General features: G+C 70.6%; 39 protein-coding genes and 2 pseudogenes (1 of these 41 running past the window's edge). 23 read left to right on the top strand and 18 right to left on the bottom strand.

The window, feature by feature from the left end; translation table 11 throughout:
• From AC1C2W_RS17780 to AC1C2W_RS17770, 3 genes are all read right to left on the bottom strand, one after another.
• On the bottom strand, positions 1 to 284 hold a 284-nt coding region (locus AC1C2W_RS17780; protein ID WP_495413856.1), incomplete at its 3' end, for a hypothetical protein.
• Positions 281 to 844, bottom strand: coding sequence for an RNA polymerase sigma factor (locus tag AC1C2W_RS17775; protein WP_495413855.1), 564 nt, complete (start codon positions 842 to 844; stop codon positions 281 to 283). The genes AC1C2W_RS17775 and AC1C2W_RS17780, both read right to left, overlap by 4 nt.
• Positions 845 to 1,408: 564 nt before the next feature.
• Positions 1,409 to 3,034 carry an outer membrane protein assembly factor BamB family protein gene (locus tag AC1C2W_RS17770; RefSeq protein WP_495413854.1) on the bottom strand — a complete coding sequence of 542 codons (1,626 nt, stop codon included), beginning with the start codon at positions 3,032 to 3,034 and terminating at the stop codon, positions 1,409 to 1,411.
• Between the two features lie 160 nt (positions 3,035 to 3,194).
• On the opposite strand from AC1C2W_RS17770, the gene AC1C2W_RS17765 reads away from it, so the two are divergent.
• Entirely contained in the window at positions 3,195 to 3,827 is a 633-nt protein-coding gene (locus tag AC1C2W_RS17765) for an RNA polymerase sigma factor (RefSeq protein ID WP_495391341.1), read from the top strand.
• Entirely contained in the window at positions 3,824 to 4,786 is a 963-nt protein-coding gene (locus AC1C2W_RS17760; RefSeq protein ID WP_495413853.1) for a hypothetical protein, read from the top strand. The genes AC1C2W_RS17765 and AC1C2W_RS17760 overlap by 4 nt, the downstream gene beginning before the upstream one ends.
• Before the next feature lie 301 nt (positions 4,787 to 5,087).
• Here the strand turns inward: AC1C2W_RS17760 and AC1C2W_RS17755 are convergent, their stop codons facing one another.
• The 3 genes and pseudogenes from AC1C2W_RS17755 to AC1C2W_RS17745 form a co-directional block, all read right to left on the bottom strand.
• A complete protein-coding gene (locus tag AC1C2W_RS17755; RefSeq protein ID WP_495391345.1) occupies positions 5,088 to 5,270 on the bottom strand; it encodes a S26 family signal peptidase in 183 nt (60 codons plus the stop codon).
• A gap of 89 nt (positions 5,271 to 5,359) precedes the next feature.
• Entirely contained in the window at positions 5,360 to 6,007 is a 648-nt protein-coding gene (locus tag AC1C2W_RS17750; protein ID WP_495391343.1) for a nucleotidyltransferase family protein, read from the bottom strand.
• Positions 6,008 to 6,107: 100 nt separating this feature from the next.
• Positions 6,108 to 6,949, bottom strand: a pseudogene (locus tag AC1C2W_RS17745) (transposase family protein).
• Positions 6,950 to 8,012: 1,063 nt separating this feature from the next.
• On the opposite strand from AC1C2W_RS17745, the gene AC1C2W_RS17740 reads away from it, so the two are divergent.
• Positions 8,013 to 8,420: a hypothetical protein gene (locus tag AC1C2W_RS17740; protein WP_495391344.1), complete on the top strand. Its 408-nt coding sequence runs from the start codon at positions 8,013 to 8,015 to the stop codon at positions 8,418 to 8,420.
• A 14-nt stretch (positions 8,421 to 8,434) separates the two neighbouring features.
• On the opposite strand, the pseudogene AC1C2W_RS17735 reads toward AC1C2W_RS17740, so the two are convergent.
• Positions 8,435 to 8,692, bottom strand: a pseudogene (locus tag AC1C2W_RS17735) (IS630 family transposase); the annotation flags it as partial.
• Positions 8,693 to 9,227: 535 nt separating this feature from the next.
• On the opposite strand from AC1C2W_RS17735, the gene AC1C2W_RS17730 reads away from it, so the two are divergent.
• The 7 genes from AC1C2W_RS17730 to AC1C2W_RS17700 all read left to right on the top strand — a co-directional run bounded on the left by AC1C2W_RS17730 (position 9,228) and on the right by AC1C2W_RS17700 (position 17,085).
• Entirely contained in the window at positions 9,228 to 9,635 is a 408-nt protein-coding gene (locus tag AC1C2W_RS17730; RefSeq protein WP_495413852.1) for a hypothetical protein, read from the top strand.
• 759 nt (positions 9,636 to 10,394) lie between these two features.
• Entirely contained in the window at positions 10,395 to 11,393 is a 999-nt protein-coding gene (locus AC1C2W_RS17725) for a carbohydrate ABC transporter permease (RefSeq protein ID WP_495413851.1), read from the top strand.
• Positions 11,393 to 12,316, top strand: a complete 924-nt coding sequence (locus AC1C2W_RS17720; RefSeq protein WP_495391266.1) for a carbohydrate ABC transporter permease — start codon at positions 11,393 to 11,395, stop codon at positions 12,314 to 12,316. The genes AC1C2W_RS17725 and AC1C2W_RS17720 overlap by 1 nt, the downstream gene beginning before the upstream one ends.
• Positions 12,313 to 13,686, top strand: a complete 1,374-nt coding sequence (locus AC1C2W_RS17715) for an extracellular solute-binding protein (protein ID WP_495391267.1) — start codon at positions 12,313 to 12,315, stop codon at positions 13,684 to 13,686. Before AC1C2W_RS17720 ends, AC1C2W_RS17715 begins: the two co-directional genes overlap by 4 nt.
• A gap of 50 nt (positions 13,687 to 13,736) precedes the next feature.
• The gene (locus tag AC1C2W_RS17710; RefSeq protein WP_495413850.1) at positions 13,737 to 14,711 is read left to right on the top strand and encodes a Gfo/Idh/MocA family protein; all 975 of its coding nucleotides are present in this window, start codon (positions 13,737 to 13,739) and stop codon (positions 14,709 to 14,711) included.
• 35 nt (positions 14,712 to 14,746) lie between these two features.
• Complete coding sequence (locus AC1C2W_RS17705) at positions 14,747 to 15,754, top strand: Gfo/Idh/MocA family protein (RefSeq protein ID WP_495391269.1); 1,008 nt, start codon at positions 14,747 to 14,749, stop codon at positions 15,752 to 15,754.
• Positions 15,755 to 15,774: 20 nt separating this feature from the next.
• A complete protein-coding gene (locus AC1C2W_RS17700) occupies positions 15,775 to 17,085 on the top strand; it encodes an ABC transporter substrate-binding protein (protein ID WP_495413849.1) in 1,311 nt (436 codons plus the stop codon).
• Positions 17,086 to 17,220: 135 nt separating this feature from the next.
• Here AC1C2W_RS17700 and AC1C2W_RS17695 read toward each other — a convergent pair whose 3' ends face one another.
• The 3 genes from AC1C2W_RS17695 to AC1C2W_RS17685 all read right to left on the bottom strand — a co-directional run bounded on the left by AC1C2W_RS17695 (position 17,221) and on the right by AC1C2W_RS17685 (position 23,826).
• Complete coding sequence (locus AC1C2W_RS17695) at positions 17,221 to 20,637, bottom strand: GH92 family glycosyl hydrolase (protein WP_495413848.1); 3,417 nt, start codon at positions 20,635 to 20,637, stop codon at positions 17,221 to 17,223.
• A gap of 101 nt (positions 20,638 to 20,738) precedes the next feature.
• Complete coding sequence (locus tag AC1C2W_RS17690; RefSeq protein WP_495391271.1) at positions 20,739 to 22,604, bottom strand: glycoside hydrolase family 2 protein; 1,866 nt, start codon at positions 22,602 to 22,604, stop codon at positions 20,739 to 20,741.
• Between the two features lie 100 nt (positions 22,605 to 22,704).
• Positions 22,705 to 23,826, bottom strand: a complete 1,122-nt coding sequence (locus AC1C2W_RS17685) for a LacI family DNA-binding transcriptional regulator (protein WP_495413847.1) — start codon at positions 23,824 to 23,826, stop codon at positions 22,705 to 22,707.
• Between the two features lie 238 nt (positions 23,827 to 24,064).
• Between AC1C2W_RS17685 and AC1C2W_RS17680 the strand changes: the two genes are divergently transcribed.
• Genes AC1C2W_RS17680 through AC1C2W_RS17665 form a run of 4 tightly spaced genes read left to right on the top strand, consistent with a single transcriptional unit; the run spans position 24,065 to position 28,349 of the window.
• A complete protein-coding gene (locus tag AC1C2W_RS17680) occupies positions 24,065 to 25,372 on the top strand; it encodes an extracellular solute-binding protein (protein ID WP_495391273.1) in 1,308 nt (435 codons plus the stop codon).
• Positions 25,373 to 25,386: 14 nt separating this feature from the next.
• Entirely contained in the window at positions 25,387 to 26,340 is a 954-nt protein-coding gene (locus tag AC1C2W_RS17675; protein WP_495391274.1) for a carbohydrate ABC transporter permease, read from the top strand.
• A gap of 28 nt (positions 26,341 to 26,368) precedes the next feature.
• The gene (locus AC1C2W_RS17670) at positions 26,369 to 27,265 is read left to right on the top strand and encodes a carbohydrate ABC transporter permease (protein ID WP_495391300.1); all 897 of its coding nucleotides are present in this window, start codon (positions 26,369 to 26,371) and stop codon (positions 27,263 to 27,265) included.
• A 16-nt stretch (positions 27,266 to 27,281) separates the two neighbouring features.
• A complete protein-coding gene (locus AC1C2W_RS17665; protein ID WP_495413846.1) occupies positions 27,282 to 28,349 on the top strand; it encodes an App1 family protein phosphatidate phosphatase in 1,068 nt (355 codons plus the stop codon).
• A 60-nt stretch (positions 28,350 to 28,409) separates the two neighbouring features.
• On the opposite strand, the gene AC1C2W_RS17660 is transcribed toward AC1C2W_RS17665, so the two are convergent.
• From AC1C2W_RS17660 to AC1C2W_RS17630, 7 genes are all read right to left on the bottom strand, one after another.
• Entirely contained in the window at positions 28,410 to 29,603 is a 1,194-nt protein-coding gene (locus tag AC1C2W_RS17660) for an MFS transporter (protein ID WP_495391276.1), read from the bottom strand.
• 256 nt (positions 29,604 to 29,859) lie between these two features.
• A complete protein-coding gene (locus tag AC1C2W_RS17655; RefSeq protein ID WP_495413845.1) occupies positions 29,860 to 30,555 on the bottom strand; it encodes a response regulator transcription factor in 696 nt (231 codons plus the stop codon).
• Positions 30,556 to 30,760: 205 nt separating this feature from the next.
• Positions 30,761 to 32,194, bottom strand: a complete 1,434-nt coding sequence (locus tag AC1C2W_RS17650; RefSeq protein WP_495413844.1) for a sensor histidine kinase — start codon at positions 32,192 to 32,194, stop codon at positions 30,761 to 30,763.
• A 54-nt stretch (positions 32,195 to 32,248) separates the two neighbouring features.
• Positions 32,249 to 32,956 carry a ubiquinone/menaquinone biosynthesis methyltransferase gene (locus AC1C2W_RS17645; protein WP_495391279.1) on the bottom strand — a complete coding sequence of 236 codons (708 nt, stop codon included), beginning with the start codon at positions 32,954 to 32,956 and terminating at the stop codon, positions 32,249 to 32,251.
• A complete protein-coding gene (locus AC1C2W_RS17640; RefSeq protein WP_495391280.1) occupies positions 32,953 to 33,600 on the bottom strand; it encodes a lysophospholipid acyltransferase family protein in 648 nt (215 codons plus the stop codon). The genes AC1C2W_RS17645 and AC1C2W_RS17640 overlap by 4 nt, the downstream gene beginning before the upstream one ends.
• A 56-nt stretch (positions 33,601 to 33,656) precedes the next feature.
• The gene (locus tag AC1C2W_RS17635) at positions 33,657 to 34,589 is read right to left on the bottom strand and encodes a glycoside hydrolase family 16 protein (RefSeq protein WP_495413843.1); all 933 of its coding nucleotides are present in this window, start codon (positions 34,587 to 34,589) and stop codon (positions 33,657 to 33,659) included.
• Positions 34,590 to 34,779: 190 nt separating this feature from the next.
• On the bottom strand, positions 34,780 to 35,340 hold the full coding sequence (locus AC1C2W_RS17630; RefSeq protein ID WP_495391282.1) for a TetR/AcrR family transcriptional regulator: 561 nt from the start codon (positions 35,338 to 35,340) through the stop codon (positions 34,780 to 34,782).
• Between the two features lie 111 nt (positions 35,341 to 35,451).
• Here AC1C2W_RS17630 and AC1C2W_RS17625 point away from each other — a divergent pair, with 111 nt between their 5' ends.
• Positions 35,452 to 36,294, top strand: a complete 843-nt coding sequence (locus AC1C2W_RS17625; protein ID WP_495391283.1) for an alpha/beta fold hydrolase — start codon at positions 35,452 to 35,454, stop codon at positions 36,292 to 36,294.
• A 42-nt stretch (positions 36,295 to 36,336) separates the two neighbouring features.
• On the opposite strand, the gene AC1C2W_RS17620 is transcribed toward AC1C2W_RS17625, so the two are convergent.
• Positions 36,337 to 37,584: an NYN domain-containing protein gene (locus AC1C2W_RS17620; RefSeq protein WP_495391284.1), complete on the bottom strand. Its 1,248-nt coding sequence runs from the start codon at positions 37,582 to 37,584 to the stop codon at positions 36,337 to 36,339.
• Between the two features lie 224 nt (positions 37,585 to 37,808).
• Here AC1C2W_RS17620 and AC1C2W_RS17615 point away from each other — a divergent pair, with 224 nt between their 5' ends.
• From AC1C2W_RS17615 to AC1C2W_RS17580, 8 genes are all read left to right on the top strand, one after another.
• Positions 37,809 to 40,040, top strand: coding sequence for a carbon starvation CstA family protein (locus AC1C2W_RS17615; RefSeq protein ID WP_495413864.1), 2,232 nt, complete (start codon positions 37,809 to 37,811; stop codon positions 40,038 to 40,040).
• A complete protein-coding gene (locus tag AC1C2W_RS17610) occupies positions 40,024 to 40,272 on the top strand; it encodes a YbdD/YjiX family protein (protein WP_495413842.1) in 249 nt (82 codons plus the stop codon). The genes AC1C2W_RS17615 and AC1C2W_RS17610 overlap by 17 nt, the downstream gene beginning before the upstream one ends.
• A 120-nt stretch (positions 40,273 to 40,392) precedes the next feature.
• Complete coding sequence (locus AC1C2W_RS17605) at positions 40,393 to 40,713, top strand: DUF6317 family protein (RefSeq protein WP_495413841.1); 321 nt, start codon at positions 40,393 to 40,395, stop codon at positions 40,711 to 40,713.
• Positions 40,710 to 42,494 (top strand): polymorphic toxin type 30 domain-containing protein, encoded by a 1,785-nt coding sequence (locus AC1C2W_RS17600; protein WP_495413840.1) that lies wholly within the window; start codon positions 40,710 to 40,712, stop codon positions 42,492 to 42,494. The genes AC1C2W_RS17605 and AC1C2W_RS17600 overlap by 4 nt, the downstream gene beginning before the upstream one ends.
• Positions 42,495 to 42,513: 19 nt before the next feature.
• Positions 42,514 to 42,858 (top strand): hypothetical protein, encoded by a 345-nt coding sequence (locus AC1C2W_RS17595; RefSeq protein ID WP_495391289.1) that lies wholly within the window; start codon positions 42,514 to 42,516, stop codon positions 42,856 to 42,858.
• Positions 42,859 to 42,899: 41 nt separating this feature from the next.
• Positions 42,900 to 43,052 carry a contact-dependent growth inhibition system immunity protein gene (locus AC1C2W_RS17590; RefSeq protein WP_495413863.1) on the top strand — a complete coding sequence of 51 codons (153 nt, stop codon included), beginning with the start codon at positions 42,900 to 42,902 and terminating at the stop codon, positions 43,050 to 43,052.
• A gap of 120 nt (positions 43,053 to 43,172) precedes the next feature.
• The gene (locus AC1C2W_RS17585; protein ID WP_495391290.1) at positions 43,173 to 43,346 is read left to right on the top strand and encodes a hypothetical protein; all 174 of its coding nucleotides are present in this window, start codon (positions 43,173 to 43,175) and stop codon (positions 43,344 to 43,346) included.
• A 123-nt stretch (positions 43,347 to 43,469) separates the two neighbouring features.
• Positions 43,470 to 43,911: the start of an NADP-dependent oxidoreductase gene (locus AC1C2W_RS17580; protein WP_495413839.1), read on the top strand. 461 nt of this gene lie beyond the right edge of the window; 442 of the gene's 903 nt are visible here — the first part of the coding sequence; its start codon is at positions 43,470 to 43,472; its stop codon lies beyond the right edge, outside the window.

Raw genomic sequence — 43,911 nt, 5'->3', positions numbered from 1 at the left:
GCGGCATTGTCCGCCGCCTCGAGGAGCACGAACTCGGCCGACGCAGGAGCTGTCCCGAGCACGCCGGCGGCAACAACCGCGGCGACCGCCGTGCCCGCAGCGGCGACGCGCGCCCACCAGCGTCGACGCGTTCGAGTGAGGCGCGCCGCGGTCGGCGCGGCCGTCGCAATGCGTTCCAGGATCACCTCGGCCCGCGCCGCCTCCGCGGTGGTGAGCGGGGTATCGGGCACGGGGTTGGCCTCGGAGAGGCGTCGCAGTGTCAGGTCTTCGGTCATGAGGGTCATGGCTGCATTCCTTCCACGACGCCGGGATTCGCTCGCCGGCCGGGCCACGGTGCAGGGTCGGCGTGAGGTTCGGGTTCGATGTCTGCGAGCAGGTGCTTGAGGCGGCGGCGCGCGCGCGACAGGCGCACCGAGAAGGCGGCACGAGTGCAGCCCAAGACCTGGGCGGCCTCGCGACCGGTGAGCCCGTCCCATGCGACCAGGGCGAGCGCCTCGCGGTCGGCATCGCTCAGGCGAGTCCAGGCGACGTGGAGGTCCACCGTCGTCGTCGCGAGGTCGATCGCATCCTGCGGTAGCTCACGCTCGGTGCCGATGCGCAGAGCGAGGCGTTGCCGCCGGCCGTGGGCGCGGCGGTCCTCGGCCAGGACGTTGCGGGCGACACCGAACAACCACGGGCGGACCTCACGCGGCACGTCGGCCCATCGGTTCCACGCGATGGCGAAGACCTCCGCGGCCAAATCCTCGGCCACGTCCGGATCGGCACGGCGCTGCACGAACCTCAGCACGTCCGGGTACAGCGCCCGGAAGACCTCGCTGAACACGATGTCCGCCGGCGCCGTCACGGACTCATCCTCTGTCTCACACCTCTACATCGTTCCGAGGCGCCCGAGTGCAACACCGGTTCTTGGTGAATCTCAACAGGTCGACGCGTCGGCTCATAACTGACCGATATTGGAGTCGCACAGAATCGGGTTCTGGAGGTTTCGAAACCCCTAAAGGGATGCCCAGCTACTTGGGCGTCTACCTGATGGTCAGGAGCAAGCGCGAGTAGCCTGAGGCACGCGAAGGAGCACGAAGGGCAGGCTGGACGACATGGGCAAGGTCGCGAGGCTCAAGGAGTCGTGGTTCCGTCGCGCTGCTGCACGCCGCGCCCGCCGGGAAGTGCGTGCTTACCGTCCGCCCGAGTGGCCGGAGCCCGGTTCAAAGGTGATCTGGCCCAAGGACGCAGGTCCCCCTCCGCCCTCTGGCGGAAGCGTCATGGGCTGACCTGGCAAGGTGGCAACGGCTTCATGTTGCTTCTCGACAGTCGGCCAAACGGCGCAGAAAAACGACCGATTCTGAGCCGCTCCAGACTCGGGTCCTGGAGGTTTCGAAACCTCCAGAGGCTCTCACTGATACTTCGGGGCTCAGCCGAGCCCGGCCACGCCTTTGCCGGCGGCCATGCCGTTGCCGACGGTCACGAGATGACCGCCTACTGAGTGCAGGTCCCACGGGTCCCCTGTGAGGTGTCGCTCCCATGTGGTCGTCCCGTCCCGAAGGTCCAGGGCGATCAGGCGAAAGGTGTTCTGTTGGGTGTCCCCGCTCCACCCGTTCGGGGAGATGGCGAGCAGTAGACGCGTGCCGTCGGTCACGACGCCGGAGACCGACTCGCCACCTTCGGGGCTCTCTGGGTTGCGGCCGATCACCTCCGCCAGGCGCCACCGTTCCTCCCCGGTGGAGGCGTCGAGGCCCAAGACGGCAGACTCGTCCATGACGACGAGCGTGTCACCGACGCGGGCGAGGGAACTGGTGAGCATCGCCCCCGGGCGGGTCCAGACCGGGTTGCCGTCGTCGCCGACCGCGGCGAGCACGCTGCTCTCGCCGGACGCTCCGAGCACTGCGAGCTGCGGGCCGTCCGGAGCGGAGTCCACGGAGACTGGTACGGCCCAGCCGGCGATCGTCCGATCCACGTTGCCGAGGTCGTCAAGGAGTTCGCTGGTCTCGCCGGACACGATGTAGCCGCCGCCAGGTCGCGACGCGATGGCTCGGAACCCGGTACCGAGATCCACCACGGTGCCGTCCGGCAGCACTGCGCTCGTCGTGCTGCACAGGTTGAAGAAGGTGAACGACGGTGTCGTGTCGACCCAGACGTCGGGAGTCAGCCCCGTGGCTCCGGCCTCCTCGACGACGCCGCAGCCGTCGAGTGCCTCCACTGTCAGTTCGAGCTTCACCTCGGCGCGCAGTTCCCCGGTCACCGCGTCCTCGATGCGCAGGGTCGGTCCCGACCACCCGGCCCCTCGCAGCGCCTCGAGGGTCTGCTCAGGGTCGTCGCCCTCCTGCCAGGGGACGGCGATGCTGGGGGCCGCGTCGAGCACGGCGATCGCTTCGTCGGCTGCGGGCCAGACCTTGCGGCCGGCCGTGTCCTCGTCGAGCATCACACGGGCAGGAACCTCGAGTGTCCGCTCGCCCAACACCTCGCCCGCCGGGTCGAGGACCGTCACGGTCGACCCGGCGTCGCTGACGCAGACGACCGATTCCACGGGCGTGCCCCAGTCGACCTCTGACGACGGCGTCGGGCCGCACTCCACGTCGCCATCGAAGACGTGCCGCCAGACCTGGTCGCCGGTCTCCGCGTCCACGGCAGTGAGCCGCTCGGCATTGGCGACGAGCAGCACGCCGTCGGGAAGGACGCCTGCCACCGTGGCGCCCGCCGGCTGCGTCCAGGTCTCCTCCGGCGGGTGCGACAGCTCCTCGACGATGCCGGGCATTCCACGAACGGCCTGGGCGCGCAGGTGCTCGTCCCGTGCGTCGAGCGCACCGGGCAGCACGGCCGCGGTGGTGGCGGCGAGCATCACGACGGCGGTCGTGCCGGCTGCGACGACGCGTCCTCGGCGCGACAGGTGTCGCCAACGCCGAGCGAGGCGATCGCGGAACGAGACCTCGTCGCCATCGTGCTTGCCCGGAGGGGCAGGGACGCCGTCGTCCTCCTGCTCGTCGTCCGGCACGAGCTCGAAAGAGGTCATCGGCTCGGGGCGACGGAACCTCGGGGGCATGCCCGGAGAGTACCGGGCGCGACGGCACCGGACGGGGGCTGCCGGTCGGGTCGACCTGTAGGGCTCCGGTGTAACGCTTCGCGGGTACCTGGACATGTATAGGTGACACGGGAAGCCAGGGAGGGCATCGATGGGTAGGCAGCCGCCGCAGCAGGAGCCGGTGACGGCGGACCAGAAGTTCGCGTCGCTCTTCGACGCCACGCACCTGGCGCTGCTCGGGTACGCGGTGCGCCGGCTCTCCGTCCCGGAGGACGCGGCGGATGTCGTCGCCGAGACGTTCCTCATCGCGTGGCGCCGGCTCGAGGAGGTGCCCGCCGACGGTAACGCCCGACCGTGGTTGTTCGGTGTCGCGCGAAGGGTGCTTGCCAATCATCAGCGGGGCGAACGACGTCGGATCGAGTTGGCGGGCAGGTTGCGTGAGGACCTTCGAGACTTCGATCCGCCTCGCAGCGCGTCCCGCATCGACGACCTCGAGCGCGCGATGACGAGCTTGGCCGGCGACGACCGAGAGATCCTGCGCCTGGTGGCATGGGAAGAGCTCGCGCGCGACGAGATCGCCATGGTGCTCGGGATCTCGCGCGGTGCAGTGCGGGTGCGGCTGCACCGGGCGCGCAAGCGTCTGACCGAGCAGTTGTCCCTGGTCCCGCAGAGCCACCCATCTGGCACGTCGGCCCCGCCGCCGGCAGGCGGCATGCCCAGGCGAGCGCAGAGCGGGGTAGACAGCGCGGACACCAGTACCAGCACGCCAGACACGCGGCGTCCGGCCACGACGGGGATCGAGGAGGCACGATGACGGACCCGATGACGCGGTTGCGGGCGACGAACCCCGTCCGGCAGTCGGAGCTGCCCCCGGTAGGCCACGATGTCTGGTCGGAAATGCGCGGGTCGATCGCCTCGACGCCACGCGGGCCCGAGGTGCCGGCACGGAAGGCGCCGCGAAGGGGACGGTTCGGAAGGCGCGGAGCGATCACAGCAGGACTCGCGGTGCTGCTGGTTGGAGGCGGCATGGGCTATGCCGGCATCGAGGGGTGGTTCGGAGGAATGACGCAGGGCCCCAACTGCCTGGCGGACTGGTCGAACCAGGAAGCCGCGGTGACCGGGTCCTGGTTGACCGGCGACGCGATCGCGGACTGCGACACCCTCATGCAGGACGCCGGACTCGACCCCGTCAAGGACCCGATCGCCTTCACGCTCCAGGACTACACCTACGTCACGCCCGCCGATCAGGTCCCCAGCGGTGCCCATATCCTCGCCTCCGGCGTAGCCGTCACCCCGCAGGCGCTCGAACTGCGACAGAGCGCAACCGACTTCGTCGACGGCGGGAACGCAGAGTGCCGCACCATGGCCGAGCAGGTGCAGTGGGCTCAGGACGAGCTCGAACGCCTCGGTCTCGAGGGCTGGTCCGTCGTGGAGGCCGACAACCAGGACCCGGACGCACCGTGCTCATGGGCGGACGCCCAGGAACCGGGCGTAGTGACCATCGGGTCGGGCGGACTCCCGCTGGACACGTTCGTCGCCGGGGAATGGCCACTGGCGGACGAGCTGCGCGCGAAGATCACCGACCGATGCCTGACTGTCGGACAGGCGAGACGCGTCGCGGAGGACGCATACATGAAGCTCTCGTCCGACGGCGCCGACGACACAGTGACGGCGACCGCGATCCCGGACGAGACCGCCGACTGCGCGCGCGTCGACGCCGGCATCGGCGGGGCCGTCAAGGTCACGGTCTACGGGCCGAAAACGAAGCAGTGAGGCCGAAACGTGCAGTGACACAACCAGCCCCGCGGTCGACGCCCCGTGCTCGTCGCGGCGACGTCACGGCCTGGCTTCCAGCTGCCTTCGCCATCGTCGCCCTCGCAGCCCTGCTCTATGGCCTGGCCGTCTTTGCCGACCTCGCCGTCGACGTCATCAGCGCGGCAGCCACCTCCGGGTGAGCCACCCGCTACTGCTCGGCACTTGTGGACTTCGACAAGGCTGCCCGACGGCCCAAAAATGCCCGATTCTGGGGCGCTCCAGAATCGGGTTCTGGAAGTTTCGAAACCTGCCTCGTACGTCAGGGCACGTCGGCAAAGACGTCGCCGGGGTTGCGCAGCAGCGTGGCGTCGGCCAGGGGCCACACGGTGGCGAACGCCGACCCGACGACGTTGTCCATCGCTACGAATCCGCCGCCCGGGTCACCTGTGTGGAGTCGGGAATCGGCCGAGTTCTGCCGGTTGTCGCCCATGACGAAGAGGATGCCCGAGAGGGACGGTCATTCGTGCGCTTGGGGCCTGCGCCCGCCACAGTCACCCGCAACACGCTCCGGGGCAGGCTGTCGGCGTGAGCTCAATGGATCCGATACCCAGATCGGCCGAGATCGACGACTGCGCCGAGGCCGCCCGGGCTTGGCTCGTATTCCGGTTCGATCTCGTGACGGAACGTGCCGTACAGGGCGTAGGCGGACACTGCCGTTTCTGGCCCCAGCGACTCTTTGAAGAGCGCGAGTGACGACGCGGCGCGACGGTCGTACTCGGTCGCGAAGCGATGGTGGGTCCGGCCAGTGGTGCGGTCGGCGCCGACCATGCAGTACACGATGGCCTCCTGAAGGATGCCAAGAGTCAGATGCAGGCCGATGAGGTCACTGCCACGGCCAAATCGCACAGCTGCGAGAGCCGCATCGAACCGAACTGCGTTGTCGATCGGTGCAAGGGGGAGGTGACCAGGCGACCCCCGGACCGTGAGGTCGACCCGTCGTCCGTCGACTAGGACGGCCCTCACGACCTGTGCATCCGCGTCGACCACCTCTTGATATGCCCAAAGGCGCGCACCGAGCACGGCCTCGACCTCGAACGGAGCCGGGCTCGTCACCATGACGTCGAGGTCGCTCCAGCCGTCCAGTGACGTCTGATGAGCGGCCGATCCATACGGCTCGAGATCAGCGTCGGGGAGACTCACCGTCAGGTGGGCCAGCAGATCCAGTTGCCAAAGGCTCATGCCCGGAGGCTACGGCTCGGTCCAGAGCCGAGGGACGTATCTCCGCGAGAATCACATCGAGAGCCTTCAGTGAGCCTTTCCCAGTAGCGGCCTGATCGGGTCAGGTGGTGCGGTCGTGCTCGGTGTGGAGCAGGACGAGGATCGCGGCGGTGATGGGGCCGACGTGTTCGGGGCTGAGGGTGACGCGGCGGGCGGCCTTGTAGTTCTTGATGAGCGCGTTGCCCCGTTCGGCCAGTGCGCGCACGCAGGAGTGCGGCAGGTTGGCCGTCTTCTGGTCGGGGTTCAGCTTCTCGCCCTTGGCCGTCTTGTGCTGCACGAGCAGGCGGTCGGACTCGCCCTGGTAGCCGAGGTCGGCCAGGACCTTGCGCCCGCCGGTGGCCCACGCGGCGAGGGAGTCGAGCAGTCCAGAGTGGGAGCGGGCGGCGGACGTGTCGTGCTGGCGACGGGGGCGCACCGGGGAGACCCACAACGGCCACCCGTGGGGGGCGGTGACGACCTGGATGTTCCCGCCGTGGGCCTTGTGCTTGCCCGATCACCACAGGTCCACCCCGGGGGTGGGGCCCGGCGCGCTCACGCGGTCGGTACGGATCAGGGTGCCGCCCGAGTTCAGGTGAGTGTGCCCGGCGGTCTTCGCGGCCAGCAGCACCCCGTCCAGAGCCGGGGCAGCCGGGAGGCGAGCGTGGTGATGCCCTCGTGCAGGTACCGGTAGGCGGTGGACGGGCCGATGTCGTGGTCGCGGGCGAGCTGGGCGACCCGGGTGGCGTCGATGAGCCATCGGCACACCATCACGGCCTGGTCCCACCCGCGCAGCGCCCGCCGCCCCGCGCGGGTGCGCCGCTCGTGGCGAACGCCGGCGAGCAGGCCGGCGAGCAGGCCGGCGAGGAACTCGACCATGGTGGAACGCATCGGCAGGACGGCGGTGTAGGTGACTTGTTGTCGCATAGAACACTGCACGGAGCTGTTCTCGACTCATCCCGCCCGTATCCTATAGACACTGCCGCATCGTCACTCATGCCTGGATTTCCCGATCTCGGCCCGCGTGACGCCAGAAGCGCGTTGTCCAGCGATACCGAATACGACTTCATCATCGCCCCGTACTGGACATTTCCGAATACATCGGAGTTCATCTCATAACCGTTCCCATGTCGAGCCATGCCGTCCGATCGCTCACAACACCCAATTCATCCCCCAGCCGCACCTTTGCGCCCCAGGATCCCTGGTCTTGAAAATTCTCCTCCATCCCGAGAAGCATAGCGGCGACATTGTCGCCCTCATGGCCGCCGGAGTTGACCATCGCCAAGAAGATTACCCAAGGATTTCCTCGCGCCGCCCGTGAGCCGTTCACCATCTGGTCGTGAACGGCAGCGCCACGTTCGAGCCCTTCGAGCGCCCTCGTGTGCCGGCCGGCAGTCCTGCTCGGAGGTCTGCCGTCGGTCGGCCATACCGCCGCCAAGGCGGCATGAAGGCTCCCACCCGCATTTTCGTTAGCCCACATCGCAGGAGGGAGCGGTTCGAAATATCCGAAACCCCGTTCTGGCTGATGTCAAATCGGTCGTTATTGGTCCGCGGCTGAACGGCGTTCGCCATCGTCCTATAGACACCGCTCCATCGCGACGGTCTCAACGATTCTTCACCCTCGAAGACTATTGACGGGCAATACAGTCGCCTGTAACTTTAGGCCACCAATCTCGCAGTAGAGCGAGTGGCTTGGAGGAAGCCAATGGCAGTGCTGAACGTGTATCGGGTGGCTTTGCATGCACGAATTGGCGGCGCGAACAGGAGCACATCAGAGCCGATGAGAATGCGAACGACGGCAGCGATAGTCGTGTGGGCCGTAGCCCTGTTGGGCGTCGAGGGTTGCTCTGCGGAGCAGATCGTACATTCTGACATGAATGGACCAATGTCGCTCAGTGTCCCCGACTCTGGATTCGCCTCACTCCGCCCACCGAAAAACCTCCCACCCAATAAGGAGTGGAGCGGGACGTTCGGAAACTTTGTCCCATGCATGACGACAGAGGATGGGCCGGCCCGGATTACAGGATTGCAGTTCGCCGATTCCTCCGGCCCTGAGCCTCTGTCGGCTGTGCCGTACGTCCGGACCTTTGACTCAGCGACCGATACGCCGATCGCAAGCATGCTTGGTGAGACGAGGGACCTGGACATCAGGTCGGCCAAATTGCGTGAAGGCGTGAACGGGCTCGAAGTCGGGACAACCTGTCACGGCCTTATCGGGTTCGACGGCAAGATGACAGACGAGCTCCTGATCAGCCTGACTGCCGACCAGCGCGGGGCCCATGTGGGGGATGTGACGGTGACCTATGCCACGGCGGACGGTGCCGAGCATGCGATTCAGGCCGATTGGGACTTCTACTTGTGCGGCTCCGAGGTTTCCGATGAGTTCTGCAATCCCTGATTTCGGGGAGTGAGCTAGTGGTTCGTCTTTGAAATGTCTTGTCGGTTGGCCTTCGTCAGGACTTCTTCGGCGGTCTTGGTCCAGATGAAGGGGTGGGAGCGGTCGTTCCAGCCGTCGATGAACGCGCGGATCTTGGCGTTGAGTTCCTTGACGGACTTGAACACCCCGCGGCGGATGGCCTGGCGCTCGACGATGCCGAACCAGACCTCGACGAGGTTCATCCAGGACGCGTGGGTCGGGGTGAAGCGCACCTGGATCCGCGGGTACGCCACGGCACCTCGACCCTGTTCGATCGCAACCGGGCCAGTGCGTCACCCCGAGCCACTTCGGCGGCGGGGTCAACGTCGCGGTCACGATCTTGCGGTGATCGATCCGCCGCGGACGCCTCCGTCGACGCGCGCGTCCAACACTCCAATTCCTGCCGGTCGCCGTCGCAGCATCAATGCCGGGGCAGTTCACATAGAGCCATCATCACCACTCAGGTCGCACTCGCCGCCTGAGAACCGCTGTCACCTATCCGTGCAGCAGTCCCATCGCACGGGTGAGGTCGGGCATGTCCACACGGGGGTCGTGGCAGCGAGACCGGCGGACGACGGACGTTTTTGTCACGGAGACACTCCGCTGCCTCGCGTCGCGCGGAGCCGGCGATACTGTTGCGCGATGGTTGATATTCATCCGACAGCGTGGGTAGCTCCATCGGCAGTGGTGACCGGAGATGTCACAGTCGGCGCGAGCTCGAGGGTGTTGCACGGTGCGGTCCTCAACGGGGACCTGGGTCGGGTCGAGGTCGGCTCGCACGTTGTGGTGATGGAGCACGCACTCCTTCGGGGCCGCGCGGACCACCCGGTGCGGGTGGGGGACTTCGTCCTGGTCGGCCCGCACACGCATCTGAACGGTGCGTGGATCGATGACGAGGTGTTCATCGCCACGGGTGTCTCCATGTTTCCCGGCTCTCGTACCGGCACGGGCTGCGAGCTACGCATCAACAGCGTTCTCCACGTCAACTCGGTCCTCGAACCTGGGACGACGGTGCCCATCGGATGGATTGCCGCAGGGCGCCCGGCGCAGCTGTTCTCACCCGATCGACACGATGAGCTGTGGGCGGTCCAGGAGCCGCTCGACTTTCCCGGAACGGTCTACGGCGTCCCGCGGGGCACGCCGATGCGCGAGATCATGCGCCGCCAGTGCGGTGCGTATGGGAGCCAAACCACGTAGCCCGGAGAGTCCTCGACGATCCGGCCCTCGCGAACGCGGATCAGGTTGACACCGCGGACGCGGTCCTGCGTTCCGTCGCCCCCACACCAGGAGCCCGGCGCCGACGTACCCAGCCCCCGGGCACCGCCGCCCCGATCCCCTGGACGCCGCTGCGCACGTCGCCGTCCCGTCCGGCCGGCTCGGCAGCACCCAGTTCTCGGAGCATGTCGTCCAGCGCCGCGCCGATGTTCCACGTCCGCAGCCGGGTCCTCGCCAGGGCGCGCGAGCGAGCTCTTCAGGAGCGGACGGGCGAGCAAGTCGACCAGGGAGACCGTGATGTGCGCGGGGTCCAGATGGGCCCCGGCGGGGAGCATCGCGCGGGTTCCACCTGCATGGACATCGCGGGCTTGCCTGGCCGGTGGGTGTGCACCGGTGCCCCGCGCACCAGCCCGCGGTCGATCAGCCGCCGGGTGATCTGCGAGACCGCCTGACGGGAGAGGCCGCAGCGTTCGTTCCATCAGTTCCGACTGGTCGATCCCGTCCCGCGACACCCGGATCGCCCGCGCACGACGAGCTCGTTCCGAGCCCCACCTGCGGCATCGTCGTCGCGCGCATCGCGCTCCCTCCGTCGGGGTTCCTGATGGGCCCTTTGAATATATCCATCAGTATGAGTAATGTTCCGGCGCGTAGGACGCAGTGGTCCACGTCACCCTCTCGGTGCTGCGGCCCGTGTCCGGCCCGCGACGGACAGTGCTCCGCCGCCGTACCGAAGGGAGAACGATGACTGCGACCGGACTGACGGCCAGAGCCCCTGTAGGGGTCGCCCCACCGGACGCGGCGGAGAGCGCGACCGGCGGGCCACCACCGAAGCGCAACCGTCACAGGCTCTCGCGGGCCGACAGGCGCGACCTGGCCCTGGGTCTGAAGTACATCTCGCCCTGGCTCATCGGGATCCTGGTATTCGTCGTCTACCCGGTCGGGTACTCGATCTACCTGAGCCTCACCCGCTACTCCGGCATGGGCTCTCCGACCTGGGTGGGTCTCGGGAACTACGTCACCGCGTTCGCCGACCCCCTGGTCAGCAAGGCGGCGAGCAACACGATGTTCTTCGCCCTGATCGCCGTGCCGCTCGGCCTCGTCGTCTCACTCGTGCTCGCTCTCGCGATGAACCAGAACGTCCGCGAGGTCGCCTTCTATCGCACGATCTTCTACGCCCCGTCGTTGATCCCCGCGTTCGCGATGTCGTTCATCTTCATCGTGTTCCTGAACCCGCAGTTCGGCGCTTTCAACCAGGTGCTCAACCTCTTCGGCGGCTCGAACGTGAACCTGCTCGGCGACCCGACCGGGGTGAAGATCGCGATCATCCTGATGGCGCAGCTCGGCGCGGGGAACGCGGCGCTGATCTTCCTTGCCGGGCTGCGCAACGTCCCCAAGACGGTCTACGAGGCGGCGCGCGTGGACGGCGCCGGCCCGATCCGGCAGTTCCTCTCGATCACGCTGCCACTGCTCACCCCGGTGCTGCTGTTCAACCTGATCACCGGCGTCTCCGGCGCCCTGCAGGTCTTCACCGAGGCGTACATCGTCACCAACGGGACCGGCGACCCCGACGCGGGCGCGCTGTTCTACATGATGTACCTCTACAAGAACGCCTTCGGCTTCGCGGAGCTGGGATATGCCTCTGCCCTGGCAGTGCTGCTGTTCCTCGCCGGTCTCGCCCTGGCCCTGTTGATCTTCTGGGCCTCGCGGCGGTTCGTGAACTACGACGTGGAGGCTTCCTGATGAGCACGACGACCCGCACGGACACCCCGCAGAGGCGCCGGAGCCCCGCCCGCACCACGGACGAGGATCAGCTGAACCGGCGGGCCGACGGGACGCGTCGCCCGTGGTACAGCACCGTGTTCGCGCGCGTGGTGATGGTGGCCCTGTCCATCCTCTTCCTGCTGCCGCTGTACTGGATGATCATCTCGGCGCTGAAGTCGGACGAGGAGCTCGCGAAGTTCCCTCCGACGTTCATCCCCGAGTCGTGGCAGTTCAGCAACTTCGTCGACGCGGTGGCGGCCATGCCGTTCCTGCAGTTCTTCTCGAACTCCGCGATCATCACGATCTCGGTCGTGATCTTCTCGGTGATCTCGAACTTCATCGTCGCCTACGGGTTCTCCTGCCTGAAGTGGCCCGGGCGGGACCTCATGTTCTACCTGGTGATCGCGACGCTCTTCCTGCCGTTCCCGGTGACCCTGATCCCCATGTTCGACATGTGGGCCCGCCTCGGGCTGGTCAACACCCTGTTCCCCTTGATCATCCCGGCGATGTTCGGCTCGGCGTTCTACGTGTTCCTGCTGCGCCAGTTCCTCCTGCAGATCCCCAAGGACATGCTCGACGCCGCCCGGATCGACGGCGCGCGGGAGTGGACCATCCTGTGGCGCCTGGTGTTCCCCACGGCCAAGCCGGCGCTGACGACCGTCGCCATCTTCGCGGCCGTCGCGTCCTGGAACGACTTCATGGGACCGCTGATCTACCTGCAGGACGAGAGCGTCCAGACCCTCTCGATCGGCCTGCAGTCGTTCCGCTCCATGCACGCGCAGGACGTCTCGTTCAACCAGCTGATGGCCGCGTCGTTCCTCGTCATCGTGCCGCTGCTGATCCTGTTCTTCGTGTTCCAGCGCTACTTCATCCGGGGCATCACCATCGGAGGCTTCAAGTGATCTCACGCCGCACCTTCTTGAGCGCTGCCGCGGCGTCCGCCGCGGCCCTCTCCCTCGGGGCGTGCGCGCCCCGCGGGTCCTCGAACGACGCCGTCATCCGCTACTGGGGCATGGGCGCCGCCGACGCCGACAAGGACGTCAAGGTCATCGACGCGTTCAACGCCACGAAGGCCGGGTCCAGCATCAAGGTCGACATCAACCAGGTGCCCAGCAACGGCGTGGCGGACATGAGCCAGATCATCACCGCCGTCCGCGGCGGGACCGCCCCGGACGTCTGGCAGATGGACCGGTTCAACGCCGTCCAGAACGCCTCCATCGGGCTGCTCGAGCCGATCGGGGGCCTCATCGAGAAGTACGAGGACGTCTCCGTCGAGGAGTTCACCTCGCAGTGGCTGCAGTTCTCCATCGACGAGCTCACGTACGACGGCCAGCTGTACGGGCTGCCGATCAACACCGACGCCCGCGGCATCATGTACAACGAGAAGCTCCTGCGTGAGGGGGGCATCGACCTCGACATGTTCGACCCGGAGCAGCACGTGCTCACCTGGGACGAGATCCGCGAGGTCAGCCGCAAGCTCACCAAGTCCGACTCGCACGGCAACTTCGAGACCCTCGGGTTCGTCCCCTGGGACGGCGAGGGCTGGCCGTACACCTGGGCCTTCGGGCTCGGCGCGAACCTCTACTCGAACGAGACCGCGGCGGTCACCCTGGACTCGCCGCAGTGGCGGTCCGTGTTCGACCTGTACGCCGACTGGGCCGAGGAGTTCCCCTACGCCAAGGCCGACGCCTTCTTCGCGACCTACCAGCCGCCGAACGCCCCGCCCAGCCAGACCGCCATCTTCAGCGAGCGCCTCGCGATGTCCACCACCGGCCCGTTCTCCATCCGCAGCAACGAGAAGTACGCACCGGACCTGCCGCTGAAGTTCACCTGGCTGCCGGTCGGCGCGGAGGGCGACGAGACCTACTCGTGGTCCGGCGGCGCCTCCCTGGTGGTGCCCAAGGGCGCCAAGATGACGCGGAACCTCTGGGAGTTCATGAAGTTCTACACGGGGTACGAGGGCCAGAGCATCGTGCAGCCGCTGCTCGGCGATCTGCCGACGAACCTGGAGACCATCCAGGCCCGTCATTACAACCCCAAGGCCGAGCTGTTCCGGCAGATGCTGCCGACCTCGACGTCCCGGCCCCCGCTGCCCGTGGGCTCCGTGGCCTGGGACACGCTCCAGCGCTCCCGGAGCTCGGTGATCATCGGGTCGGCGACACCGCAGGAGGCCATCGCCAACAACCAGCTGAGCGTCGCCCCCAAGATGGCGCTCTTCAAGGGCTATCAGATGCCCGCGACGTACGGGCAGAACAGCGTGATCCCGAGCTGAGCCGCACCCGACACACCCACTGGGACACACCCCTGAAGGAGCAGTACCTGATGACCACCCCCCTGCGGATCGCCGTGCTCAGCGCATGGCACGTGCACGCCGAGGAGTACGGGCGCGCCGCCCTCGACCACCCCGACACCGAGCTCGTCGCCGTCTGGGACGACGACGCCGAGCGCGGCCGTGACCTCGCCGAGCGCCTCGGCGTCGCGGCCACGACCGACCTCGACGCGCTGCTGGCGCGCGAGGACCTCGAGGGCGTGACCGTCACCGCTGCCACCAGCGACCACGTCGAGGTGATGCTCAAGGCCATCGCCGCCGGCAAGCACATCTTCACCGAGAAGCTGCTCGCCCCGACGGTCGCGGAGTGCGACAAGCTCATCTCCGCCGCCCGGGACGCGGGCGTGCGGCTGACCGTCTCCCTGCCGCGGCTCACACACGGCTACACCCTGGCCCTGCGCACGATCCTCGACGCCGGCACCCTCGGCCGACTCACCTACTCGCGGGTCCGCCTGGCCCACGACGGCTCCACCGCCGACTGGCTGCCCGCGCGGTTCTACGACGCCTCCGAGGCGCTCGGCGGCGCGTTCTCCGACCTCGGGGCGCACCCCGTCTACCTCACCCAGCTGATCCTGGGCGACGAGCTCACGTCCGTGCGGTCGACCTACACCGATCAGACCGGTCGCGACGTCGAGGACAACGCCTCGGTCACCGTCACCACGCCCGACGGCGCGATCGGAGTCATCGAGACCGGCTTCGTCACGCCGGCCAGCCCGTTCACGATCGAGGTCCACGGCACCGAGGGGTCCGTGCTGTTCGGCTTCGAGACCGACGACGCCGGCGAGGCCGTGCTGCGCCTGACCACCGGCGAGGGCTCGTCCCGCGTGGACCTGCCCGCCGACCAGCCGATCCTCTTCGCCCAGTGGGCGGACTCGATCCGGGCGGGCGCGACCCTCGAGGACAACCTGGCGCGGGCCCGGTCGCTGACCGCGCTCGTCGACGCCGCGCGCTCCGACGCACAGCACTGAACCGCACCGCACCGCACCACAGAACTGGACCCACCATGACCGTGACATCCCCCGTCCGCATCGGCCTGATCGGCGCCGGCGGCATCGCCGGCGCCCACCTCGCGGGCTACGCGACGATCCCCGACCGCGTGCAGGTCACCGCGATCGCCGACGCCGTGCCCGAGACCCTCGCCCAGCGGGTCGAGGAGACCGGCGCCCGCGCGTACTCCGACTTCACCGAGCTGGTGAACGACCCGGAGGTCGACGCCGTCGACATCTGCCTGCCGCACCACCTCCACAAGGCGGCGATCGTCGCGGCGGCCAAGGCCGGCAAGCACATCCTCTGCGAGAAGCCCCTGTGCCTGTCCGCCGAGGAGGCGGCCGAGGTGCGCGCCGCCGTCGAGGCGGCCGGCGTCACCCTGATGTGCGCGCACAACCAGCTGTTCATGCCCGCCGTCGCGAAGGCCAAGGAGGTCATCGACTCCGGCGTGCTCGGCGACGTGTACGAGGTGCGCACCACCGACTCGTTCCACAACAACTTCGACCCCGAGAACATGGGGTGGCGCGCCCACACCGCGACCAGCGGCGGCGGCGAGTTCATCGACACCGGCTACCACCCGACCTACCTGCTGATGCACCTGGCGGGCGGGCGCCCCGTCAAGGCCTTCGCCATGATGTCGACCCACCGCCTGACGTTCATGGAGGGCGAGGACTCTGCCCAGGTGCTCGTGCGCTTCGACAACGGCAGCGTCGGCCAACTGGTGACCTCCTGGGCCTACGACGCCGCGCCCGGCACCGACCGGTTCAGCGTGGTCGGCGAGAAGGGGTCGCTCAGCTCGGACGGCACGACGCTGCGGGTGAAGCTGCGCGGCGAGGACGAGCAGGTCTTCGAGCACGAAGACGTGAACACCTTCGCGGCCGAGATCGCGGACTTCGTCGACTGCCTCGAGACCGGCCGCCGCCCGCTGAACACCGAGGACGAGGGGATCGCCGTGCTCGGCATCATCCTCGCCGCCTACGAGAGCGCGCGCACCGGCGCGGCGGTCGACGTGATCGGCGTCTGACACGACATGACGGAGGAACGATGAAGTTCGCGCGAGTCACCGGCACCGTCGCCGCCCTGGCCCTCACGCTCGGCCTTACGGCCGCGTGCGGCAACGGCGGCGCCGACGCCGGGCCGGCGGCCCCGGTCGCCACCGACGAGGACATCACCCTGACGTTCGCCTGGTGGGGCAACGACGACCGCGCCGCGCGGTACGAGAAGGCGATCGGCCTCTTCGAGGAGAAGTACCCGAACATCACCGTCCAGACGCAGTTCCAGGCCTGGGCCGACTACTGGACGGCGCGGTCGACCGAGGCGGCGGGGAGCGCGCTCCCGGACGTCGTCCAGATGGACGCCGGCTACGTGCGGCAGTACGGCGCGACGGGACAGCTCGCCGAGCTCGACGGCCAGGCCGGTGTCAACCTCGACCTCGACGGGGTGGACGACACCGCGCTGGCCTCGGGCCAGATCGGGGACAAGACCTACGCCGTCCCGGTCAGCCTCAACACCCAGTCGGTCATCTACAACACCAAGCTCCTCAACGAGCTCGGCATGGAGCCGCCCGCCGACGGGTACAGCTGGGAGGACCTGGTCGCCTGGTTCTCCGACGTCGCCGAGGCGGGCGCCAAGCACGACCCGCAGATCTACCCCATCGGGGACATGACCGGGAACAACCCGTGGTTCCTGCAGTGGCTGGTGCAGCAGGGCAAGGCCCCGTTCACCGACGACGGCCAGATCGCCTTCACCCAGGAGGACGTGCAGGCCTGGGCCGACCTGTGGGCTCCGCTGCGCGAGCAGCAGGCGTTCTTCCCGGCCAAGCGCGCGGCACAGCTCGAGCCCAAGACGGGTCTGAACTCCAGCGAGGTGGTCGCCGAGGCCAACTGGGACACCCTGATGCCCAACTACGTGGCGGAGCTCGGCAGCGACGACCTGGGCCTCCTGCCCATCCCCACGGGTGACGACGGCAAGAAGATGTACTGGCACTCCGGCGTCATGCTCTCGGCCTCGGCCAGCTCCACCCACCCGGACGCCGCCGCCGCGCTCGTCGACTTCATGACCAACGACCCGCAGGTCGGGGAGATCTTCGGCACCAGCAAGGGTGTCCCGTCGACGCAGGCCCAGAAGGACGCCATGAAGGTGGAGGGCGGCTCGCCCGACGACCGCCTCCTCGGCTACGAGGAGGACCAGGCCGAGGACATCACCGAGGACGCCCCCGTGCCGGTCGAGGGCTACGGAGAGATCGAGGTCGAGATGGCGCGGCTCTCCGAGGAGATGCAGTACGGGAACATCACCGACACCGAGTTCGTGGACCAGTGGTTCGCCTACGTGCAGGACACCGTCAAGGCGCAGTGACCGGATCCGCTGGTTGAGCTTGTCGAAACCCGCACCGGCGAACCCGCTGGTTGAGCCTGTCGAAACCCGGTTTCGACAGGCTCAACCAGCGGGTGGGTTTCGACAGGCTCAACCAGCGGGTGGGTTTCGACAGGCTCAACCAGCGGCGGCGAGCAGCTCGATCTGGGCCAGCCGCAGTGGGCCCTCGCCGTCGCTCCCGGTGATCACGAGGCGCACGCGGCGGAACGGCGCCGGGCTCGCGACCTCGAACGGCCGCGTCTGGCGGGCCCACCGGAACCGCTCGCCCGACCGCTCGTCGAGCACGGTCCACGACGCGGCGTCGTCCGCCCCCTCCAGCCGCCACGACGACGGCGACGCGCCGTCGACGCCCGAGGTCAGCGTGTACCGGACGACGGCCGCCGACGTCTCGCCGGTCCAGGTGATCGTGGGAGTGCGGCCGGCGAACACCAGGGACGTCGCCGACGTGTCGTCGACGAGCCGCGTCGCGGGGGTCGCCGCGCCGCCGTCGTCCACCACGACCGTGCCGTGCCCCCGAGCGAGCCCCGTGACGTCCGCGAGCGGGGCGGGCGGCGCGTCGCCGGTGGTCAGCGAGGGCGGGGCGTCCTCCGGGCGGGTGCCCCAGTCCGACGGTTCGGGGCCCATGACGAACTCGAGCGTGGCGCCGCCGGTGAGGTCGGCGTGGTCGAGGCTCGTGGACGTCCGGGGCTCGCCGTCGACGGTCAGCGACTGCACGTAGACGTTCGCGAGCGAGTTCCCGCGGGCGCGGACCACGAGGTCGCCGTCGGGCCGGTGGATCGTCACCTCGTCGAACAGGGGGGACCCGACGGCGTAGCGCGGCGACCCGACCTGCAGCGGGTACAGCCCGAGCGCGGCGAACAGCCACCACGCCGACATCTCGCCGTTGTCCTCGTCCCCGGGGTAGCCCTGGCCGATCTCGCTGCCGACGAAGAGCCGGCGCAGCGCCTCGCGCAGGATCCGCTGGGCCTTCCACGGCGCCCCGACCGCGTCGTAGAGCCACGGGATGTGGTGCGACGGCTGGTTGCTCACGCCCCACATGCCCATCCGCACGTCGCGGGCCTCCGTCATCTCGTGGATGACCTGCCCGTACCCGCCCACGTGGGTGCCGTCCTCGGGCCGCGCGAAGAACTCGTCGAGCCGCGCCTCGAGCCCCGCCCGGCCGCCGTAGAGGTTGGCGAGCCCCTGCGGGTCGTGCGGCGCGTGGAACGCGAAGTTCCACGCGTTGGTCTCGGTGAAGACGCCGCCCCAGTCGTCCGGGTCGAAGTCCTCCGGCGCGCCGGCGAACGTCCCGTCCACGCGCCGCGCCCGGAAGAAGCGGACCGCCGGGTCGAACACCGCGCCGTACTGCGCAGCCCGGTCCAGGAGGTAGGCGGACTCCTCGCGCAGGCCCGTGCGGCGCTCGCCCGGCGTGGCCGGGTCCTCGGCCAGCGCGGCCGCCATCGTGCCGATGCCGAAGTCGTTGATCAGGCCCTCCAGGCCCCACGACACGGACTCGTGCACCTGCTCGGGCGTGTAGCCCAGGAACGCCGACGCCTCGAGCCCCTTGCGCCCGACGGCGTCGTGCGGCGGGGCGACGGTCGCGTTCTTCAGCGCGGCGTCGTACGCGTCGAGCGCGACGTCGGCGGGCAGGGCGCCCTTGAGGTAGGCGTCCGCAAACGCGACGTCGGAGCTGGTGCCCGTCATGAGGTCGGCGTAGCCCGGCGACGACCAGCGAGAGACCCAGCCGCCGTCGCGGTACTGCTGCACGAACCCGTCCGCGAGCTCGCCGGTCAGCCCGGGGTAGAGCAGCGCGTACGCGGGCCAGGCGGTGCGGTAGGTGTCCCAGAACCCGTGGTTGACCGCCATCGTGCCGTCGACGACGGCCGCTCCGGTCGCGGTGTCCGTGGGCTCGCCGACGGGCTTCGCGGTCGGGCTCGCGTACCGGAACCGCGGCTGCCCGGCGGTGCCGACGTTCTCGGTCTGCGAGCTCGGGTACAGGTTGAGCCGGTAGAGGTTGGAGTACAGCGTGACGCGTTCGTCCGGCGTCGCCCCCGCGACCTCGACGACGCCCAGCCGCTCCGCCCACGCCGCCCGCGCGGCGTCCTGGACGGCGGCGAACGACCGGCCCGCGACCTCCTGCGCGAGGCTCGCCCACGCCTGGTCGAGGCCGATGAACGACGTCGCCAGGCGCAGCTCGACCGCCGGCTCAGTGGCGGTGTCGAACGTCGCGTAGAGCGCGTGCGTGCGGTCGCCGGCGGCCCGACCGACCGCGGTCGGGGCGCGGTCGAACGCGCCGGCCACGAACATGCGGGAGCGGCCCACGGACAGCGGGCTGCCGTCGTCGACCCAGCCCGAGACGGTGCCGTCGTCGGGGTCGATCGCGAGCCGCGCCTCCCCGCGGGCCGTGCCCACCGTGTCGAGCAGCACGTGCCCGGCATCGGCAGAATGGCCGGCACCGAAGCCGAACCGCAGCACCGCGCCGTGGTCGGTGGGCGTGGCCTCGAGCGTGACGCCGCTGGCGAAGGTCACGGCGTACAGGTCGGGCCGGGCGGTCTCGTCGGCGTGGTCGAACGGCAGCCCGCGCTCGCTCAGCGTGGCCGTCGGCACACCCTCCCCCGAGGCCGGGTGCACGACGAGCTGGTTGCGGTCGCCCATCCACGGGCTCGGCTGGTGCGAGGCGCAGAAGCCCTGCAGCACGGGCCGGTTCTCGGCGTCGTTGGCCCGGTGGTACTCATACAGCCAGCGCCGCGATCCAGCGTCCGTCATCGGCACCCAGAGGTTGAACCCGTTCGGCACGGCCGTCGCGGGGGCGTTGTTGCCGCGCGAGAAGCCGCCGCTCGACAGGGTGCCGCGCCGGGTGTCGACCAGGTCGACGAGGTCGACGAGGTCGACGCCGCCCGGGTGTCCCGGGAGGAATGCCGGCTCGGCCGTGAGCGCGACGTCGTCGACCCAGCCGGCGACCTCCGTGCCCGCCGTGCCGCCGGGGTTGTCGTAGCTCAGCAGGATCGCGTCGACCGTCCGGCCGTCGGCGACCGCGCCGACGTCGACCCGCACGGAGTTCCACTGGTCGGCGTAGAGGATCTTGCCCTCGCCCTGGGCGCGCGCGGACGCCGCGGTGCCGTGCGCGTCGGTGGCCGGGAGGTCGGACAGGAGCGTGCCGTCGGTGAACGCGAGGTCGATCGCGACGTGCGTCGACGGGTACCGCAGGTCGCCCCGCAGCTCCGGCAGGACGACGTAGCTCAGCCGCGTGCGCGGGCCCACGGTGATGCCGAGGTCGCGGTGCAGCACGTGGGTGGCGCGCGCCGGCCCGTCGGCGACGTGCACGCCGGACCAGTGCAGCGCATGCCGGCCGGTGAACCCCACCCCCGGCTTGTGGGCGAGCGCGGTCTCCGGGCCCGTCCCCACGGTCGTGACCAGCGTGCTCGCCGCGCGCCGGCCGCGGCCCGCCGCGACGTTCAGCGTCCACGGCGCGCCGCCGCGCACGAGGGGTGTCGACTCCAGAGGCGCCGGGTCGCCTGGCTCGAACGAGGTCGCGAACGAGGTGCGGTGCGTCATTGCTTCTCCTGCCGGTCGCGATCGCCTGTCGAACCTGTCGAGCCGGTCGAGACCATGCTGGGTCTCGACCGGCTCGACCGACGGGCGGGGGTGGTCGTTGCTCAGCCGGCGTCCTTCTCGAAGGCGGCCGGGCGCACCTGCACCGCGCGCACCCGGTCGACGTCGAGCTTTTCGCTGCGGTCGAACCGGTAGATGCCGTTCTGCTCCTGGAACACGTCGGTGAGCTGCGTGTAGCAGTAGCCGAACATCAGCGGGTCGTCGAGCAGGGCGTCCGTGAGACCGGCGAAGCGGGAGTGGAACTCCTCCTCGTCGGCCACGCGCTGACCGTAGCCCCACGACTCGGTCCGGTCGTCGCCCGCGGCCCGCGCCGCCTCCTCGGGGTTCCACCAGATGCCGCCGTACTCGCTGCAGAAGTACGGCTGGCCGCGGTAGGGCAACGAGATGGGCCCGTTGTCGTTCGTGTTGCCCCACGGCTGGTCGGTCGCCAGGCCCGCCATGTCGCTCGCGAACGCCGCCGGGTCCTGCTCGTAGTGGTGCGAGTCCCACACGTCGGTCTCGAGCACCCGGTGCGAGTACCCGCTGGCGTCGAGCACGGGCCGGGTCGGGTCCGCGACCTTCGTAGCGAGGAACATGCTGCGCGTGACGTCGTCGAGCTGGGTGATCCGGTCATGCAGGTCCTGGTGCGTCTCGTTGAGCGGGCACCAGCCGATGATCGACGGGTGCGAGAAGTCGCGCTCGAGCGCCTCCAGCCACTCGGCGACGAACGACGTCGTGGGCTGCTGGTGGTCCTTCGAGCTGCCGAAGCCGCCGGAGCCCCAGTCGCCGAACTCGCCCCACACGAGGTAGCCCAGCCGGTCGGCGTGGAACAGGAAGCGCTCCTCGAAGACCTTCTGGTGCAGGCGGGCGCCGTTGAACCCGGCGTGCAGGGACAGCTCGATGTCGCGCAGCAGCGCGGCGTCGCTCGGGGCGGTCATGAGCGACTCGGGCCAGTAGCCCTGGTCGAGCACCAGCCGCTGGAAGACGGGCTCACCGTTGATCCGGATCGCCTTGCCCTCGATCGCGACCGAGCGCAGGCCGGCGTACGACCGCACGGAGTCGACGACCTCGCCGGCGGCTTCGCGCAGCTCGACCTCGACGCCGTACAGGTGCGGGTCCTGGGTGGACCAGGGGCGCACCCGGTCCGTGGGGATCACGACGCGCACCGACGGCGCGAGGTCGAGGTCGGCGGGGGTCGACTCGGTGGCGACGACGCCGTCGGCGTCGCTCACCGTCACGGTCACGGTGTGGCCACGGCGGTTCTGCGTGAGCGGGATGCGCACGTCGAGCGCGCGGCCGCCGAGGTCGGGGGTGATGCGCGGGCGGCGCAGGCTCGCGGCGGGCACCGGCTCCATCCACACCGTCTGCCAGATGCCGGTGGTGCGCGTGTAGTGGCAGTCGTGGTTGCCGTACTGGCCCGACTGCTTGCCGCGCGCCTGCGGGATGCCCCGGTGGTCGCGGGCGCGGACCACGACGGTCACCGTGTCGCCGGGGGCGGCGACGCCGAACAGGTCGGCGGTGAACGGCGTGAAGCCGCCGCGGTGGCGCACCACCTCGGTGCCGTCCACCCACACCGTGGTGTCGTGGTCCACGGCGCCGAAGTGCAGCAGCACGTGCGCGTCGTCGCCGACGGCGGACCAGTCGGCGGGGACGGTCACCTCGCGGCGGTACCAGACCGCCTCGAGGAAGTCGGTGTTCTCCACCCCGGAGAGCTCGGACTCCGGGGCGAACGGCACGGTGATGGTGCCGGCGAGCGGCCGGTCGCGCAGGCCGCGCTCCAGGCCGGAATCACCGGGGTCGATCTCGAAGTCCCAGGAGCCGTTGAGGTTCAGCCACCGGTCGCGCACCACCTGGGGACGCGGGTACTCCGGGCGGGGGACGGTGCCGCCGGTGGGGGCGGAGGGGGGGTCGAGGCGATCGAGGACGGACATCGTGGTGCTCCGTTGCATGGACGACAGTTCCGCGGATGATTCAACCTTCCCGACAAGAAGTATGCAACGTTGAACCACCGGGGGTCTCCTGGGCATGCGGTCAGGCCGTCGCCGCGGCCGGCCGGCTGCTCTCGCGCACGAGGAGACGGTGGGCGACGACCACGTCGACCGCCTCCCCGGCCTCGCCGTCGAGGCGCCCGTCGACCTGCGCGATCACTCGGTCGACGGCGGTCTCGGCGATGGCCTGCAGGTCCGGTGCGACGGTGGTCAGCGACGGGTTGGAGTACCGGCCGTCCTCGGTGTTGTCCCACCCCGTGACCGCGACGTCCTCGGGCACCCGCACCCCGTTGAGGCGCAGCGCGTAGAGGGCGCCGAGCGCGAGCTCGTCGTTCACACACACGAGCCCGTCCACCTGGTCGATCCGGGGCAGCGCCGACTCGACCGCCACGACCCCCGCCGGGCGCGAGAAGTTCGTCACCGGCACGACCCAGCGCGGGTCCACCTCGAGCCCCTGCGCCGCGTGCGCCTCGCGGTACCCCCGCAGCCGCAGGGCGCCCGTGCGGTCGTCGACGGGCTCCGCGCCGACGAACGCCAGCCGTCGGCGGCCCGTCGTGAGCAGGTGCTCGGTCACCTCCCGCGCGGCCCGGACATTGTCGATGCTCACGTGGTCGGTGCTCCAGCGACGGTCGTGACCTGGGTCGTCGCGCTCGCCGAGCAGCACCATCGGGGTCTCCCGGCGCACCTCGGCGATCTCCGCCGGGCCGATCGCCAGGGGCGAGAAGATGATGCCGTCGATCGCCTGGACCGAGAACCCGCGCGCCACCTGGAGCTCGGCGTCCCGGTCGGTGCGGGTCTCCTCGATGAGCACGCGGTAGCCGCGGGCGCCGGCGACCTCGATCACGATGTGCGCCAGCAGCGAGAAGTACGGCGAGTGGGCCCACGGGACAGCGAGCGCCAGCGTGTTCGTGCGCCCCCGGCGCAGCTGGCGGCCCGCGAGGTTCGGGCGGTACCCGAGCTCGGCGATCATCGCCTCGACCTTGGCCCGGGTCTCCTCCCCGACCCTCCCGGTGCCGTTGACGACGTTCGAGACCGTCTTCCAGGACACCCCCACGGCGGCCGCCACGTCCTTGATCCCGACCCGGCCCGTGCCGCGACCCCTGGTGCCCGGGGACACCGTCGCGCGAGGCGCCGATTCCCCGCTCCGCCCGTCCTGTGCTGCCATCCACCGGCCCTTTCCTCGCCCGCCGTGGCGCGGCGTCGCACGCGTGCTCCCGCCCTCTTGACGGCCCGTCACCGCTAGTCCATCGTGGTCCCACGTTGGAGCGCAACGTTGCACTCATGGAGGGTCGATGCAGACCAAATACCGCAGGTCCGGGGCGTCCGGAGCATGGCAGGGCCACGCGTCCGGCCGGGGCCCACGTCCGTCCGGCACGAACGGCGCGTCGGACGACGTCCCGCGGATGAGCCGCAGGGGGTTGCTCCAGGCAGCCCTCGTCGGCGCCGGGGGCATCGCGCTCGGCGGCGCGCTGTCCGGCTGCTCCACGCCCGCCGCGTCCGGCAACGGCCGCACGTCGGTGATGGTCTGGGACCTCTTCTCGGGCGGCGACGGCGCGCTCATGCAGGAGATGTCGGGCGCGGTCGCGGCGGCCAACCCGGACATCGCCCTCGACACCACGACGCTCGAGTGGGGTGCGCCGTACTACACGAAGCTGGCGATGACGTCGTCCGGCGGGCGCCCGCCCGAGGCCGCGGTCATGCACGTCTCCCGGCTCGCCGGGTACGCGCCCGGCGGGCTCCTCGAGCCGTTCGACCTCGACGCGCTCGCCGCGCTGGGGGTCGAGCAGAAGCACTTCGCCCCGGCAGTGTGGGAGAAGGCCCAGTTCGACGGCCAGCTGTACGCGCTGCCCCTGGACACCCACCCGTACATCGCGTTCCACAACCCAGCGGTCGCCGGGGACGCGGGGCTCCTCGGATCCGACGGCAAGCTCGCCATCGCATCGGGGGCGGACGCGTTCCTCGACGCGGCCCGCGCCATGGCCGAGGTCACGGGCGAGACGGGCGTCGGCTGGGGGTACCTGCGTGATCCGGCCGGCTGCTGGCGCATGTTCTGGGGCCTGTACAACCAGAACGGCGGGGGCTACGAGCTCACGCCGGGCAAGTCCGCCCAGCTCGACGAGCGGGCGGCCGAGGAGGTCTTCGAGTTCCTCCAGACCATGGTCGACGGCATCGTCGCCGCCAAGAACCAGGACGGCAACGCCGCGTCCGGCCGCTTCATGTCGAACCGCGTCGGGATGATGTTCGCCGGCGAGTGGGACCTGCCGATGTTCCGCGACGCCATCCCCGACGTCGGGGCCACGCCGTTCCCGGCGGTCTTCGACGCCCCGGCGAACTACGCCGACTCGCACTCGTTCGTGCTGCCCAAACAGGCGCACCCCGACCCCGCCAAGCGCGAGGCCACCTACCGCGTGCTCGCCGGCCTCCTCCAGGAGGGCATGACCTGGGCGTCCGCCGGGCACATCCCCGCGTACCAGCCCATCGTCGAGCAGCCGGAGTACCAGGAACTCACCCCGCAGCGTGACTACGCGCCCGCGGCGGAGATCGCCGTCTTCGACCCCGACGCCTGGTTCACGGGCGGCGGCAGCGACTTCCAGACGCGGATGGGCGACTCCATGACCGACACCCTGTCCGGCAACGCGACCCCGCGTACCGCCGTGGACCGGCTGCTGAGCGAGATGGACCGGTTCCTCTCCCAGCCCAACCCCGCCTGATCGAGAGGACGACGATGACCGTCTCGAACGTCACCACGCTCCCCGGGCGGGCGCTGCCTGCCCGGTCCGCCGCCAAGGCGTCGTCGCGTGACACGCAGCGCCGGTCGCTGCGGGAGCGGGACCGGTCCGGCTACCTGTTCGTCGCTCCGTTCGCCGTGGCGACCGGGCTCTTCCTGGTGTGGCCCACGGTCTACGGCCTGTGGATGAGCTTCACCAACCAGAGCCTCACGGGCACCGGCAGCGAGTTCATCGGCTTCGCCAACTACGCCGAGGCTTTCAGCGACCCGCAGGTGTGGGAGACGCTGTGGCACACCGTCTGGTTCACGCTCCTCAGCACGGTGCCCCTGATCCTCGTGGCGCTCGTCATGGCGCTGCTGGTGCACACAGCTCTGCCCGGCCAGTGGGTGTGGCGCATGTCGTTCTTCGCCCCGTACCTGCTGACCAGCGCCGTCGTGTCCGGGCTGAGCGGCTGGCTGTTCCAGCCGGACATCGGCCTGCTCGACACCTGGCTCGCGAACCTCGGCCTCGGCCCCGTCGGCTGGATCACGGACGAGAACGTGGCGATGTTCTCGATCGCCATGGTCACCGTGTGGTGGACCGTCGGCTTCAACTTCCTGCTCTACCTCGCCGCCCTGCAGGGGATCCCGTCCCAGCAGTACGAGGCGGCCACGATCGACGGTGCCGGTGGGTGGCGGCGGCTGTTCTCCATCACGATGCCCCACCTGAAGACCATCACCGGGGTGATCGTCGTGCTCCAGCTCCTCGCCTCGCTCAAGGTGTTCGACCAGATCTACCTGCTGACCAAGGGCGGACCGAACGGCAGCACCCGGCCCATCCTCGAGTACGTCTACGACATGGGCTTCACGAACTACCGGCTCGGCTACGCCTCGGCCATCTCGTACGTGTTCTTCGCCCTGATCCTCGTGTTCACGCTGGTGCGGCTGCTGCCGTCGAAGAAGGAGGCCTGACGTGGCCGTGACCGAGTCCGTCTCGACGATGTTCGCCGCCCGCCGGGCGGGCGCGCTGCAGGCCAAGGCCGAGAACCGAGCCCTCACCAAGCTGACGATCGGCCCCTCACCGTGGGTGCGGGTCGGCGCGCTCGCGGCGCTCGTCGTGCTCGCCGGGCTGTGGCTGCTTCCGCTCCTCTGGGGTGCGGTGACGAGCTTCAAGCACGAGGCCGAGGCCGCGCTGCCGGCGTCGTGGTGGCCGGCCCAGGGGTGGACGCTCGACGCCTACCGGCAGGTGCTCGGCAACAGCGAGCTGCTGACCTGGATGTGGAACAGCCTGGTGGTCGCCGTCCTCGTGACGGCGTTGACGGTGCTGATCTCCGCGATGGCGGCCTTCGCGTTCTCGCAGACCCTGTTCAAGGGCCGCGGGCTGCTGCAGTGGCTCACCCTCGCGTCGATCATGATGCCGGGCCAGATCCTCATCGTGCCGCTCTTCAAGCAGATGCAGGCCATGGGCCTCGTGGACACGTTCGCGGGCATCGTGCTGCCGCAGGTCGTGGCGCCGGTCATGGTGTTCATCCTCAAGCGGTTCTTCGACGCCATCCCCCGCGAGCTGCTCGACGCCGCCCGCATCGACGGCGCGGGCACGTGGCGGCTGTTCTGGACGATCGTGCTCCCGCTGTCGAAGTCGATCCTGGTGGCCGTCGCGATCTTCGTGTTCATCGGGGCCTGGAACAACTTCCTGTGGCCGTTCATCGTCACCACCGACCCGCAGTTCATGACGCTGCCGGTGGGGCTGTCCACGGTGAAGAACGCCTACGGCGTCCAGTACGCGCAGAACATGGCGTCGGCGATGATCGCCGCGCTGCCGCTGCTCGTGGTGTTCATGATCTTCCAGCGCCGCATCGTGCAGGGCGTGGCCACGACGGGCATGGGCGGGCAGTAGGCGGAACAATCGGGGCATGTCCGACCCGACCGCCCCCGCGGCGCAGCTCACCACCGCACGTCCGACCCAGCGACCGCACCTCGCGGCGCTGATCGAGGACCGATGGTGCACCGCCGCGGGGGCGGTGCTGCGTCGGCGCGGCTGGGTGCCGCGCGTGATCACGTACACCGGGTACGGCAGCCCGCGGCGCGTGCGGGTGCTGGCCCGCGTGCTGCTGGTGCCGCCGTCCCGCGCCGACGGTCGTCGTGCCGCGGTACAGGACGGCGACCGGCGCGGCCTGTGGAGCTACCTCACCCTCCCCGCGCCCGGCGAGCCGGTGCGCGTCGCGGTGGGCGGGGCCGTGGCCGACCTCGAGACCGACCGCGCCGGGTACGTGGACGTCGAGGTGCCGCTCCCCGACGACGGCCCTCTGCCGCCCGGCCGGCACGACGCGACCCTCACGACCTCCGGTTCGACGACCGGACCGTCGTCGGGGCGGACCGTCGTCGCGCCGGTGGTCGTCGTCGGGGACGGCGCGACGTTCGGCGTCGTCAGCGACATCGACGACACGACGATGGTCACCGCGGTCCCGCAGCCCCTGGTCGCGGCGTGGAACACGTTGATCAGCCGGCCGAGCGCCCGCCGGCCCGTGCCGGGCATGCCGGAGCTGTACCGGAAGATCGCGGCGGACCACCCGGACGCGCCGTTCGTCTACCTCTCCAACGGGGCGTGGAACACCGCGGGCACGCTGGCCGGCTTCCTCGACAGGCACGGGTTTCCGTCCGGGCCGCTGCTGCTCACCGACTGGGGGCCCACCCAGTCCGGCTGGTTCCGCAGCGGCCCGCGACACAAGGGCGAGAGCCTGGACCGGCTGATGACGGCGCTGCCGCAGGTGCGCTGGCTGCTGCTCGGCGACGCCGGCCAGCAGGACGAGGACGTGTACGTGCGGGCGGCCGCGCGCTGGCCGGGCCGCGTCGCGGCCATCGCCATCCGGCAGGTGGAGCGCGCCCGCCCCCGCCCGGCGCGGCGGCCACCGCCGGCCGACGTCCCGCTGGTGCACGGCGCGGACGGGAACGCCCTGCTGGTCGAGCTTGCGCTGACCTGAGCCTGTCGAAGGGCCGACACCGCCGACGCCCTCCGCCCCTGACCGGCGTCGGGCCTGCCGTCAGGGTCGCGTGCCCGGGCGGAGGGCGACCAGGATCGGGAGGGTCGCGGCGTTCGCGACCGCGAGCACGAGGTAGGGCAGGGCGTGCGCGTGCCCGAACAGGCCGGTGAACAGCACGGGCCCGACGAGCTCGGCGACGACGAACGAGTACTGGAAGACCGCCAGGTACGTCCCGCGCGCGTGCGGGCCGGCCATCGCGGCCACCAGCGAGGTCGACGCCGGAGCGTGCAGCACCTCCGCACCGCTGAGCACCGCCACCGACAGCAGGAGCATGAGCCCCGCCGCGGGCAGGGATCCGGCCGCGGCCAGCGCCATGATGAGGAAGGCGACGCACCACAGAGCGGCGGCCGCCCGCAGGAGGCCGGGCGCGGGGCGTCGCGCCGCGAGCAGGCCGCCGCGGTGTCCCAGCAGGGCGACCAGCAGGGCGTTGGCGACGAGAAGCGCGGCGGTGAACCAGCCCGGTCCGTGCAGCACGGACCGGACGAGCGTCGGGAGGGTCAGCCCGGCGAAGAGGGTCGAGAGCGCGAAGACCGTGTTCGTCAGCAGAAGCGTGCGGAACCGCCGGTCGCGCAGCAGGAGGCGGGAGCTCACGGGCTGATCCGTGGCGGCCGACCGCGGAGACGAGCGGACCGTCAGCACCAGCAACGCTGCGGCCGAGTAGCCGCCGGCGGCGGCCCACGCCAGGGCCAGGTAGGCGCTGATGGCATCGAGCGAGACGACGAGCCCGGCGACCAGCCCGCCGGCCACGATGCCCACGGTGCGCACGGTGTTGATCCGCGCGAACCACGCCTCCACCGGCCGCACCGGGTGCGCCTCGGCATGCTCCGCGACGAGCGCAAAGACCGACGACCAGAACAGGCGTCCGCCCACGGCGAGGACCATGGAGACGGCGAAGACCGCGAACGGGTCGCGGGCCACGACGAGGCCGACGTAGCCCGCGGCCTGCAGGCTCAGCGCCGCCACGACCAGCGGCCGCGGGCCGACCCGGTCGACCAGCCGGCCGGCCACGATCGGCACGGGCACGGCGACGAGCCCCGAGGCCGTGATGACGGCCCCGAGCACGGAGAGGGAGATGTCGGTGAGGACGGTGAGGTAGACGAGCGACAGGGGGAGGAAGAGTCCGCCGGCGATCGAGGCCGAGGACAGCGCAAGGGTGAGCGCTCCAGCCCTGTCGTCGCGAGGACGACCAGGCACGGGAATCTGCTTTCGGTAGGCATCAGAGGCATGACGAAGCACCCGGCGTGCCGTCGCACGTCGGGTAGTTCAGCTGCGTCTGACGTCCACGAGCCCGAGGCTATGCCCGGGTCTCCCCAAGGTCATCGGAATTCCGCACGGGCGCGGGGTTGCGCCGCCGCCGACTCGTCGCTGTCGCGGCGCAGGTGCTCCGGGGTGGCCCTCACCAACGACTGGCTCTCCCACACCATCGGCGCGCTGCTCGGCGCGCCCCGCCTCAAACTCGCCGCAGCGGCACGAACCCCGACTCGTAGGCCCGGACGACAGCCTGCGTGCGGTCGCGCACGCCCAGCTTGGCGAGCACGTTGCCCACGTGAGTGCGCACCGTCTCGACGCCGAGGTAGAGGTCTCCGGCGATCTCCGCGTTCGACATGCCCGACGCCACCAGCCGGAGCACCTCCCCCTCGCGCTCGGTGAGCCCGACCGAGCGGAGCGCGTCCCCCGCCGACGTGTCGGGGCCGTGGGCGGCCACGAGCCTGCGCACCGCGTCGGGGAACAGCAGGGAGTCGCCGCGCGCCACCAGCCGCACCGCCTGCACGACCTCCTCGGGCCGCGCCCGCTTCAGCAGGAAGCCCTGGGCGCCCGCGTGGAGGGCGTCGAGCACGTGGTCGTCGTTCTCGAACGTGGTGAGGACCAGCACGCGAGGGGCGGGGGCGCCCGGTCGGTCGCGGGCGACGACCGCCTGCGTGGCGGCGATCCCGTTCACGCGCGGCATGCGCACGTCCATGAGGACGACGTCGGGGCGGGCGTCAGCGACGAGCTGCGGCACCCCGGCACCGTCGTCCGCCTCCCCCACCACCTCCAGGTCCGGCTCGACCTCGAGGATGACGCGCAGTCCCGCGCGCACCAGCGGCTCGTCGTCGACGAGCGCGACACGGACGGTGCGTACCGGGGCGTGCTCGGGGAGCGTCACGCGTCGATCCTCGCGCATCCGACGCCCGCGCGATCACCGATGCGACGCGTCCCGGTCGGGGACCTGCGTCCCTGCGCGTCACCTTCCCGTCGTCCGACGACGACGTCCAGGGACGCCAGTGGCCGGGCCACGCACCACCTGCGTCCCTGTGCGTCGCCTTCCCGCCATCCGATGACGACGTCCAGGGACGCCGGTGGCGCGGCCGTCACAACGGGAACCGGGCGCGCACCACCCACACACCGCCGTCCGGCCCGGCGGAGAGCTCCCCGCCCAGCAGCCGCACGCGTTCCGCCATGCCTGGCAGACCGCGGCCGCCGGCCGGGGCCGGGGTTTCGACAGGCTCAACCAGCGGCGCTGTGCCGACGGGCTCAACCAGCGGCGCTGTGCCGACAGGCTCAACCAGCGGCGCTGTGCCGACAGGCTCAACCAGCGGCGCTGCGTCGACAGGCTCAACCAGCGGCGCTGTGTCGACGGGCTCGAGCGGGTTGGTCACGTCCACCTCGACCACGCGCCACAGGTCGGCGGCCACTCTGACGGTCACCGGCGCGCCGGGGGCGTGCCGCACGGCGTTGGTGAGCGCCTCCTGCACCACGCGGTACACCTCGTGGGAGGTCGCGCGGGGCAGGGGCGCGGCGCGCGCGTCGCCCGTCAGGTCGAGGCGGACGTCGGCGCCGGCGCTGCGGGCGTCGTCGACGAGCGCCGACAGGTCGGCGAGGGCGCGCGCCGGGACGCGCGGCGGCTCGCGTCGCGGGTCGCGTCGTGGGTCGTCGGCACCGCGCAGCAGGCCGAGCACGTGATCGAGGTCCGCCATCGCGGCGCGGCCGGTCTCCTCGACGGCGGCGAGCGAGCGCCGGGCGGCGTCCGGGTCGGTGTCGAGCTGCCGCGCGGCGGCGGCCGCCTGCAGCGTGGTGATGGTCAGCGCGTGCCCCACGGAGTCGTGGAGCTCGCGCGCGAGCCGGCCCCGCTCGGCGAGCCGGTCCGCCCGCGCCTCGAGCTCGGCGATGCGCGCGCTCTGGTCCGGGCCCAGCAGCGGCACCGCGGCCTGCCGCAGCAGCCGCCGGGCGCCCACGGCCAGATAGGGCACCGCCAGCAGGGCGACGACTGCGACCACCAGCCAGGCGGCCGGGTGCCGGGAGAGCGTGGGGGCCACCTGCACCATGAACGCGCGGTCGATGCCGAAGACGGAGAGCACGAGCTGGGTCGCGACCGGCACCGCGACCAGCAGCCCCAGCGTGACCACGGCCCCGAGGGCCAGGTGCAGCGCGAACCACGCGGCCGCCCGCCAGCGCGTCGCGACCGTGGGATCCCCGACGGGGTCGGGCAGGTCGCGGGGGTCGACGTCGAGGAAGGTGCGCACGGCGGCGATCTCGAGCGCGCGGACCGGGGCGAGGAAGGGCGGCGAGCAGACGATCGCCGCAGTGACCACGGCCAGCACGCTCACGGCGACGACCGGCGTGCCCGCCGTCGTGTACATCTGCACGAAGCCGGTCACGAGGACGACGTACGCCCCGGCCACGACACCCCCGACGACGAGGTACACGCCCGCGCGCACCGTCGCCGCGCTGACGAGCGGGGCCGCGGCGCGACCCAGCGCGTGCCGTACCCCGCCCCCGTCCGCGACCGCCGTCCGCGCTGCCATGCCGGCCAGTCTTCCAAGCGGCCCGGCGGCGCGCCTCCCCCGGCCGGGTGAGCCCTACGGCTTCTGCGCGGTGACGATCATGTGGGTGCCGAGGAACCTGCGGTCCCAGGTGATCCCGGTGAAGCCGAGCCGCCCCAGGATGGCGGCAACCTCCTCGGGCGACTTGAACCCGAGGGTGGACTCCTCGAGGTACGTGTAGGACTTGCGGTCGCGCGCCACGAGCTGGCCGAGCAGCGGGATCACGACCTTCACGCCGAGCGTCACCGGGTAGCGCAGCAGCCCGCGCGGCGGGCAGGTCTCGAGCACCACGACCCGGCCGCCCGGCCGGAGCACGCGGAACTGCTCGGCGAGAACGCGCTCGGCGTCCTCGACGTTGCGCAGCAGGTAGCCGTGCGTGACGGCGTCGAACGACTCGTCGTCGAATGGCAGGGCGTTCGCGTCCGCGAGCTGCCAGGTGACGGCGTCCGCGCCGGGCTTGGCCCGCGCGCCGTCGAGCATGCCCTCGGCGAAGTCGGCGCCGGTGACGGCGGCGTCCGGGTACCGCCTCGCGGCCTCGAGGGCGATGACGCCGGTGCCGGTCGCGACGTCGAGCAGGGAGCCGCCCGCGGGAACCTGCGCCCGCCGGACGACGTCGCGGCACCAGGCCTGGTGCCGCCCGAGCGTCATGATCCGGTTCATCCGGTCGTAGTAGGCCGGGACCGTGTTGAAGAGGTTCTGGACCGCCTCGCCCTTCGGGTGGGACGAGGGCGCGGGGTCGGTCACGCCGCGAGCTCCTGGCCGCTCATCTTGTGGATGGAGTCCATGACGTGGTCGGTGAGCTCACGACGCACCTGCGCGGGGCGGGACCCGGTGGTGAGCTGTCGCGACGGGTCGATCGGGGCGCCGAAGTTGACCTGGATGCCCCGCGTCGGGCGCGGCAGTCGCTTGCCCACGGGCTGCACCTTGTCGGTGCCGCGCAGGGCGACCGGCACGACGGGCGCCGACCCGGCGAGCGCGAGCCACGCCACCCCGGTGTGCCCAGGGTGCAGCTTGCCGTCGCGCGAGCGCGTGCCCTCGGGGTAGATGCCGAACGCGCCGCCCCGCTTCAGCACCCGGAGCGCCTCGTCGAGGGAGCGCTGCCCGCCGCGGGGGTCCTCGCGGTCCACCGGGACGTGGCCCATCGTGGTGAAGAACCAGCGGGAGACGCGGCCCTTGAGCCCGCCGCCCGTCCAGTACTCCGCCTTGGCGATGAACGTGACGTGCCGAGGCACGACGAGCGGGATGATGATCGAGTCGATGAACGACAGGTGGTTGCTCGCCAGGATCACGGGCCCGCGCCGCGGGATGTTGTGCAGCCCGGTGACGCTCGGGCGCAGCAAGACGTACACCAGAAGCGACAGGACGAGGCGCAGGAACCGATAGGTCACCGCACCATTGTGCCCCCTGTGCGGAGCGGCTCGGCCGGCCCGCGCAGGGGGAGCGCTCAGCCGGCGGCGTTGCTGCCGTTGTCGTACACGCGCACGTAGTCCACCTTCATCTGCTGCGGGAACTGGGTGGTGGCGTCGGGGTTCCCGGGCCAGTTCCCGCCCACCGCGACGTTGAGGAGGAGGTAGAAGTCGTGGTCGAAGGCCCACGGGTTGCCGCCCGTGTCGGCCGCCGAGTACGTCTGGTACGTCACCCCGTCCACGGACCAGGAGACCTGCCCCGGCTTCCAGTCGACGGCGAACGTGTGGAACGTGTCGGCGAACGACCAGCCCTGCGGGTGCTGGTAGGTGCCGGTCAAGGGGTTGCCGCCGGAGTAGCCCGGCCCGTGCAGGGACCCGTGCACCAGGTGCGGCTCGAACCCGACGTTCTCCATGATGTCGATCTCGCCCGAGTCCGGCCACGGCACGCTGCCGAGGTTGCCGCCGAGCATCCAGAACGCGGGCCAGATCCCCTGGCCGCGCGGGATCTGGATGCGCGCCTCGACCCGGCCGTACTGCGGCTGGTACTTCCCCCGGGTGGTCATGCGCGCCGAGGTGTACGACCCGTCGCCCTCCTGGCGGGCCGTGATGACGAGGTTCCCCGCGCCGTCGAGCGCGGAGTTGTCGCGGGACGTCGTGTAGTTCTGGAGCTCGTTGTTGCCCCAGCCGCCCGCGCCGGTGTCGTACGTCCATCGGTTCCCGTCGGGCGCCGCCCCCGCTGCGCCGTCGAACTCGTCGGACCAGACCACGTCGCCCGGCGCGGCGGCCGCGGCGGCGGGTTCGGCCTCGGGCTGCGCGGCCCCGGCCGTGGGGAGCGCGACCGACGCGGCGAGCGCGGCGAGGCCGACCGCTGCGGCGGTGCGCCAGGGGGCGGTGCGCCAGGGGGCGGTGCGCCAGGGGGCGGTGCGCCAGGGGGTGGTGCGGAGCCTGGAGTGCTGTCGAGCGTGAAGCATCGAACCTCCGATTCCGGCGGGCATGCCGCCTTCGAGACACGACGATGCACTCCACGCGAGGTTCGGCGCGGCAATGCACCGTGGTGGGGCCTCGTCGACCCACACGTGTCACCTTAGGAAGGGGGCGTGCCTCGGGCAAGCGATCTCGACCGGAGGATCGTGACCGGAAGAGCCGGCCCGGTCCGCCCGGTCACGCCACGTCGGCGTCGAGCAGCGCCTCGGCGGCGCGCCGCGCCGCGAGCGCGACGTCCGCATCCTGCGTGATGGCGGCGGTCGTCTGCGCGCCCTCGGCCAGGAGGACGACCTGCAGCGCGACGGCGTCGGGCAGCCCGGCCTCGCGCACGAGCCCGAGCACGTGCTCCCGGAACGACTCCTTGTGCTCGCGCACGGCGTCGGCGATGCGCGGCGACGTCGCGCCCAGCTCGCCGAAGGAGTTGATGAACGCGCAGCCGCGGAAGCCGTCCTCGCGGAACCATGCGTCGAGGAAGTCGAAGACGGCGAGGACCCGCTCCCGTGGCGTGGTTGCCGCGGCGATGGCCCGGCCCACGCCCTCGGCCCACTGGCGGGTCCGCAGCGCGAGGACCGCGACGACGAGGTCCTCCTTGGACTGGAAGAGCGAGTAGATGCGCTTCAGCGAGATGCCTGCCTCGCTCCGCACAGCGTCCATACCGACCGACTGCACGCCCCGGGCGTAGAAGAGGCGGTCGGCGGCCGCCACCACCGCGTCGCGCGCCGCGTCCTCGTCCACCACTGCTCCCCCTCTCGTCGACCGCTCCGCTTGCGCGGAGAACCATCGTTCTCTACTGTAACGGTCATCAGGGAGAACGACCGTTCTCCCCTTCTCCGCGAAGGGACAGCCACCATGGGTTACATCACCGTCGGGCAGGAGAACAGCACGGACATCGAGCTGTACTACGAGGACCAGGGTTCCGGTCAGCCGGTCGTCCTCGTCCACGGGTATCCGCTCGACGGGCACAGCTGGGAGCTGCAGGCGCGCGAGCTCCTCGCCGCCGGGTACCGCGTCGTCACCTACGACCGCCGCGGCTTCGGGGCGTCGAGCAAGGTCGGCTCCGGGTACGACTACGACACGTTCGCCAAAGACCTCGACGCCGTGCTCACGACGCTCGACCTGCGCGACGTGATCCTCGTCGGCTTCTCGATGGGCACCGGAGAGCTCGCCCGGTACGTGCGCAACCACGGCCACGAGCGCGTCGCGAAGCTCGCCTTCCTCGCGTCGCTCGAGCCATTCCTCGTGCAGCGCGACGACAACCCCGAGGGCGTGCCGCAGGCGGTGTTCGACGGCATCGTCGACGCCGCCCGCTCGGACCGCTACGCCTGGTTCACGCAGTTCTACAAGGACTTCTACAACCTGGACGAGAACCTCGGGACGCGCATCAGCGAGGAGGTCGTGCGCGCCAACTGGAACACGGCGGTCGGCTCGGCGCCCGTCGCCGCCTACGCGGTCGTGCCCACCTGGATCGAGGACTTCCGGCCCGACGTCGAGGCCGTGCGCGCGGCCGGCAAGCCGACGCTGATCCTGCACGGCACGAAGGACAACATCCTGCCCATCGACGCCTCGGGCCGGCGCTTCCACCAGGCCGTGCCGGACGCCGAGTACGTCGAGGTCGAGGGCGCCCCCCACGGCTTGCTGTGGACGCACGCCGACGAGGTCAACGCGGCGCTGCTCGCGTTCGTCGGTCGCTGAGCGACCTCGGCCCGCTCGGCCCGCTCGGCCCGCTCGGCCCGCTCAGCCCGCGGTGAGCAGGTAGTCGTCGGCGTCGTCGTCCCACGCGAGGGCGACGGCGCCGGCGGCCGCGGCACCCTTCGCAAACTGCAGGAAGCCGCGATAGCCGAGCGCCTTCTCAGAGAAGTCGGGCCGGCGCTTGCGCACCTCGTTCTTCAGCCCGGACAGCGGCGCCGAGCCGCCCGCGTCCTGGACGACGGTGCGCAGCAGGCCGAAGGCACCCGCGGTGTCCTGCTGCTCGGGCAGCGCCACCTCGGGGTCGCCGGTCGACGGCCCGGGCGACAGCACCACGAAGCCGCGATCGGCCAGGAAGCGCAGGAACTCGCCGAACGTGCGGAAGCCGTAGTCGGACTCGCTGAACGTGGGGTCCTTGCGCACCAGCGTGCGCTTGAGCATCGACGCCGTGACCGTGCCGCTGGTCGACGCCTGCAGGTCGGCGAGGGTCTGCGCCACCCGGACCTCCATCGGCGCGTCCTCGTCGGACGCGGCGGTCTCGTCGTGCTCGACGTCGACCTCGGGCTCGACGCTCGGCTCGACCTCCGGCTCGACGGCGGGAGCATCCGCGGGCGCCGCGGCCTTCCGGCGCCGGCCCTTGGCGGCCGTCGTCGGGGCGGACGCCGCAGGTGCGGCCTCCTCGGCGGGCGCGACGGGCTCGGCGGGCGCCTCGACCGGGGCAGGGGCCTTGGTGCGGCCTCGCGTGGACGACGACCTCGCCGACCCCTTCGCCCCGCCGCGCGACTTCTTGGGCGCGGGCGACTCGGACTCGTCGGGCACGTCGACGCCCTCGAGCCGGTCGTAGAAGAGGAACTCGTCACACGCCGACGGCAGCAGGCGGGACGTGGAGTTCTCGACGCCGACGCCGATGACGCGCTTGTCCAGCTCGCGGAGCTTGTGGACCAGCGGAGAGAAGTCGGAGTCGCCGGTGCACATGACGAACGTGGTGATGTACTCGCGCTCGAACGCCATCTCGATGGCGTCGACCACCATCTTGATGTCGGCGGCGTTCTTGCGGGACGCGCCCATCCGCTGCGTCATCTCGATCAGCTCGACCTGGTGCCGGGTCAGCATCCGCCGATCCTCGTCGAAGTACGACCAGTCCGCGTACGCGCGCCGCACCACGACGCGGCCGCGCACGGCGAGCGCGTCGGCGATCGGCTTGAAGTCGAACTGCATGCCGCCCAGGTGGTCCCTCGCGCCGAGCGCCAGGTTCTCGTAGTCGAGGAAGACGGCGAGGCGCTCTTCGGTGTCCATGCTCGTCACCCTACGGCGCGGCGAGGCGGCCGCGCGCCCTGTGCCCCTGGGCCGTCCAGGTCCATGAACGGGTACGGACAGCAGACGGCGCGCGCTCGTGACGTGCGTCGCCCCGGATCCCTATCCTGTGTCGGACACCCGCACCCGCCGGGCTCCGCAACGACGCGACGCCATGGAGGCACACCTTGACAGCAGATTCCGGAGCCGCCGCGGCGACGGACGAGATCGTCCCCGACCCCGCGCTCCCCCCGACCTCCGTCCCCGCCGAGGAGCGGACCCCCCGCTGGACCTGGCAGAAGGTCGCGCTCTGGGCGGCGATCTCGCTGCTCGGCGGCGTGGCATGGGTCATGATCGCGCTGGTCCGCGGAGAGACGATCAACGCGATCTGGTTCGTGTTCGCCGCGGTGTGCACCTACCTCATCGGGTACCGCTTCTACTCGAAGGTGATCGAGCGGTACATCGCCCGGCCGGACGACCGGCGCGCCACCCCCGCCGAGACGCGCGAGGACGGCAAGGACTTCGTCCCCACCGACCGCCGCGTCCTCTTCGGCCACCACTTCGCCGCCATCGCGGGCGCCGGCCCGCTGGTCGGCCCGGTGCTGGCGGCCCAGATGGGCTACCTGCCGGGCACCATCTGGATCATCGTCGGCGTGGTGCTCGCGGGCGCCGTGCAGGACTACCTGGTGCTGTTCTTCTCCATGCGCCGCGGCGGCCGCACCATCGGCCAGATGGCGCGCGAGGAGCTCGGCCGCATCGGCGGCGTCGCCGCGATCGTCGCGTCCCTGCTCATCATGATCATCATCGTGGCGATCCTCGCCCTCGTGGTGGTCAACGCCCTGGGCGAGAGCCCGTGGGGTGTGTTCAGCGTCTCGATGACGATCCCGATCGCGCTGTTCATGGGCGTCTACCTGCGCTACCTGCGGCCCGGCAAGATCACCGAGGTGTCGCTCATCGGCTTCGTGCTGCTGCTCGCCGCGATCGTCGGCGGCGGCTGGGTCGCCGACACGGCCTGGGGTGCCGAGCTGTTCCACCTCGACCGCACCACCATCGCCGTCGGCGTCATCGTCTACGGCTTCGTCGCCGCCGTCCTGCCCGTGTGGCTGCTGCTCGCCCCGCGCGACTACCTGTCCACGTTCATGAAGGTGGGCGTAATCCTGGTGCTCGCGGGCGCCGTCGTCATCGTGCGCCCCGAGATCTCCGTGCCTGCGGTCAGCGAGTTCGCGGGCAGCGAGACCGGCCCGGTGGTGGCCGGCAACCTGTGGCCGTTCCTCTTCGTGACGATCGCGTGCGGGGCGCTGTCCGGGTTCCATGCCCTCATCGCGTCCGGTACCACGCCCAAGCTGGTGGAGAAGGAGCGGCAGACCCGCTTCATCGGGTACGGCGGCATGCTCATGGAGTCGTTCGTCGCGATCATGGCGCTGGTCGCCGCGATCTCGATCGACCGCGGGGTCTACTTCGCGATGAACTCCTCGGCGGCGGCGACGATGGGCACGGTCGAGGGAGCTGTCGCGTTCGTCAACTCGCTCGGCCTCGCCGGGGTGAACCTCACGCCGGACACGCTCACCACCCTGGCGAGCCAGGTGGGCGAGCCATCGATCGTGTCCCGCACGGGCGGCGCCCCGACGCTGGCGCTCGGGCTGGCGCACATCATGCACCAGCTGGTGGGCGGCACCGCGATGATGGGTTTCTGGTACCACTTCGCCATCATGTTCGAGGCGCTGTTCATCCTCACCGCGGTGGACGCCGGCACCCGCGTGGCCCGCTTCATGCTGCAGGACACGATCGGCAACCTGGCCCCGAAGTTCAAGGACATGAGCTGGCGACCAGGGGTCTGGGTGTGCACCGCGATCATGGTGGCCGGGTGGGGCACCATCCTCTATCTCGGCGTCACCGACCCGCTGGGCGGCATCAACACGTTCTTCCCGCTGTTCGGCATCGCGAACCAGCTGCTGGCCGCCATCGCGCTCGCCGTCGTGCTCGCGATCGTCGCCAAGCGGGGCCGCGGCTACTGGGCGTGGCTGTGGATCGTCGCGCTGCCGTTGGCGTTCACGGCGCTCATCACCATCTGGGCGTCGTTCGAGAAGATCTTCTCTCCCGTCCCCGCCGTCGGGTACTGGGCCCAGCACAACGCGTTCCAGGCAGCGCTCGACGCCGGGGAGACGTCGTTCGGCACCGCGCCCGACGTCGCCGCGATGGAGGCCGTGGTGCGCAACACGTTCGTGCAGGGCACGCTGTCGATCGTCTTCGTGGTGCTGTCGATCGTCGTGATCCTCGCGTCGCTGGTCGTGACGATCAAGGCGCTCCGCACGGGCGGTGGCGAGAACCACGAGGACCCGCCGGTCGCGTCGCGGCGGTTCGCCCCCGCGAGCCTGTTCGCGACGGCGGCCGAGAAGCGCATCGAGAAGCAGTGGGCCGACGCCGGCCTGACGGAGGCCGCCCGTGCCGGGAACCGCTGACACCCGCGTCGGTGTCGTGCACGACGTCGCCCGGGCGCTGACCCGGGCGGCGTCGTCGGCGGGTCGGAGCCTGCGCTGGTACGTGCGGCAGGTGATGGGCGACGACGCCTACCGCACCTACTGTGCGCACGAGGGCTCCGCACACCCCGACCGCGAGCCGATGGGCGAGCGCGAGTTCTGGCGGGAGCACTACGCCGAGCAGGACCGCAACCCCGGGTCGCGCTGCTGCTGACCGTGGCCTTCGAGACGCGCGCCAACGGCCGTCTGATCAGGCCTGATGGGTAGTTCTCCCCGTGGTGCATCAGGCGCGAACCTGGTTACTCTCTCCTCTGGCAGGAGGGGGTGAGGGCCGATGGCGGACCTCCATGTGGACCTGGACGCGGTGACGGAGTTGGGCTCGAGCCTGACCGTGGTGGCCGACGAGTTCGAGAACGCGAACACCAAGAGCGACCGGATCGCCGAGGCGGTCGGGCATGGCGGGCTCGCCGACGTCGTGCGCGACTTCGCGCACGCCTGGGACGACACCCGCGAGAAGATGACGGAGAACCTGCGCCTCCTCGCCGACGCGTCGGTCCAGGTCGCCCAGGCCTTCACCGACATCGACTCCGACCTCGCCCACGGCATCAGCGGCGAAAGCGCCCCCGCCCCGTCGCGGCCCGGTGGTCCGGTATGAGGCCGGCGGACTGGTCGCCGGTCGGGCTGGACTCCGACCCGACACCGGGCGACCCCGTCCTCGTGCTGCACGGTGGGCAGGACTACCTGGAGGTCGCCGACTCGATCAACGACGCCGCCGGCGCGATGTCCCGGTTGGACGTCGCGGGCACGATCTCCCAGGCCGTGGACGCCCTCATGGAGACCAAGGAAGACACCGTCTCGGAGATCCGGCGCGCGCACTCGCGCTACCAGGCCACCGGCAACGCCCTGGTCGACTACGCCTCCGCGCTCGAACGCGTCCAATCCGAGACCCTGGCCGCCCTCGAGCAGGCCCGCCAGGCCAAGGACGCCGCAGACTCCGCCGCGGGGGCACGCGACCGCAACCAGGACCTCGCCGACGCCGCGACCGACCCGGAAGAAAAGCGCGAGTACCAGCAGCAGGCCGAGGCCGCGGGCGGCAACGCCGACGACGCGAACGGGCAGATCTCCACCGCCCGGTCCACGATCGAGACCGCCACCTCCGACCGCGACCGCGCCGCCGGAGACGCGGTCTCCCGCATCGAAGACATCACCGGCGGCGACGACCTCAACGACGGCTGGTGGGACAACTGGGGATCCAAGCTCGTCGCCGCGATCGCGGACATCGCCGACATGATCTCCATGATCGCGGGCCTCCTCGCGGTCGTGGTCGCGTTCATCCCCATCGTCGGGACCGCGCTCGCCGGGGTGTTGATCGTCGTGGCCGCCGTCGCAGCCATCGTCAGCGCGCTCGCGAACATCACCCTCGCCGCGACCGGGGAACGCTCCTGGGCCGAGGCCGGGATCGCGATCGCCGGCGCCGCACTATCCGTCATCGGACTCGGCGGCGCCGCGAAGGCCGCCACCGGACTGTCCAAGGCCGCGCTGAAGCAGGGCGCCAAGACCGGCGCGAAGAAGGCCTGGTGCAAGGTCGGGTTCGGCACCTGCTTCACCGCGGGCACCCTCGTGCGCACCCCTGACGGCCCTGATGGGGTCAAGGCGATCGAAGACGTCCGCGCCGGGGACAAGGTCTACGCCCACAACCTCGCCACAGGTTTCGACGAGCTGCAGCTCGTGGTCGAGACCTTCGTGCGTCAGACCACGACCCTGTACCACCTGACCATCGGCGGGACGGTCGTCACGACCACCGACGAACACCCCTTCATGGTCGCGAACATGGGCTGGATCTTCGCCCGCGACCTGCAGCCCGGCGACATCCTCGTCACCAGCGACACCACCGGTGACGGCACGGTCACCCTCGACCGCATCGAGATCGAGGAGCGCGACGAGACCGACGCGGTCACGGTCTACAACTTCCACGTCGAGACCCACCACAACTACTACGTCCTCGCCGGCAGCCTGCCCCTCCTGGTCCACAACGCTGGGGGTCACAGCGGAGCGAGCAGCTGGCCCGACGAGGTGGTCGCATCGCGGGCAGCTCCCGGAAGCCCTCTGTCCAGGGTGCCCGACGATGCAGAGATGCCCCCATTCGCACCGCACACCGGTGCTGGCGCCCAAAAGGGAGTGAAGTTCAGGTGGACCGACGCTGACGGGAAGGCGAACCAACTTCATGCACACGATGTCGACGGCACCGCGCCTCTCGGAAGCAACTCCGCCGGCGGTCCGATCTACCGTCACAAGATCGGCAACAGGTATGTGATGGAAGACGGCGGGTTGGCCCACCCCCAGTGCACCAACCCTCGAAGCCCAAACTACAATCCAGGTCACGCGAACGCGACACACATCCCGTGGCCCAGCGACGTACCGCTTCCGTGGTCATAAGCGTCAAGGAGAATCAGCGATGACACTCGAAGCACACGACATCCGTGAGCTCGCTGCAGAATTGGCATCCCCCACAGCAAGAGCACGAGACTTCGCCGCCGAGAAGGTGACGGATTGGCTCTCGGAAAGCATCGCCCCTCAGCTGGCCGCAGCCCTCGCCCGAGTGCTGGAGGTCGCTCTCTCACTCGAGGACGACGAGACGGCCTTGCGGTCCCAACTCAATGCCTTGAGCGAGATCTCATCCTACGGGCTCGTACCCAAGGACGTAATCGCGCGGGTCATCTCAAGCAGGGAATGGGACTATCGTTGGGCGAGCGACTTTATCGAAGGACTTAGGGACGACCTGCCGATTGCGCCCGAGTAGACATGGGCTAATAGTTTCGGCCCAGTCAAGAGGTTTCACTAATCGCACGAGCGTACATTCACCAGGACCATGACACCGAGGCCCCGACCCCACTCGGAGTGGTCGACGTGTTCCGGTCGGCGGAGACGCCTGAGATCGTGGCAGAGCTCGAGGCCGAGATCGATGACGTGCTAGCCGGTAACCCCAGCGTGTGAGCTTCCGCAAGTGGTTCACCGGCATGTCGTCGGCGCTCCGGTGAGCGTCCTGATCGACGGTTCCGCCGTCGTGGCCCTGCTCGGCTGGGCCGACGAGCCGGACGGACTCCCGCCCGCGCTGTGTCACCCCGCCGCCGCGGGACGCTGGACCTCCACCTGTGGGGCGGGTGCATCGTCGCCTCCAGCGAAGACCGCCTCGCGACCCTTGCCGCAGACCTGCCCGACGTCGTCCCCGGCGTCGCGAACGTCCCCTGGGAGACCGTCGTCGGGCTGGCGAGCGGGCCCGCACTCTGACGACACCGGGACGATGGCGCTGGCCACGGACGACCTGACGGTGGACGATCGTCGCGATGAGGTCTTGACCGCCGACCAGACGGTCGGGGAAACCTCCGACCTGCAACACCTGAGGGAGTGAACGTGCTGGCGATGGTGTTCGAGACGTACGGCGGCCCGGACGTGCTGCACCTGGCCGAGATGCCCGACCCCGAGCCCGGGCCGGGCCGGGTGCGTGTGCGCGTGGAGGCGGCGGCCGTCAACGTCTGGGACACCAAGGCCCGCAGCGGGGCGGGCTCGGACGCCGCGTCACCGCAGTCCCCCGTCGTGCCGGGGCTGGAGATCGCCGGCGTCGTCGACGCGCTGGGCGACGGCGTGACGGGCGCCGCCGTCGGCGACCGGGTCGTGGGCTTCGCCGCCACCGGCGGGTATGCCGAGCTCGCGCTCACCAGGGTCTTCGCCCCCGTCCCCGACGGCCTGCCCGCGACGGCGGCCGTCACGCTTCCCGTCGCGGCCGAGACCGCCGTCCGCGCGCTGCGGCGCCTCGACGTGCGCCCGGGCGAGACGCTGCTGGTGCACGGCGCGT

The sequence above is a fragment of the Isoptericola sp. Y581 genome (assembly GCF_059445475.1).
The sequence above is the reverse complement of the archived record's forward strand: the minus strand, read 5'-3'. Positions and strand labels throughout refer to the sequence as shown.

Coding starts and splice junctions, on each gene's coding strand:
- AC1C2W_RS17770 (WP_495413854.1), bottom strand. CDS start 3,034: ATGCCCCCGAGGTTCCGTCGCCCCGAGCCGATGACCTCTTTCGAGCTC.
- AC1C2W_RS17760 (WP_495413853.1), top strand. CDS start 3,824: ATGACGGACCCGATGACGCGGTTGCGGGCGACGAACCCCGTCCGGCAG.
- AC1C2W_RS17750 (WP_495391343.1), bottom strand. CDS start 6,007: ATGAGCCTTTGGCAACTGGATCTGCTGGCCCACCTGACGGTGAGTCTC.
- AC1C2W_RS17740 (WP_495391344.1), top strand. CDS start 8,013: ATGACGACAGAGGATGGGCCGGCCCGGATTACAGGATTGCAGTTCGCC.
- AC1C2W_RS17730 (WP_495413852.1), top strand. CDS start 9,228: ATGGAGCACGCACTCCTTCGGGGCCGCGCGGACCACCCGGTGCGGGTG.
- AC1C2W_RS17725 (WP_495413851.1), top strand. CDS start 10,395: ATGACTGCGACCGGACTGACGGCCAGAGCCCCTGTAGGGGTCGCCCCA.
- AC1C2W_RS17720 (WP_495391266.1), top strand. CDS start 11,393: ATGAGCACGACGACCCGCACGGACACCCCGCAGAGGCGCCGGAGCCCC.
- AC1C2W_RS17710 (WP_495413850.1), top strand. CDS start 13,737: ATGACCACCCCCCTGCGGATCGCCGTGCTCAGCGCATGGCACGTGCAC.
- AC1C2W_RS17705 (WP_495391269.1), top strand. CDS start 14,747: ATGACCGTGACATCCCCCGTCCGCATCGGCCTGATCGGCGCCGGCGGC.
- AC1C2W_RS17700 (WP_495413849.1), top strand. CDS start 15,775: ATGAAGTTCGCGCGAGTCACCGGCACCGTCGCCGCCCTGGCCCTCACG.
- AC1C2W_RS17695 (WP_495413848.1), bottom strand. CDS start 20,637: ATGACGCACCGCACCTCGTTCGCGACCTCGTTCGAGCCAGGCGACCCG.
- AC1C2W_RS17690 (WP_495391271.1), bottom strand. CDS start 22,604: ATGTCCGTCCTCGATCGCCTCGACCCCCCCTCCGCCCCCACCGGCGGC.
- AC1C2W_RS17685 (WP_495413847.1), bottom strand. CDS start 23,826: ATGGCAGCACAGGACGGGCGGAGCGGGGAATCGGCGCCTCGCGCGACG.
- AC1C2W_RS17680 (WP_495391273.1), top strand. CDS start 24,065: ATGAGCCGCAGGGGGTTGCTCCAGGCAGCCCTCGTCGGCGCCGGGGGC.
- AC1C2W_RS17675 (WP_495391274.1), top strand. CDS start 25,387: ATGACCGTCTCGAACGTCACCACGCTCCCCGGGCGGGCGCTGCCTGCC.
- AC1C2W_RS17670 (WP_495391300.1), top strand. CDS start 26,369: ATGTTCGCCGCCCGCCGGGCGGGCGCGCTGCAGGCCAAGGCCGAGAAC.
- AC1C2W_RS17665 (WP_495413846.1), top strand. CDS start 27,282: ATGTCCGACCCGACCGCCCCCGCGGCGCAGCTCACCACCGCACGTCCG.
- AC1C2W_RS17650 (WP_495413844.1), bottom strand. CDS start 32,194: ATGGCAGCGCGGACGGCGGTCGCGGACGGGGGCGGGGTACGGCACGCG.
- AC1C2W_RS17635 (WP_495413843.1), bottom strand. CDS start 34,589: ATGCTTCACGCTCGACAGCACTCCAGGCTCCGCACCACCCCCTGGCGC.
- AC1C2W_RS17625 (WP_495391283.1), top strand. CDS start 35,452: ATGGGTTACATCACCGTCGGGCAGGAGAACAGCACGGACATCGAGCTG.
- AC1C2W_RS17620 (WP_495391284.1), bottom strand. CDS start 37,584: ATGGACACCGAAGAGCGCCTCGCCGTCTTCCTCGACTACGAGAACCTG.
- AC1C2W_RS17605 (WP_495413841.1), top strand. CDS start 40,393: ATGGCGGACCTCCATGTGGACCTGGACGCGGTGACGGAGTTGGGCTCG.
- AC1C2W_RS17600 (WP_495413840.1), top strand. CDS start 40,710: ATGAGGCCGGCGGACTGGTCGCCGGTCGGGCTGGACTCCGACCCGACA.
- AC1C2W_RS17595 (WP_495391289.1), top strand. CDS start 42,514: ATGACACTCGAAGCACACGACATCCGTGAGCTCGCTGCAGAATTGGCA.